A 56,797-nucleotide genomic window follows, 5' to 3' on the forward strand; every position below is an offset into this window, starting at 1 on the left:
GCTGTTGGGCAACGAAGAAAATGAAATCATCTCCCCTGCTATCGAAGAAGCGAGAAAGAATGGAGTTGATGTTCATGGTCCATTTCCTGCGGATACCATTTTCTTGAGACTTGATAAAGAGAAATACAATTGCCTTTTGGCTATGTATCATGACCAAGCGCAAATCGGAATGAAGACAATGGGCTTCAATAAAGGTGTCACAATCAGTGGAGGGCTTCCGATTGTAATAACAACCGCTGCGCATGGTACGGCTTTTGATATAGCCGGAAAAGGAATAGCAGATCCAGGTGCATTCGAACAGGCATTAAAGCTTGGTGTAGAATTGATTAATAATGGATATAACTGATAGATTCGTATAAATGGAGGTTAATTGAAAATGGGAAAGTGTCTATTAAGTCATCATATTGACTATTAGACACTTTTTCTATAGCTGAAGATTGAAAAAAAGCTTAAAGGGATTATCCAAATGCAAATTGACAGAAAATAAATAAAATACTAAAATTATAAATGAAAATAAATAAAAATAAATAAAAGTATATTAAAAATAATGGTTTTTATAGGGGGCTGGAAAGTGAAGAAGATTATAAACAATCCTAGTCACGTTGTTCAAGAAGCGATAGAAGGATTTATGTTCGCCTATAGTGATTCAATGACTAAGGTCGAAAATGTAAACGGAATCATTCGTAAAGATCTTCAAGATAAAGTTGCTGTCATTACAGGCGGAGGCAGTGGACATGAGCCTTTATTCTTGGGTTTTGTAGGAGATGGGCTTGCGGATGGGGCAGCCATTGGAAATGTTTTTGCAGCGCCAACCCCAAATACTGTTCAGGAAGTAGCGAAAGCAGTAGATTGTGGGAAAGGTGTATTGTTCGTGTATGGAAACTATGCAGGAGATGTCCTTAATTTTGATATGGCTGCAGAGTTATTGGAATTTGATGATATTCAGACTAAGACGGTTTTGGTGGCAGATGATGTGGCTTCAGCACCTGCAGATCGCAAAGGCGACCGCAGGGGGATTGCAGGAGATGTGTTTGTTTTAAAAATTGCTGGCGCGGCTTCCGGTAAAGGGTTGTCACTGGATGAAGTGGCTCGTGTAACCCAAAAAGCGGCCGATCAAACATTTTCCATAGGGGTTGCTACTTCACCAGGTACAATCCCTGGGGAAACAGAACCTCCATTTGTCCTTGGAGATGATGAAATCGAACTTGGGATGGGGATCCATGGAGAACCAGGATTAAAACGTACAAAATTGATGAAGGCTGATGAACTGACAGATGAACTGGTTGATAAATTGTTGGAAGAAAGCAATATACAGGCTAGTGACGAAGCGGCTGTGTATGTAAACGGATTAGGGTCCACCACTTTGTTGGAGTTGCTTATTGTGAACCGCAGAGTGGCTCAATTATTAAAGAAAAAAGGAATCCAAATTTATGATATGGATGTAAACAGCTACTGTACAACTCAAGAAATGGGGGGCTTCTCCATTTCATTATTGAAATTGGATGATGAGTTAAAAGAATTATACGATGCTCCAGCGAGCTCACCATATTATAACAAAGCACAGAAGAGTAGAGAGGGTGTTAAGTAATGTCGGTTGAAACTGTAAAGTGTATGACCCCTAGTCAAGTTAAAGATATGTTTTTATATGTGGGTGATAAGGTGATGGAAAGTAAACCCCTCCTGACAAGAATTGATAGTGCTATTGGTGATGGAGATCATGGTATTGGAATGTCTGTCGGATTTACGAAGGCCGAAGAGAATTTGAGAGCAAATGAATTTACAACGGTAAATGATGTTTTTAAAACCGTGGGTATGTCAATGATTTCATCAATGGGTGGAGCTTCAGGAATAATATTTGGAACAATGTTTGTTGGAGGAATAAAGGGATTGGAGCCAAAAGACTCGTTGGATCTGCCATTATTGGCCGGAATTTTTGAAAAGGCTTTAGAGGCGATAAAGCTTCGGGGAAAAGCAGATTTGGGAGATAAAACAATGATCGACGCATTTCAGCCTGCAGTCGAAGCATTGAAGGAAAGTGCCGCAGAAAGGAAAAGTCTTGTGGAAGGGATTAGAAATGCTGAAAGTGCAGCACTCCAAGGTGTTGAAAGCTCAAAAGATTATATTGCGAAATTTGGACGAGCAAAATCTTTGGGAGAAAGAGCGATTGGCCATCAGGATGCTGGTGCAACAACAGTTTCAATAATTTTTAGGGCTATGAAGGAATCGTTGGAAAGGCCTGGAAATGAATAAAATTTATGTAGGAACCAACTGGAAGATGACAAAAACAATCACAGAAGGAATAACTTATACAAAAGAACTCAAAAAAGTGGCAGAAGAGTTAACCTCAAATATTGAATTGTTTATTATTCCTTCCTATACTGCTCTGGTTGATATCAAGAAAGAAATTGCCGATTCAGGGATAAAACTTGGTGCGCAAAATATGCACTGGGAAGAAAAAGGTGCGTATACAGGTGAAATTTCACCAAGAATGCTTCAAGAGATAGGAATAGATCTTGTTGAATTGGGTCACTCTGAGCGGAGACAATATTACAATGAAAAAGATACCGATATCAACAAGAAGGTAATTTCTGCATTGAGATTTGGGATGAAACCGCTTGTTTGTATTGGCGAAGACAATGAACAAAAAAACAATGGGAATTCTGTTGAGGTACTGGTGGCTCAATTAAAGGTATGTCTTAGAGGTGTGCCAGAGGAGGATATCAAAAAGGTTCTCGTAGCTTATGAGCCTGTATGGGCTATTGGCGAAAAAGGGATACCTGCTGAAGCTGAATATGTTGGTGAGATTCATACGATTTTGAGAAATACGCTTGTGGAGATGTTTCCCGGGAGTGGACATGAAATTCCATTGTTATACGGTGGAAGTGTCAATTTGAATAATTTCCAGAAGTATATGAATCAAAGGGATGTAAACGGTCTGTTTGTTGGTAGGACCGCATGGGATATGAAGACTTTTGAAGTGCTGTTGCATGAACTTGATAAGTGTCTTTATAATTGATAAACATGGAAAAAGGATATTCATAAGGAATATCCTTTTTTCTATATTGGGAATTTATAAGTACTTAATATACTTTTATATCATGTCTAGATACTTCTTTAAGAAGAGCATCATCAAATGATTTGTCGGTAATGATTGTGTCAATTTGCTCGCATGTAGCAAAAGTAGCTATTGAGCTTGTTCCAATCTTTGAATAATCCAACATTCCGATAACCTTATTAGCCTTTTCAACCATTATCTTTTTTAATTCTACCTCATAGACATTGAAATCTGTCAGTCCCTCTTCGATGGAAAAGCCACTTGCTGAGGTGAACATCGTATCGATATTGATTTTACTTAAAATGTTTGTTCCCAGCGATCCTTCAAGTGCCATAGAACCCATTCTTGCCATCCCCCCTATCAGGATAACATTTATTCCCGGGTTTTCTTTCAACTCAATAGCAGTAGAAATACCATTTGTAACAACAGTAATATGCAAACTGGATTCTCTCAATAATTTTGCCAATTCGAGGGCTGTTGTACTTGCATCAAGCAAAATACAATCTTTTCGTTTAATAAGCTCAATCGCTTTTTGAGCAATTATTATTTTTGAGTCACGATTTTTCTTCTCCCGTTCAGAAAAGCTCTTCTTGGATGAAGAAAAATCTTCATTTAATACTGCTCCTCCATGTGTACGGGTTAACAATCCTTCTTCCTCTAAAACATTTAAGTCCGTTCTTAGTGTAGCTTCGGAAACGTTTACATCTTTTGCTAAATCTTTAACGGTAACCCGCTTTTTTTCTTCTAGTATATTTAAAATTAATTGTCTTCTCTCGTTGGCAAATAACTTATCCATCGTAACACCTCTTTTAAATTTCAGTAATTATTCAGCAAATTGAATTGAAATAAAAACAAAAAAAAACAAAAGTAACTAATAAAATATATCGTAATTGGGATTATAATTCAAGTTTAATTAATAATCTTTGAGATGGCAAGGAGATTTAACTATAGTTTTTGTGGTGATTATCATTGTTTGTTTAATAAACAAAAATAAACGAAAATAAATGTTGAAAAAGAAAAATAAATATAATAGAATGATAGTATGCTTAAATGTAATATAACTAATTTTAAAAGTAAACGAAAGGGGAATGGGAATGAGAATAGGAATTGGGTGCGATCACAACGCTTTTGATTTGAAAGAAAAAGTAAAAAAATTTATAGAAGATTCAGGTCACGAAGTAGAGGACTATGGATGCTATGTAAAAGATGCAGTCGATTATCCGGATGTAGCATTGAAAGTGGCTGAAGGTGTAAGTAATAAAATAGTAGAAAGAGGGATTTTACTGTGCGGTACCGGAATTGGAATGAGTATAGCTGCCAATAAGTACCCGGGTATAAGAGCAGCTCAAACTCACGATGTTTATTCAGCCGAACGAGCACAATTAAGTAATGATGCGCAAATTATTACGATAGGATCGCAAGTTGTGGGGGAAGAGCTTGCAAAGAAGGTCGTGTCAGCATATTTGAATTCCGAGTGGGTGGGTGGCTCCCAACGCAAAGTAGATAAAATTGTTGAAATAGAAAAAGAATTCTTCACAGAACTTGGAAAAGGTGTTTCCTCTAAAACGTGCGGCTGATTCCTTTATATAATTAATACTTCCATATTAAGCAAACTTAAAGGGAGGGTGCTCTGATGAAACAATTAATAGAGGCTCCAATGAGTCAATTAATATATGATTTTTTGCATGTTACAGAATCAGCAGCTCTTGCATCATTACCATGGGTTGGAACCGGAAATAAATTTGAAGCTGATAAAGCTGCTACAGGCTCTATGAGAAATCTGTTAAATAAGATCCAAATGGAAGGTGTCGTCGTAATTGGTGAAGGTGAAATTGATGAGGCGCCTATGCTTTATATCGGGGAAAGAGTTGGAACAGGGGCAGGGGTGAAAGTTGATTTAGCAGTTGATCCTATTGACGGTACTTCTTCCACATCGAAAGGGCAAAATGATGCTATTACCGTAATAGCTGCTGCTCCTGAAGGAACATTGCTTCATGCACCGGATATGTATATGGAAAAGATAGCAACCGGACCTCAGGCTGCAGGAAAAATAGATATCGATTCATCCATTGAAGAGAATTTGTATGCGGTTGCAAAAGCAAAAGGGAAACAACTGAATGAGTTGACAGTCATCGTTCAGGATAGAGAAAGGCATTACAAATGGATAGAAATCATACGCAGCATTGGAGCGAAGACATTCTTGTTTGAGGATGGAGATGTAATTCCTGCAATCTCTACATGTATTGATTCGTTAAATATTGACCTCTTTGTTGGAATCGGTGGTGCTCCTGAAGGTGTCCTTGCGGCAGTAGGAGTCAAAAGCTTGGGAGGGGATATGCAAGCAAGGCTTTTACCGGATGGAGAAGCGGAGTATGAGAGATGTGTAAATATGGGAATTAAGGATCCTAATAAGCCCTTAAGACACGATGAATTGATAGCTACAGATAACTGTGTGTTTGTTGCAACAGGGATTACAAGTAATATTTTGCTACAAGGGATCAAGTTTGATCATAAAAAATACATCACTCATTCCATGGTGATAAGTGGAAGAGATAAGAATTTGCGGTGTACAGAAACGGTGCATGTTATTTAATAGTTAAAAACAATTTTAAAAAGAATGCAAGTGATTTATTGTCATGCATAAGCAGTCTACCAAAATATTATTTTCGGAGGAATGAATGTGATCACAGAAAAAGTGAGTATGGATCAGCTATCTATTCACACGATAAGAACACTTTCCATTGATGCAATAGAACACGTTGGATCAGGGCACCCTGGTATGCCGATGGGTGCAGCGCCAATGGCTTACACGCTCTGGACAAAGTTTATGAACTATAATCCCAGTAATCCGAATTGGTTTAACCGGGACAGGTTTGTTTTATCGGCAGGTCACGGCTCGATGTTGTTGTATAGCTTGCTTCATTTAACCGGGTTTGACATTTCAATAGATGATTTGAAGAACTTCCGGCAATGGGGATCTAAAACTCCAGGACATCCAGAATATGGTCATACTCCAGGGGTGGATGCAACAACAGGTCCATTAGGGCAAGGGGTTGCAATGGCAGTAGGTATGGCGATGGCTGAGAGACATTTGTCTTCAACCTATAACCGCGAAAACTTTCATTTAATTGATCACTTTACCTACAGTATTTGTGGAGACGGAGATTTAATGGAAGGTGTGTCAGCAGAAGCAGCTTCATTGGCAGGTCATTTGAAACTTGGAAAATTAATTGTATTGTATGACTCAAATGATATTTCTCTTGATGGTGATCTTGATAAATCATTCAGTGAAAATGTTGAAAATCGCTTTAAGGCCTATGATTGGCAAGTGATTCGTGTGGAAGATGGAAATGATTTAGAGGAAATTGCTAAAGCAATAACAAAGGCAAAGGAAAACACAAATCAACCTACTTTAATTGAAGTGAAAACAGTGATTGGCTACGGCTCTCCTAATAAAGGAGGGAAATCCGCTTCACACGGTGCACCTCTTGGAACTGACGAAATCAAATTAGTAAAAGAACATTACGGGTGGAACTACAGTGAAGACTTTCATGTACCGGAAGAAGTGAAAACAGCTTTTGCAGAACTGAAGAAATCCTCGGAATTAAAAGAGAAGTTTTGGAATGAACTTTTTTCAGAATATGAAAAGGCCTACCCAAGTCTTTCTGAAAAGCTACAATCAGCCATTAACGGAGAGCTTCCTAAAGGTTGGGATACTGGTATTCCATCCTATAAAGTTGGTGAAGACAAACTCGCTACCCGTGCTTCTGGTGGAGAAGTATTGAATGCACTTGCGGAAAATATATCTCAACTGTTTGGTGGATCAGCAGATTTAGCATCATCCAATAAAACCCTCTTAAAAGGAGAAGGTGACTTTAGTAGTGCTGATTATAGTGGTCGTAATATATGGTTTGGAGTCCGTGAATTTGGTATGGGAGCAGCTATAAATGGAATGGCTCTACATGGAGGTTTGAAAATCTTTGGTGCTACATTCTTTGTGTTCTCAGACTACTTACGTCCTGCTATCCGTTTATCAGCATTAATGAAGCTGCCTGTTACATATGTGTTTACACATGATAGTATTGCTGTCGGAGAGGACGGCCCGACACATGAACCAGTGGAACAATTGGCATCATTACGTTCCATGCCAGGTTTATCGACCATTAGACCAGCAGATGGAAATGAGACAGTAGCTGCTTGGAAGTTAGCGGTATCGAGTATAAGCGAGCCAACAGCCCTAATATTGACGAGACAGGATCTACCAACCCTTGCTGATTCTGAAAAAGCATATGAAGGGGTAAAAAGAGGTGCATATGTAATTTCTCCTGCAAAAGGTGAGATCAAGGGCCTTCTATTAGCTTCAGGTTCGGAAGTGTCATTGGCAGTTGAGGTACAGAAGAAACTGGAGAAAGAGGGCATTGATGTGTCAGTGATAAGTATGCCTAGCTGGGATCGGTTTGAAAAACAACCGAAATCCTATCAAGACAACGTGATTCCTAAACATATAAAGGCCCGTTTGGGTATTGAAATGGGTGCATCCTTCGGTTGGAGTAAATATGTCGGTGACTATGGAACTGTGGTAACCATAGATCAATTTGGAGCATCCGCACCGGGTGGGAAGTTGATGGAAGAATACGGATTTACCGTTGAGAATGTTATTACTCGATTTAAGAAGCTCCTATAATCAAAACAAATCATTGGATAATAAGAATAAAAGATCAGCAAAGTAGCCTTTCAATAATGTGGATTATTAATATTGGAGGAGAATATGGATGAAATTTTTTATTGATACAGCAAATCTTGAGGATATTCAAAAAGCTTACAAAATCGGTGTTTTGTCAGGTGTCACTACAAATCCATCATTAGTGGCTAAAGAGAACATCAAGTTTGAAGACCGTATTGCTGAGATTTGTCGAGAGGTGCCAGATGTTGAATCGGTTTCTGCAGAAGTTACACCCAATGCTATAACCGCGGAGGAAATGATTACCGAAGCGGAAGAATTAATTAATATTAATGAGGGTGATGATAAAATAACGATAAAACTCCCGATGAACTTAGAAGGTTTAGAAGCTTGTCGATATCTTTCAGGAAAGGGTGTTAAAACAAACGTAACCCTTATCTTTACGGTAAATCAGGCTCTTTTAGCTGCAAGAGCAGGGGCAACCTATGTTTCTCCATTTCTAGGAAGGTTAGATGACATTTCGGAAGATGGCGTTCTATTAGTTTCTAAAATTGCAGAGCTATTCCGTTTGCAGAAACTCGATTCTCAAATCATCGCGGCTTCCGTTCGTCATCCTGACCATGTAACCCGTGTAGCACTAGCCGGTGCAGACATTGCAACTATACCATTCCAGGTTATTGAACAAATATCTAAACACCCATTAACAGATCAAGGTATCGCAAAATTTGCAGCAGATTGGAAGTAGAGGGAGGGGCTTTGCTTCTTAGATTATTCCGAAAGAGATAGAATCGGTGCTTTTTTTTACTAAATTGCGAAGTATCTTGAAGTGCTACTGGGTAGACGGACCTCTCCCTACAACACGACGCCAGTGTGTCGCCGTGCCTGTCCCCTCAGTTCCTCCTTGGATGATTATTGTCGTTTTGACAGCGTTTCTATATCGACTTTTCCCGTTTAAGTTTATATAGTGGTATGATAGATCATCCTCAGGGGAACTTGGGGTGATGACGGGGTCAATTTTCACCTTTGTAATATTTGTGTGAATATAGACGTCTTCAGGTACATACATAATACGTTTTCGTAACGGCTTACGAACGTAAACAAAAAACGATTATCTTGTATGTTGACTCCTATAGTCTCACCAATGCTAACCGCTTATACCAACAAGTAGGAATGGATATTCAATCGCAAACGGCTCTATATATGAAGGAAATATAATAGGGGACGGTTTTTCTGCTTCTTAACGAAAATGGAAGCAAGAAAACCGTCCCTTCTTTTACGACACCTTAAATGCATCAAAGTTTGAGCTGAATCCGAAGTTTGGTATTTCGATGTCTGGTTCGATGTCACCGTCGACGGTGCTTTGGCCGAAGATTTCGACTAGGTCTCCAGCTTGCAGTTGGAGGACAGCGGAAACATTAACGACGTTGAGGTTTGAGGGTTGATTCCAGTAATCATTGTCGACTTGGACAGTGATGCCGTTAACAACAATGTCTGCTCTTGTTCGATATGGCACGTTTTGGCTTGGTGCAAAGGTGAAGCTTGCTGCTACATAATAGACTCCACTTTCACGAGGTACAAACGTAGAGTTAGTAGAGTTGTAGATATTACCGATATCAAACTGTTCTTCTTCAAACGTAATCTTGCTTGATTGACCTGCTGTCAAAGGTTGAGTGTCTGCTTTTAGTGCGCGGAATGCTGGTGTCATGCGCTCTCGACCACCGTCGCCGCATTTAACATTAATGGTGATGTCCTTGGAGTCTTTTTTATGATGGTGGAAAGAAGCAGTAGAAGGCGTTTCATCACTCTTGTAATGATAGTATTTCAATTTTCTCACCTCCTTATCGTTTCTATTAATATATGCACGCGGTGATAGATTTGATTGGGTTGAGGGGACAGGCACGCTGGCCCATTTTGAATGGTAGGAAAGTGGGTCATGGTGCCTGTCCCGACGACGTCGGTATAATTTCTCTTATCTTTTTCATACTAAGATTGAAAACGGAAAAAGGAGGGATACATACCATGGCAAAAAGAAGCGGAAAAACAGATGCGGAACAAAAGAATAAAAAAGGCTTTGATGCTAGCCAAACAGACGCTGAATTTTCTAAGGAATTAGGTAGTGCGGCAGCTAACCAAGCCCATAAAGACAAAGCGAAAAAAGAAAAGTCTTCAAAGAATCAAGGGGAATGGAACGGCATGAATTAATGGTAGAGGGGACAGGCACGGCGACCCAAGTGGGTCGCCGTGCCTGTTCCTAAAGCTCTTAATTAGCGTTCTTGTAATAAACTAAATGGTCGGTCCACTCGTCATTCTCGTATATGAAGCCTTTCCGAACACATTCAAATTCCATGCCAACACTTTCCGCTAATTTTACAGAAGGAGTATTATCCAGGTTAATGTGAGCCTCAATTCGGTGGAAGTTCAACTGTTGAAAAGCGATGTCAAGTGCTGCATTTACCGATTCTCTGCCGTAACCTACTCTCCAAAATTGATTATGAATGATATATCCAATTCTCCCCCAATGGAAATCATCTCTTGCAAGTGTGGAAAAATCAATCATACCGATGTGTGTGCCATCATTTTTTCTAAATACACCAAATATATGAGCTTTATCAGTTACTGCCAACTCTTGATGTTTATCTACGAGATTGTGAAACCATTCTAATGTACAAATGCTCATATCCAATTTTCCTTCATCATGACGATGTTGGGAAGGTAGCCGGTTTTCATATTCATTTAACCAGTTTTGATAGTCGTTTTTGTTTAACGGTCTTATTAATAATCTATCAGTCTCTGAAAAACACTCGAATTTTTCCTCTTTTGTGGTCAATGTAACATCTCCTCAGGGTGCTTTATTTATTTTATAGTCCAAGTTTTTGATTTATAAGCCACTTTTTCATTATATAGTCCATTTGAGGCCAGATAAATGCCATTCGATATAATATGATTGAAAATTTAGAGTTTCAGCTTTTCATAAATTGGGAATGTGAAAAAAAGGAAGTATACTAGAGCGAATGTTGTGTGACAACATGGAATTCCGTGTATCGAGATGGGAGAAAAGTTACAGGTTTTGGAGTAGGAGCTTGCTATCTAGGTAAAACATAAACCATAACACCTATTCTAAACAAGTTGGCAAATTGGTAAAATTAAACTAACTGTTTATAAATGAACGTGGGTGGTGATTGCGAAATGAAAATTTTAGAAGTAGAATCGCTTCATATGGACCTTCAATCCATGCTTGAAAAATTGGAGTTGCAGAAGGAAGCAGTGGAAAAAATACATAATGATGTCATGGAGATCGTTGGCCTGGAAGATTCCTTGAAAGGACAAGGTGGACAGGCAATTCGTGCGTTCTATCAGGACTGCCATGTTCCTTTTTTGACCTATTATCAATCCATGCTTGATGACTTCAAGAACACATTAAACGGGATGAAAAGTGCCCTCCAGTCGGTTGAACCATCAAGTTCAGGCTATATTAATGAGAGCTTTTTGCAGAACGATTTGCCGCGGGCACTGGATAATGCAAGGCGAATGACAACAGATTTAGCAAATGAAACAAATCAGGTCCTCTATTCTGTAAGCGACATAGTTTCCTTGCCTAATATTAGAGAAGATGGATTTGTCGATCAGGTCCGGATGGCCGAGAAGGATATTGACCAAACGCTTGAGAAACTGCATGTATTTGATCAGGAACAAACCAGGAAATTAGATGCTGTTTCAGAGAGTAGCCAGGTTGCATCCGGATATATTGAACAGATTAATTCCATGTTCACTGCGAAAAAAATCAGCATCAGTGGGTATGAATCGGGTTCGCTGCTTGAAAAGTTGGCGGATGAAGCGATTATGTCAGGGATTGACGGGTCCGGTGGTTCTTCGGGGACGGCGTTCAACAGGAATTCCATTAGTGAACGTGCACTGAATTTGTTGTTATCGCATGAAAGTAATATGGATTCTGATGGACCGGACTCAGGAGGACAGGACGAGTCGAAGAGTATTTTTCATGCCATTAAGGACGGCGCCTTTGATTCTTTCGCGCCTCTTGCGGTGTTGGTGGCAGCGCATAAGTCTAATCTTCTTCGTATTGAATACACGAAGAAGAAGAATCATTATACGTTTAAGTATAATAGGAAGGTTTTGCACTTTTTAAAAGGGAAAATTGGCCCTGAGTGGACGAGGAAGCTCATTCAAAAGTTTAATAGAACATCAAAAAGTTATAGAAATATAGAGAAAACATTAAAAGCTCAAAAGGCGAGTTTCCTAAAGGGCAAGGAATTCAAGGATCCTAGAACTGCGAGTCAGAAAGTAAAGGGAGGGGTCTGGAAGCTAGCAACGAAAAACCGACCTCTACATGAAAATGTTAAAAATAAGATAGTTAAACATTCTACTCGCGAAATGGTCATTCCAAAGGAAGCCTTTAAGAAAGTGGCGGCAAAAGCTTCAGGTGTCGGAGCCGCTATAGTTGGCACCTACTCCGCTGTAACTAGTATTGGCGACAGGTGGAGCGAAGGAGACGGTTTGCAAGGTAAGGAAAAATATAATGTACGCGGACGAGTGGTAGCAGAAGAGGTTAACAAAGTAGCAGGAAATGTAACTGGGGCAGCTGTCGGGGCTTACGCTGGGGCAGCAATTGGAGGCTTACTCTCTGGTCCATTCGCACCGTTTGGGGCTGCAGCCGGAGCCGTAATCGGTAGTGCTATAGGGGCCACAGTCGGTGAATGGGCGTCAAAGTACACTAATAAATGGGCAAGTGACGCTGGAGCTGCCGTTGGTGAGAAAATCCATGATGTGAAGGAAAAAGCCAAAGATGCATTAGATGGAGCTAAAGATGCACTAAGCGATGCCAAGGACTCATTATTCGGTTGGATGGGCTAATATAATTCAAAAAATAAATAAAGGTAGTGTTAAGGGATGCTAGATACGTAATGGGAGTTATTGCAACTATTTTTGGGATACTAGGAACATTTTTATTATTTAATTTTCTATTTGCCCTCTTATATACAATGAGCAAAACAGCAGGAAACGGTTTTTATCGATGGATCACTCATGACCTTGAATTCCTGATGATCTTGTCTGCTCCACTATTTGGGTTGACTCAGTTAGTGGCAAGCAGCACGTATGAGCGATTTAATTGGTTTATAGCGAGAGTGCTGATATTCTTATATGCCATTTTGGTTTTTGTTTTAGCGATTGTTTGCTTTATAGCATTTGGTCATTTTGCGGATATGCAGTGATTGAGTATGGAAGTAATGTAATTGGAGATGAGACAAAGGTAGTGTTTTAGGATGTTAGAAAGCTAATGGGATTTATTGAAACTATATACTTTGCGATTGGAGCAATTTTATTTACTAATTTCTTCTACGCCCTTTTATATTTACTTAGTAGAACAACTGGTGACTGGTTATCTGATGGGGTTAGTAAGTATGCAGATTGTCTGGGAGTTTTGTTGTTTTTCCCGTTTTTGGGATTGACGAATTTTTTAGCAATGCTTACTTATGATCGATTCAATTGGTTTGTAGCGCGGTTGGTGATACTTTTGTATGCCATTTTATTATTAGTTCTTTTTTTCGTTTTGATAATTCTAGTATCATGAAAAGAGAATATGAACGAGCCTGAAAAAGAAAGGAGTTACTCATATGATGTATACTCTTACTGCGGAAGAATACATACTATCGCTTTTATTGCTAGATGGGGCGGAAGTGGCCGCTTCGATAAAGGACGAAGTGTTCGGAGATATTTCGGATCAGCAATTGGAGTGTCGGCTGGATAGTGCGACAAGCGGCCTGATTTCTAAAGGGTTATTGTCGGTGGACCGTAATCAGGAAAAGGTGGATGAGCAGTTCCAGAAATTTTTGATGGGGCTGACCAAAGTTAAACGTATTATTCGTGGTCAAATAGCTACGGACGAAGGTGCCAGTACGGTGTCATTATTCTGCGGTGATAATATTACCGTTCAACAATCTTTGTATGATAATCGTGTTTTCAAGTTGTTTGGCGAGTCGGATGAGCAGAAGCTGAGCCAGTTGATGGACCTAAGTTTTAATAGAGTGGAAGGTCAGGCATTTTCTGTGAAAGAGCCTCAATTTGAAAAGGTTGTAGACAAATTGTTGGCTGGTAGGGAGATTACAGAGGAAGAATCCAGTTTGTTTGATCCTCAGTTTTTAGACGTGCTTGTGGCAAAGAAAGGAAAGTTGAATTCGTTGTATGATTATCGTCTTGGTGAGCAGGTAGCCATTGGTGCCCTATTGTATATTAGTAATGGTGGGCAGACATGGTTTATCGAAAACAATGAGGATAATTTGATTATTGCGCCGTATTCATTTGGGGATTTATTTGAATAATGGTTTTAAGGACAGGCACGTCGACCCGGTTGGAAGCAGGTGTGCCGGTTTCTATTATTAAAGTGGCGACTTCGCAGGTTTTGGGCGGGGTCGTTTTTTGTTGGGTTTTGTCGCTTCGCTTGTATTTGGGGGAGTTTGGACAGTAAAGTGGGTGCGACGGACAGTATTTGTGTTTTTTTCGACAGTATTTGGGTCACTTCCGACAGTAAATGGGTGTGTTTGGACAGTAAGTGGGATTTGTAGAGAAAAACTTTGGTGAACATTTGAAGGAATGTACCCCCTACATCTAAAGTCGTACCTATCCCATCAAAAAGCAGTACTCAAACTTCCTTCCTTAGCTGAATGTTGCCAAATTCTTCTTCATTTATGATGAAAGTATCAAAAGTGAAGAGGGAGAACGACTATGAACAGTTTATATAAGGACAGCAGGTTTCGGTATATTATTTTGGCAAATTTGGCTTCATCCATTGGGAGCGGGATCACGATGATTGCCATTCCGTGGCTGTTGGTGACGAGCGATAATGGCAATGAAGTGTTTGGTTATGTGGCAATTTGTATGACAATCATCAACTTTATACTTACACCGTATTTGGGGTATTTGATTGATAAAATTTCTAGGAAGAGAATGATTGTAAGCAGTAAGGTGGTCAGCCTCATCGCTCTGGCTTTATTTTCGGGAGTCGGTTTTGTCGGACTGGATTACGAGCTTTGGCATTACATTGTCATCTACATGATTGGCAGCTTGTACTACACGATTTTCTATCCGACGATGTTTGCTTTAAATCAGGAGTTGTTTCGTAAAGATCAGTTTAAGGTATTGAATGGCACGATGGAGGTGCAGGGACAGCTGTCGTACATGGTGGCTGGAGCAATAGCAAGTGTGCTTCTATTGAAATGGGACCTTCATTATATTTTGCTTCTCGATGTATTTACGTACGCGCTTGCAATCTACTTTTTTGTGAAGATACCTTATCGGAGGAAGCTTCCAGGGGTAGCAGTTTCCAAGGGTTCCAAGGTGAGCGCATCTGCGGCTATTGGTTTTATGAAAAGGGAGCCAGCCATGTTTCTGTTTTTGCTGGCCTCGTCCTTGCCGTTCATTGGGGTGATGCTCACAAACTATCTGTTTCCTGTTTACTTAGCAGATGTGTTAAAAGTGGAGGGGAATATTTATGGAATCCAGGGGATGGTGTATGGGCTGGGGGCCGTACTAGCTGGGATTTTTATTCCAATTGCGGCGCGGAAATTTGAGGATTCGAAGCTAGTGGCAGGGACGATGATTCTTTTTACGATGGCGATTTCAATTATGGTGTACTTACCTGTTGGAGGCTATCTATTCATGATGCTGTTGATCGCCCTTGGTAACAGCGGTGCAAGAGTGGCACGGAATGCGTTCATGATGGAGCGGATTCCAAATGAGATTATCGGCAGGGTCGATGGTTTGTTGAGAACAGTGGGGCTGTTGTTGCGGATTGTGTTGTTAGGCATGTTCACTGGACTTGTTTCCATGGGGCAAATTATGATGTGTTTTACGATTTTGGCAGGGATTTTGCTGGTTGCTTCAAGTTATGTGGTCGTGTTTTCGCGGAAAAGTGTTGGAGTTGCTGGTCAGGAGATCGTAAAAGTGTAAAAGGAGCCGAGATTCGTGGCTCCTTTTGGTTTTGATGGGGGTGGCGTGGTGATTTATCCGCGACTTTTTGAATTTATCCACGACTTTAGCCCATATAAACGCCATTCGACAAATACCGACACGTGCACCCCCATTAATTTTGAATAAATTCCCTCAAACTGGGTCGGCGTGCCTGTCCCCTCAGCCCACCACCGTCAACACCACCGCCAACCCGTTAAACACCGCATGAATAATCATCCCCGGAACAATCGAACCCGACTTTTCATAAGTCCAGGCAAAAATCACCCCTGAAAGAAAGTTGACCGGCAGCGTGTTGTAGGTCGGGATGTGCACGATGGTGAAAATGAGCGAGCTGACGATAAGACCTGCCCCCACGCCCCATTTCCCACGAATCCACTTATATAAGAATCCGCGGTAAAATATCTCCTCGTAGATAGGGGAGATCACGGCGGCTGAAAGAAAGGCGATGGTGAACGTGAACCAGGTGACTTGCAATTTCAGGGATTCTGTCTTGCTGTTATCGACTCCGATACCCAAAATATCCATAGCAACAACCAATAGAATACTAGAAACAATTAATACGACCGACCACACCGGAATCCATTTCCAGTAGCTTTTAGGAAACGATCGGAGGCCGACTTCCTCCCATCTCAATCCATGTGGCTTAAGTGCAACCAAGTACACACTTAGTGTAAAAATGATGGACATGATGAGACCTGTCATGGTGCCTGCGTAGAGTGTGTTCTCGAATGCTTGCAATAAAAACCGGTGCATCCAAAACTCAATAAAAATCGGCACGAAAACGAGTGCCATTAATAGTAGTGGGATCATTTCTTTTACATTCCATTTTGTGTTCATTTTCAATGTGATTTCCTCCAGATATTTTGTATGATAGATGTAGGATAAATGGTGACGTTACGTAACCTGCAAGTAGTTTAGGAGGGAATGTATGAATTATTTTTCATCGGGAGAGGTTGCAAAGAAATTGGGGGTATCTTTGCGTACAGTACGCTATTATGACGACATTGGGTTGGTAGAACCGACAAGCAAGGATGACAGTGGAAGGCGGCTTTATTCGGCAGACGATATCCTCCAGCTTCAAAAAGTAATCCTATTGAAGGAAACTGCCATGCCTTTGAAGGATATTCAAAAAGTCTTGAATCAGATTACGATGGAGCGGATCCTTCTTTTACATAAGGAAAAGTTAGTGGGAGATCTTGAACGGTTAAGTCTGTCGCTCGATCACACGCATTCTCTGTTAAATATGCTGAAGCTTGAAAAGGACATTCAATGGGAACACCTTATTCCTTTGCTGGGAGAGGACTTGGAAGGGAAGCGTCAGCAGCGTGTGGAAGCGATGGAAGGGATGTTCAGCGAGGAGGAGCAAGCAGTATTGCAACGAAACTTGCCGAAGTTAGAGGACAATCCGGTGGAGGTAACAAAGTGGATCAACATCATTAAGCGGATTGAGCTTTGTCTTGCAGATGGGAAAAAGCCAGATTCAGTTGAAGGACAGCTGATTGCGGAGGATGTGATGATTTTGTCTGAGGAGACCTTTAAGGGTAATGCAGAACTGGCGGAGAAATTCTGGGATGCGAGAAAATCGGAAGAGGCTTCTAATGAGTTGGGGTTCTATCCAGTGAGGCAGGAAGTGTTGGAGTTTTTGGAAGCTGCCATGAAGGAGATTTCCCTATCTTCATAACTAGTTATTGAACCCTTGTCCATGAATGATTTAAGATAGAGAAGTAATGAAAGCGGTTTATCCGATAGGAGGGGTACGATGGGGAGATTAGTTCATTTTGAAATTCATGTGGATGACATGGAGCGTGCAAAGAGGTTTTATGGAGAGGTGTTCGGTTGGTCGTTTCAAGATTGGAGCGAATACGCCGGGACACCGTATTTTGGAGCTGTGACTGGGGACGAAGGGGAGCCTGGTATTAACGGTGCGTTGATGCAACGTAAAGGTGTTGCGCCTGAGGCCAATCAACCTCTAAATGGGTTTTCCTGCACAATGGGAGTGGAAGAGTATGATGCCACGGAAAAGTTGATTCTTGAGCATGGCGGAAAAGTGGCAGTGCCAAAGTATGCGTTGCCTGGAATGGCGTGGCAGGGGTACTATGTGGACACCGAAGGCAATGTGTTTGGTATCCACCAGCCAGATCAGAACGCGAAATAGAGAGAGTCGAAGAAGACAAGACCGCATGTGTAGGTCTTGTCTTCTTCGTGTGTCGGCGTGCCTGTCCCCTCAGCCCACCTGTCCTCTCAATCCACGGTTCAAAAACTCATTCAATAACCCCGCCATATCCTTAGGCGTCTTATTCATCCCACTCTCCAACCAGTTCTTTATCATATAAATACTTCCACTCACAAAGAATATACTTAAGTATTCGAAGGTTTCTACATCGATTTGTTTACTAGGAATAAAATTCTTCAGTATGTATTCCTTCGCAATCATCATGCCTTTTTTCTGGAATTGCACTTCGGTGTTTTCGCTCAGCAATATCTTGCAGATATCACTCTTAGATGCGATGTATTCAAAGATTTTCTCGGTCATTTGGTATGCCTCGTCTTCTTTTGAGAAATTATATTGGTTAAGCGTTTTGACCATGTCTACGGTGAACTCATCGTCGATGGCATCCAGCAGGTCGTATTGACTGGAATAGTGGGCATAAAAGGTGGAGCGATTTATATCGGCTTTTGTACATATTTCTTTTATTGTAATGCTTGCAATGGATTTTTCCTTCAGCAAGTCCAGTAAACTTTCCTTTAGCACTATACGTGTGTACTGCTTTCTTCTATCCATTTTTTCGCTCATCTTCCTCACTGCCTTTCATAAAAAACAACACAATAGAATGATTTGTTGTCTATCTAACATCCGGAACACAACTGTTTGTTGTATACCCAACACGGTGTCTAATATAATAATAAGATGAAAAGGGGTACGACACAAGAGAGGATGAACAACGATAAATATTGCATCACGTATTATAAAACATAAAAAGGCTGTTTTGATTGTGTTTGCGTTGGTGACCATCATCTCGACCGTGGCGCAGTTTTTTGTCTCGGTCAATTATAATATGGTAGATTATCTGCCAGATGATGCCCAGTCAACAAAGGCAATGGAGATCATGGAAAAAGAATTTACGGGCTCTGTACCGGATACGCGGGTCATGATATCCGATGTGACGATACAGGAAGCCGTTACGTATAAAGAAAAATTAGAAGCCATTGATGGAGTGGCAGAGGTAATCTGGCTCGATGATGTAGTCGACTTGAAAACCCCGCTCGAAATAGCGGATCAAGAGATGGTCGAAAGCTACTATAAGGATAGAAATGCCTTGTTTTCCATCAGTGTCCGAAGTGGGGATGAGGTAGCCATTACGGATGCTGTTTATGAATTGATTGGCGAAAAAGGTGCCATTGCTGGGGAAGCGATCAATACGGCGACCTCACAGAAAATGGCGGGGAACGAATCGATGTATGCGGCCATGCTGCTTGTGCCAATCATTATTTTCATTCTAATCATTTCCACAACATCTTGGGTGGAACCGGTATTCTTCCTGACGGCGATTGGCGTGTCCGTCTTAATCAACTTAGGAACAAACATCTTTATCGGTGAGGTTTCCTTTGTGACGCAGTCAGTGGCGCCGATCTTGCAGCTCGCCGTATCGCTTGATTATGCGGTGTTCTTGTTGCACAGTTTCAGTGATTATCGTAAAAAAACAAACAATCCTGAAGAGGCCATGGAGCTAGCGATGAAGAAGTCGTTCCCTGCCATTACAGCAAGTGCGGCGACAACATTTTTCGGATTTATTGCGCTTACGTTTATGGAATTCGAGATTGGATCTGACCTTGGGTTGAACCTGGTAAAGGGAATCGTGCTGAGTTTTATCAGTGTAATGGTATTTCTCCCAGCATTGACGCTTTTCTTTTATAAATGGATGGATAAGACGCAGCATAAGAGCTTTATTCCAAGCTTTGAGGGAATCGGGAACTTCGTGGTGAAATTAAGGTTTCCAAGTTTACTTATCGTACTCGCATTATTGGTCCCTGCGTTCCTCGCGCAGACGAACACCTCTTTTACATATGGATTTGGTGAACTTCCAGACCATACGAGAGCAGGTGCGGATTATAACAAAATCAACGAATCCTTTGGGGAAATCACACCGATTGTGCTATTGGTGCCGAAAGGTGAGGTGGCAAAAGAGGAGGAGCTTGTGGCAGAGCTTGAGTCCATGGATTATGTCACAAGTGTCGTGTCTTACGTGAACATGGTGGACCCGGTGATTCCGCCAGAGTACTTGGATGAAGAAGTACGAAATGAATTTTATTCGGAAAATTATAGCCGGATCGTTATCAACACCAACCAGGCGACAGAAGGGGACATTCCTTTTGCGATTGTGGAAAATGTGGATAGAGCCGCAACCGAGTATTACGGTGATTCCGCGCTCAGCCTTGGGGAGAGCGTGACGTTGTATGATATTAAAAACACAGTGACAAAGGATAATATCTTGGTCAATGTATTGACTGTCGTGACGATTGCCATTGTGTTATTGATTGGTTTCCGGTCGATTTCGATACCGGTTGTCTTGTTATTGGCAATTCAGTCGTCTGTGTGGATTAACTTGTCGATTCCGTATTTCTCGGAAACCTCGTTGGTCTTTGTTGGCTACTTAATCATCAGTACGGTGCAGTTAGCGGCAACGGTGGATTATGGAATCTTGTTTACAGAGGCTTACACGCACCATCGAAAGGAAATGTCTGCGAGGAAGGCAATTATTAAAACGTTGGATGAGAAGACCTTCTCGATTTCTATTTCGGCAGCCATCCTTTCAAGTGTCGGTTTTATTTTATGGATTACGTCTTCTAACCCGATTGTCGGTTCAATCGGTCTGTTGCTTGGAAGAGGGGCGTTGCTGGCGTTTATCATGGTGCTGTTCTTCCTGCCGGCGATGTTGCTTGTGTGTGATAAATTCATCAAGAAAACGACCTATAAGTCCAATTTTAAAGAGGAGAAGTGATGATGAGAAAGAAAAAACTACTTTATGTTACACTTGCCGGCATGATTTTCTTGCCTTCATTTCTTGGCAATGTGAGTGGCGTTTACGCTGAGGACCAACGGAATGTCCGGACTAAGGAAGAGGTGGTCTATGCCACGCTGAAAGCAAACGGAGATCTTGGCCCAATCTATGTCGTGAATACGCTTGATGTTGCGAAAGCGGGGGAGATCCTCGATTTCGGTGATTATAAAACGGTGAAAAACTTGACGGACATGACCGAGCTTGAGCAAGAAGGCGAGCGTGTGGTGGCCGATGTGGAACAGGAAGGAAAGTTCTACTACCAAGGGGACTTGGAGGAAGGAACAGAACTTCCATGGGATGTGACGGTTACTTATTTTTTGGATGGTCGTGAAGTGAATCCTGCAGAGCTTGCCGGGGAAAGCGGTCATGTGGAAATACAGGTGGAGACGGCGGCAAACAACAACGTTGCACCTGTCTTTTATGAAAATTACTTGCTTCAGGTTTCCTTAACTATGCCGAATACGTATCAGAATATCGACGCATCCTCTGGTGGCATGCAGGCGAATGTCGGGAAAAATAAACAAATCACATTTACTGTGATGCCTGGAAAAGAAGAGCAGCTTCGTGTGGAGGCTGATGTGGAAAACTTTGAATTCAATGGTGTCGAGATAGCTGCAGTCCCATCCAGCCTTCCGATTGATACAACCGGAACGGAAGGGATGACCGATGATATGGCAGAGCTGTCTGATGCCATCGGGCAATTGAATGATGGTGTTGGCCAGCTGCAGGACGGGGTTTCTGAGTTGAATGGTGGTGCCGCGAAACTTCGTGATGGTTCTGCACAATATAAAAGTGGAATCAATCAGCTGAATGGTTCCTCATCTGAGTTGATTGGGGCTTCGAGCTCGATAAAAGAAGCGTTAGGAACGATTAACCGGGAACTATCCGCTGGTGCGGCTGACGTTGATTTAAGCAGTTTGACTGAGTTACCTGCAGGTTTGCGTGAGCTTGCGAAAGGTTTGAATGATACGGCAGACGGACTCGGAAAATTACAAGAGAACTACGCTACGGCGTATGTTGCACTAGACGGTGCGATTACGGAAATACCTGCTGGCGACCTATCCGAGGAAGAGATTGCCGCTTTGTATGAGAGCGGAGCAGACCCTGCAGTTGTGGATAAGTTAGCAGCCAACTATGCAGCTGCGCAAAAAGTGAAAGGAACTTATGCACAGGTGCAAGAAGCATTTGCTGCAATTGAGCCATCACTTACACAGGTTGATGGAGCAGTAAGAGGGATGAGTGGCACGTTGACGACGATTGCTGATGAGCTTTCCGCCTCATTAGAGGAAACTGATTTGAGTGGGTTTGCTGAGCTGACGAAAGGGTTGGAAACATTGGCAGCCAACTATAATCAGTTCCATTCAGGACTTGTGAGTTATACAAATGGTGTTGGCGAGCTGTCCACATCCTATTCACAGCTTCATACAGGCTTGATTGGCTTGACGGATGGTACGAGTGAATTGTCATCTGGAGTGGATGAGTTATCTGAGGGAACGGAGGAATTGTACTCTGAAACCAAAGATCTGCCTGCGAAAATGCAAGCTGAGATTGACAAGATGATTCAGGAATACGATAAATCGGACTTCAAGCCGGTGTCGTTTGTATCTGAAGAGAATGAGAAAGTTACTTCCGTACAGTTTGTCATTAAAACGGAGGCAATCAAGATGGAAGAGAAGAAAACGAAGGAAGCGGAGCCTGAGAAGAAGAAGGGGTTCTGGACTTTGTTGAAAGAGTTGTTTAAGTAATAAAATGAGGGAGGTCTCTACAAGTACACAGTAGAAACCTCCCTTTTATTTCAGAACTAAATTTCACTTGGTTCGACTATATCTTTCCGCCTGTAAACACTTAAGATAATCCCTAAAACGGCAGAGTAAAAAAGTAGTGTGGTCCCACCATAACTGATGAATGGTAATGATACACCTATTATCGGTGCAAAACCTAACCCCATAAGAATGTTCCATATAGCTGGTACCGCGATTAAAGTAGCTCCACCAACTACTAATAACCTCCCATAAGAATCTTTCGTCTTGCTTGCATTTCGCGAAATTTTCCATATGAACAAAATTAATAATATACAGAGAAATATTCCAAATGCCCAGCCGAGTGAGTGAACAAGATAGGGGAAAGCAAAATCTGTATGGGCGTCCGGAAGGGATTGAATGGCACTGTTACCATTTAGACCATTTCCCAACCAGCCTGCGTCAGCAAGGAATTCCTTGATTAAGATGTACATATAACCCGGTCCATTTACATATTCTTCAGGGGAAAGAAAAGAAAATAACTTTTCACTTAAAAGGAAGCCACGAAACTTGATTAAAATCGGCAAAATAAAAAGTAGACATGTGGTCAGTTTTGCTGTGATCATGATGACTTTACTCTTTTTCGATATATGGGAAAAAGTGAGCATCATTAATACACAGAAAAAGTAAAAAATACTGTAAGGAAAGGAAGGAAGAATCATAAAAAGTAGAAATGGTATCCAGAATAGACCAAACATCAAACCTTGTTTCCACCCATGAAACATGTCAGATTTAGTGAAAATACCAGACCACGCTAGGAAAAACAAAAGCATAGATATGGTAGCCGCATCCACCGTAATTCCGCCAAATGAAACCCATCTCTTGACTCCGGCTGCTGAAACGCCGAATACAAGAATGTATAAAAGCAAAAGAACGCCACTACTATAAAAAAATAACCACCAATTTTTCAGTTTCCTATAATCAAAGAATAGAAACGAAATCAGGACGATTGTTCCCAGGCTGAACCAGATTGCCTGCTTTTCCAAAAATATAGAGCCGGGTGCATTCCCGATTAAGGGGAGAAAGCTGATCGCTCCTATAATGGTAAACATAATAATGAGCATCCAGTCCATTCTAGGCTTATGAAGCTTATTTAATCTCTCCCCGATTGAATAAGGATTACCCATTTCTTGAACGGCTTTTTCCTCTGCTTTTTCTCTGGAATCCTCACGATTCTGGAATGACTGGCTTAGTTCTAGGAGGTGATGATGGAGCTCTTTCTCAATCATTTTGTGAGCTTCTTTGGACTTTACTTTAGAAATTACTTTTGCTAAAAATTCATTAAAAATGGGGGAGCTCATAAGGAGACCTCCTTTAGAAGTTCTTTTAATAAATACGGCTGTTTGACATATCCTTTTTTAGATGCCGATGACAAGTACTTCCTACCTTTTGTGGTTAGTGCATAATACTTCTTATCCGCTCTCCACATAGAAACCAAAACTTCTTTATTCTCTAACAAATGTAAAAGTGTATAAAGCTGTCCTTCATTGTGCAAAAAATAATGTTCTTCTATTTGGAAAAGTTGTGTGGAAATCTCAAAGCCGTGTTTGGCCTCCAGTTGTAGAGATTTCAAAATTGCAAGAATGGTATCTTTACTAAATGAGTGAAGCGTAGAGGATGAACGCTTTGCCTGTATCGCTTCGTTCACTCTAACTTTCCTTTCGTCCGTAAAAGAAAAATCCTTGAAAACATTCTTCCTCATAGATTTTTTAAAATTTAGAAATGGATCATTCATTCTTTATACCTCCTCCACCATGTGTTCTTTTAAAATTTCCCTTGCTCGTTTAAGTCTTGTTTTTAATGTATTGACATTTACTGAAGTAATAGCGCTTATTTCTGACAAAGGGAGCTCCTCATAGTAATGAAGGATCACCACTTCACGGTATTGTATAGGTAATTCCATTACTGCATTGGTAAGGCTGGTTTCTTCACTTTTAGCTATTACCTCCACCTCGACATCTTTTGCTTTGGAAGGTATATAGTTCAATATTTTTTCATTGAGTAGTAGCTTTCGATAATGCCAGCTTTTTAGATAATCTTTGCAATGGTTGCTGGCAACGCGGTAGAGCCAAGTTTTTATGGAAGACTGGTGATTGAATTGTTCCAACTTCTCATAGCACTTAATAAAAATCTCTTGCGTTAAATCCTCCGCTATCGTCTGGCTCTTTACATATGAAAAAACAAGATGGAGAACCGAATCCCCGTTCTCATTCATTAGCTCTTGAATAAGTTGTTCCTTATCTATCACATTGTCCTTAGAAACAACTACATGTTCTAGCTCGTTCATGTAGACATCCCTCCTTTCTTCATTTTAGACGATGCATCCACTGTTTGGGTTTGGAAAAAAATAAAAATTTTCATTGGAAATTCTCCAAACAAGTACTTTATCAGGGAAATTACTTTGACACACACAGTAATATGTTGTAAATTATAACCAGGAGGTGATGGAATGTGGAAAACAAAATATCGACTGATTTAATACGGGGTCATACTGATACGATTATTCTGAATGTACTTCGCCAAGGGGACAGTTATGGTTATCAGATTTATAAGACCATTATTGAGCTGAGTAAAAATCAGTATGAGCTGAAAGAGGCAACGCTTTATACTGCTTTTCGGCGCCTGGAGAAGGAAGGGTCTATTGCTTCTTATTGGGGGGATGAAACCCAAGGTGGTCGCCGCAAATACTACCGGATAACAGAAGACGGTTCGGCACGATACGAGCAATACAAGAAAGAATGGAAGTTTGCAAAAGAGATACTTAATTACTTGATAGAGGGAGGAATCGAGAATGATGAGAAATAGTGCGGACAAAAAAGTTCAAGCGTATGTAGATGGGCTTTTCTCCGGTGTTGGGGAAAGTCAGCAATTATTTGATCTTAAAGAAGAGCTAACAACTAACCTGAAAGAAAAAATCGCGGACTACAAGAAGGACGGAATGGATGAGTCGGCGGCATTCAAGGAAGCGGTTAGTTCTATGGGAGACCTTAGCGGACTTGTTGATGATATGCGTGAAGTCGGGCAGAACAAAGCGAAGCAGGCGGTGTATTCTTCCATGACAGCTCGGATTTCAGCTGCAGGATTAATCACTGGAATATTGCTTATTCTATTCGGTGTATTAACATCTGCCATGTTGTATTTTATGGATATGGAATTGGAAGCTGTTACAGGGACTGCGATTTTCGTGGTGTTTGGGATTGCCATCATTACGTATAGTGGGTTAACTAGAGAGACGCGAAAGAAATATGCGATGAATAGGGTTAGGGCCATTTTATATGCAGTGGCGGTTGGTTTGGTCGCATTTAGTTTGTTTGTGGCATTTACAACAGGGTTTGCTACTGGAGAGGTGTATATTGCGATTAGTTCCTTCATGATATTCTTTTTAATAGGGATTGGTTTGTGGTTAGGGCTCCTATTTACAGGGACCGACCGAAGAAAGATGGTGGCGTGATAGTGATATCACAAGGAATTTGGCCAAAAGAAAACCACCTTCTGCTTCGGTAAAAGAAAAAGGTGGCTTTCATACTAAGATTCAATCGTTGAGAGAGGTGTTGGCGCACTTCTCTCTTTTTTTATTATACACCAGAGTATTACGCAGCCACATCCCCTTTTACCTGCAAAAGGTTAGCCTGCTTCAGACGTCTTCTTACTGTAATTCCAATCCAACTTGCCAAGAATGCTTTAATGAGACCTACAACAATGAAAGGGTAAACTCCAAATTTCAACGCATCCGCCCATGTGATATCCATCACAAATTTCAACTGAATGGTTCCCATCACAAGGGTGATAATCATCCCAACGGTGTTGGCTATCATTGCCCATTTTAATGTGAAAGATGTTTTTTCTAAAATGTAACCGGTAAAGAATGCAGCTAGGATGAAGCCGAATATGTATCCGCCTGTTGGACCGACCAATACCCCTGCTCCGCCCTTCATTTCAGCAAACACCGGCAAACCCACAGCTCCTAACAGGACGTAACAGACCATCGACATTGCTCCATATCTGCTACCAAGGATTGTTGCAGCAAGTCCCACTGCAAGTGTTTGCCCGCTGATCGGTACAAGCGGCAATGGGATTTCCATTTGTGCCAGCACTGCTGTGATCGCAGCGAACATAGAACATAATATTAGCCATCTTAATCTTTCGTTTTTTGCAGTCATTTGATGACCCCCCCTTGGTTTGTTAACTTATTAATAATTTTAGTTTACATAAGTTTTTGAATGATGAAAAGACTTTTTGTTCCATTCACTTAAAGGATTTTTATAAAATGTCTAGAAATGGTTACTACATAAACCTTGAAGGAGGAAAAACAATGATTAATAAGCTCGGTCAAGTCATGCTTTACGTTAATAACCAGGATGAAGTGGTAAAGTTTTGGACGGAAAAAGTAGGGTTCCAAATAATTTCGGAAGAAGATAACGGGGAAGGGATGAGATGGATTGAAATAGCGCCATCTAAGGAATCGGAAACAAGCATCATCCTCCACAATAAGGAGTTTGTTGCTAAAATGTCACCGGAGCTTAACTTGGGTACACCTTCTTTGATGTTTTTCACGGAGGATCTGGAAGGGTTATATAGTAAATTGACTGCAGAAAATGTAACAGTTGGCGAGATGGTCCATATGCCTTCTGGTAAAGTGTTTAATTTTGCCGATGGGGAAGAGAATTATTTTGCGGTGATGGAGATGGAAAGATAAAAGTTGATTTGCTTTAAACGGCCCACGATATTAGCTTCTTGTTTTGCCACTACTCCTTCAGGGAACACAAAACGATAACCTATTTTTCAGGAGGAATTCAAATGGCTAAAACAATATTCATTACAGGAGCGGGAACTGGGCTTGGAAGAGGTACTGCGTTAGGTCTTGCCAAGAAGGGGCATAGAGTCATCGCCACAACGGAACTGACATCCCAGAAAACGGATCTATTGCGGGAAGTGGAGAATCAAGGGCTGGATATGGAAGTTTTCAAGCTGGATATTACGAACCCTCTTGATTTGGAGCAGATGGAAAAATACGATTTTGATGTATTTGTGGCAAATGCTGCGATCAATGAGGGGGGGCCGCTTGGGGAAGTGCCGATGGAAAGATTTCGCGCCCTTTTTGAAATCAATGTTTTTGCGACACTTGAAACTGCCCAAATTGCTGCTAGGAAGCTGGTGAAAAGAGGAAGCGGAAAGATAGTCTTCATGAGTTCCATGGCTGGCATCTCCGCGACACCGTATGTGGGCCCTTACACGGCAACCAAGCATGCACTGGAAGGTATCGCACAGACGATGAAATCTGAGCTGGAAGAGTTCGGTGTGAAAGTGGCGACAATCAATCCAGGCCCATACGCAACTGGTTTCAATAAACGAGCCGCTGAGGAAAAGTGGAAGTGGTTTGATGAAGAAAAGCATTTTACTAGAAAAGAAGCCATGATAGAGCAGGAAGAGCAGTTGAAAGAGTTCCATCCTGAAGATATGATCGAAAAAATGGTGGAAATCATTCCAGCTGATGACCATAAGTTCCGTACTGTTTATCCTGAAGAAACGGAGAAGCAGTTGAAGGAGACGGAGCAAGAGCGTTGGGATATGAGGATTTGAATGAGAATATAGAAACCGGTGACCTTTTTTGGGAGGGTCTCCGGTTATTTTTATTGTTAAGAAGCAATATAGGAGCCTTTCTTTCCAAGGTGGGCTTTATTTTTGGGAATGAAGACGTCAGTGCGTTGGAATTGGGAGCGGGGATGTCTTCATTCGGGTTATGAAGACGTCAGTGAGGTGGAATTGGGAGTATGAAGGTCTTCATTCGGGTTATGAAGACGTCAGTGAAGTGGATTTGGGAGTAGGGAGGTCTTCATTTGGCTTATGAAGACGTCAGTGGCCCGGAAATTAAAGTGGGAATGTCTTCATTCGGTTACGAAGAAAAAGCCCTGTATAGATATCCAAAGTTCCAACGTCCATTAAAAGTATATGGTAAAATAAACCTAAAAACTATTAAAAGGAGCAAGCCCTTGACTATATGGAAAGCAACTGAATCTGATGAATATAAGTTAAAACCATTAACTGTATCGGATATCAAAGAGGCAGAGAATAGACTCAAAGTCCGCCTTCCCAAAGCCTACCTTGAATTATTAATGGCGCAAAACGGAGGCCAGATCGTCTATAACGCGCATCCGAGTCCTGTGCCTACTGACTGGGGAGACAGCTATGTCCAGGTGGAGTATATCATGGGGATAGGGAAGGAAAACGGCATTCTAGGAAACTCTTATTTTATTAAAGAATGGGGGTTGCCCGAGGGACTGATATTATTTAACGGGGATGGCCATAGTTGGTTGGCATTTGACTATCGTAAGGTCCAATCAGACCCTGAGATTGTCTATGTGGAAAGTGATAGTGGGAAGCTAGTAAAATTGGCATCGTCTTTCGAAGAGTTTCTTGCTAATTTGTATGTAGAAGAAGAGGAGTTTGTTTTTGATGGCTCCTTTGAATTTAAAGATTATAGTAAAGAAGACTTTGAGAAGTTGAGAGAAAAGAATAATTCTGAGGAATTGGTAATCGCCATAGGCACCTTGTCTCAAGGGGATGTAGATGAGGAGTGGTTAGGGAAACAGCTGGTGTTGTTGAGCAAGCACCTGGATCCATACATTAGGTCGGAGGTTGCAGGCAATGTTTGGAACTACTTAACTTATCGGCTAGATGAGGATACACTGCTTCAGTTAATAGAAACCTTCCGGGCGGACACGGACAGCGACATTCAAATGCTCGGCGAAATGATTGTGGAAAAGCTGAACTATTCCTATGATCAATTAAAGGAAGACATCCAATTAAAAGGAATGGTGAGTTTCAGCTTGAATAGTTCTATTTATCACCTAAATAACCATTCTGGACAATGGCATCTATCGAACTCTGAAAGAGATCTGCAGTCATTTGGGACGGTGGAGGAATTACTTAATCAAGCAGTGATAGAGGGAAAAACGTTGGAACAAATCTGGAATGAAGTGAAGATACTATAAGGATGGTTCTCCTGCTTCTGTGTAAGAGGCAGGAAGCCATTCTTTTATTTTTAAAATTATTTCAAAACTTTTTTGAAGTTCGCCCGTCTATACAGTGTCAAAAAAATGAAGGGGGAAAGCCGGTGTCATTTTATAAAGAAAATGAGATAGAGGAGTGGTATAGCCAGTATCATCAGACTATCTTCAAATATATTATTCTCATGGTCAAGGACAGTCAGCAGGCGGAGGATTTGACGCAAGAGACTTTTTTAAGGGCATATAAGCATCATCATACGTTTAAAAGGGATTCTTCCCCGAAAACATGGCTTTTCAAAATTGCACATAATACTACTGTCGATTACATGCGCAAAATGAAGCCGATTAGGTTATTCCATCAAGTATTTAATAAAGAACTGGCAGCATCTTCAGAGGATATCATCATTCTTAGAGAGAATTCGCGAGAACTTTATGAGGCTTTAAGTAATATGAAAGCGTCATATAAGCAGGTAATCATTCTTAGGAAGATTAAAGGCTTTTCCATATTAGAAACAGCCCATATCTTGGAATGGTCCGAAAGTAAAGTGAAGTCTACTTTGTTTCGGGCGATGCAGACCTTGGAGGAGAAAATGAAGAGGGAGGTTAATAATGATGAGAAGCAAGTTGGAAAGTGACTCCCGTTTGGAGCAATCACTGAAGAGATTGGAGCATGATTTGGAGTGGAATCAGGAGCGTGCAGGATTGGTAAGAGATCAAATTGGATACAGTATCCGAAGCATCAAGAAAAGGCGAGTTGCCTCAAAACTTCTAATAGCCATCGCAACATTATTACTGATGATAAGTATTCCAATTTTCGTAATAGACCAACAGGAAGTGGCTGTGAAAGAGGAAGATCTTTATCAAGCAGCTCCAAATACGGAGAAAAATGCAGATGATAAAAGTATCGAATTTGATTCGGAATATCATGTGTTTCCAATGAATGCAGAAGACTATATTGATGCCATCATTGGAAAGCCATTAATTTCGGAGGAAAGTCTCTATGGTGCATACTCCTACCAGCTTGGAAATCGTTCTCCTGAATTGATTCATATTCATACTCAGGAAAATGAGTATTCTATTGAGCAAATGATGAAAATCCTATTACCACATGAAGAATTTCCGTCAGCATCCTATGAATCCACTGAGATGAAAGTTGGGGATCACGGGGCAGTATTGACTGTCTCAAACCAAGAATATGGGGGAGTGAAACTTGAAGTCGTAACCGAAAAGTATGTTTATCTTTTTTCTACACCCTTTCAATTTAAGGATATGACAGACAAAGAAGCAGAGCAGTTGAAAGAGGATATAGTCGAACTTGCAAAGCTAGTCAAATTTAAATAAAGCTATAAAAGGTTCCATCTACATTCTAGTGTAAACTAGAGTTGCAGATGGAATCTTTTTTTGAAAAAGTGTAACCAAAGAACAATCCTCACGTCCTTAAAGTAAGCAAATTTGCGATAGCTATAGAGAGATAGGTGAAATAAATGGAGGGAGAATGGTCCATTCGAAAGCTGAATGATTGGTATGAGCGTTATAGTGATGAGGTTTTTCGTTATGTTCTGATGATGACCGGTGATCCAGAAATGGCGAGGGACTTGACGCATGATACGTATATCAAGGCTTATCATAGCATGAATCGATTTAAAGGGGAGACAAGTGAAAGGAATTGGCTGTATCGGATTGCCCGGAATGCGACAATTGATGAGTTTCGGAAGAGGAAGCCTTTTCGTTATGTGGCGGATTCTTTTGCAGCTACTGCCATGCTTTCCACAACGGAATATCTACCAGAACAGGTGGCGCAACAAGGGGAATATGAGGCGTATCTGTATCGTGCCCTACAACAATTGAAAAGGTCTTATCGGGAGGTCATTATTTTACGAAAAATAAAGGATTTGACGGTGAGGGAGACAGCAGAAATCTTGGGTTGGAATGAAAGTAAGGTGAAGACGACTTTGCATAGAGCGTTGGAAGCCTTGAAAAAACAATTGCTGAAGGAGGGGTATAACCATGACGCATGAGAAAGATGAGAGTCGCTTGGATCGGACATTGAAAGGGTACCAAGAGATCAGGATGGATGATGAAGGGAAGAGAGAACTCCATGAAAGAGTGATGGGGTCAGTTAGGCAACCGGAGAAAAGACAACAAAGGAGATGGGATATGAGGCCGGTATTTTCGTTTATGTTGGCTGGGTTGTTATTGGTGGTTGGTGGGTACTTTCTTGCTACAGAGTTGATTTTTACAGAAGATACGGAAAAGAGTTTGACGGTGGAGGATGAAAAGGAAACTGGGGTGGAAGCTGGCAATGGAGGGGTGACCCCTTATACCAGTTTAGAAAAAGCGGCATCTGCTAAGCTTGGGACAGATGTTCATATTCCGTTTCATGCAGATGTTCCTTTACGGACTGCTTTTATCATGCATGACGGATACCTTCTTAAAGGTGATGAGGAGTATTTAGGCGATCCGGTTATGGCAGCTTTTGTGTATAGTACTCTAGAAGCGGGTGATGAGGAAGGGGAGTCAGAGGAACTTAGGAAGTTATCGAAATCTACGGATTTGATTTATGGGGAGTTTCTGTTGAATGATAAACACATGGTTGGGCTGAACATTTTAAATGGAGAAACGAGTCATATCGATTTAATTAATAGCAACCTTATTGGTGAAGAGAAAACTATTGCCGGAAAAACTGTCTACTATAGGCATAGAAAAAATTCTTTTTCAGATACGTACAGAATAAGTTTCCGCGTGGATGAGGACGTGTATGCATTTTTCTTTAATGCGGAAAGAGTGTCGGAGAGTTATGCGTATGCTTTTGTGGAGAATTCGTTGAAGCAGATTGAGGAGTGAGATAAAGAAGGGTTCTTTCGCATTTAGCGAGAGAACCCTTCTTTCAATTCTAGATCTATTCTTTACCTCTTAATACTTGCTTCGCCATCTCCATATATTCCTCCAAGCCAGATTTTATCGCAAACTCCGCTATGGCGATCGGGTAGGCTGCAGTCAGTTCCATTACGTGCTGAGCCATTCCTGGCCACACGTAACCGCCGGCTTTTTCATAGTGATGAATTAACTCTTTCAACACATCTTCTCCAAATGTTCGGTAGTGTGCTACAAAGTCGATGGCGATGTCTCCTACGGCTGCCTCGGTCCAGTCGATAAAGCCAGTGACCTTATTCTCTTCATTAATTAAGATGTGACCGGCATGAAGGTCCCCGTGAACAAGGGCGGTTTGTTTTGGCCAAATAGAGTCATTCTCCAACCAGTCCTGCCACCTTTGCCAAAGTCCTGGATCGACATCAAATTTCTCTTTCACTTTTTCCATCCTTTTTGCCATGTTTGCACGGATTTCTTCAGGTGTTTCAACAGGGAGACCGGCATGACGTGCTTCCTCGTGGTCAATCCGGTGTAAAAATACCAAAGCTTCTGCAAGTGTTTCATTAAACACAGTTGGAACGTTCTTTTCGTCGAGTACCCAAATATATGCCTGTGCCTCTGGGTCTACAGTAGCGGCCGGCACTCCACGGAGTTTTTTATAAGCAATCAGTGAATCCGTGTAAATCAACCAGTTTGGTGCTTCTACACTTAGCTTTGCGCTTACTAAATCAAGGGTGCGTTTTTCCTTTTTGGTGGAAGCCATCACATCTTCTCTTCTGGGGAAGCGTAATACCCATTCTGCACCATTAGCATCTTCAGCAAATACCACAAGGAAGTCCAGTCCTGATTCGTTAAAAGTCAGTGAGTCGGCCAGTATATCCAGGCCATTATCTTTCGCAATTTCTATTACTTTTTCTTTTGTTAAAGTCATCATTCATTCTCCTCTTCATTTTTATTTTGGCGTCCTGTGAGAAGAGTTGATGGGTAGGGCAAAATCAGCCCTTAAAGGCTGCACTTAAAAAAGGCATAACAAAAAGAGGGTAGACTGTCCCCTCTTTTTTCTACAATCATATTAGCATCGTAAAATAAAGGTTTCCTAAAAGTAGGCAGACCAATCCCATATACTCTGCACACAGGCAGAGCCTTTGAACGTATTCAATTAACGGTTCAAAGCTGGGAATCGAAGTCGCATACTTGCAGTCATAGGAAAACCCTCCATTTCTTTAAAAGTTACTATCAGTCTAGCATGGATGATGGAGCGGAGGCAAGGGAGGTGGGAATTATTTTGCATCTAGCTTCTAAGGTTTCTGTCTGTGGATTAAAATAGAGAGTACAAAGGGGGATTTATATTGTTGCTTTCACTTTCCATACTCACCATGCTTTTGGGTATTTTTTATCTTTATTCGGCCGAAAAACAACTTGCAAAATGGATGTATCTTTTAAAGCCAGGGACGATGGTGATTATTATCCTTGTAGCTTTGTGGGGGATGGAGGATTTATCTTCTACGTTTAGCTGGTGGATATTGGTTGGGTTACTATTTTCTATAATAGGTGATATATTTTTGATGTTACCCAAGGATCGCTTTGTCTATGGATTGGTATCCTTTTTGGCTGGACATGTATGCTATGTTGTTGCGTTTTTATATGTCCCAGGCGGCGGAGAGGTGAAAATTTGGCTTACTGGGGCGTTACTTTTCACAGCTATTTTTTACCTCGTAAAATTGTCCAAGGGTGTTTTCCATTCAGGGGGCATCGCACTTTTTCTTGCGGTTACGGCATATGTAGTGATCATCACGTCCATGGTATGGGCAGCATTCTATAGTCAACAGCCGCTTATGATAGCAGGTGCGATCTTGTTTTTCTTTTCCGATGCCATTCTTGCCTGGGATAGATTTATCGGAAAGCTAACCTATAGAAACTTTTTGGTGATGATCCCTTATTATTTGGCACAATATCTGTTTGCTGTTTCTTTGTATTGGATGTGATGGGGAGAATCTATTCGTCACATCCTAAAAATCTTAGAAACAATCCTCCCCGTACTGTTACCACTTGGCGACCGCAATTATCAATGGTGATTTGCGGTGCAAATGCAAACGAACCAACTGTATCAAAGCATCGGTCCTGGCAGCTATCTTGTGGGCAGGTATATGAGATGACTTGATTTACAGTCTGCACAACATCCATGGTAAGTTCACAAGGTGGTCCAAAACGGAAGCCTGGCAAGTCTGGAATCAATTCTCCTACATTGATGTGAAACTTTGCATTCCCAATAAGACGTACTGCATCAACCAGCACTGGGCAAGGGATTGTGCGGCCGCTTGCATCCGTACAGGTACCTTCTAATTCTTCCAATTTAAGCACGCAAACAAGGTCGCTTAAGTCAGAACAGGCCTTGAACGAGTCAAAATTCATGAAACGGAATGTATAGCCATCCGGTACGACAGCACTTGCACAGTACTCTAAACGAAGGTTGCAACCGTCTTGCTGAATTTCAGGTTCCTCTACCATTTTCCCCTCTGAGTTATAATAAACAGCTTTCTTATTTTCTATCATTATCTTTCGCTCCTTTTACTATTTTCAAAAACGATTAACAACCATCAAAGCCTAAGAAAATTCCGCCGAAGAATGTTACGATTTCACGACCGCATTCATCTGTAGTCACAGTGGGAAGGCCTGCAAATGCACCTTCATTTCGAAAGCATTTTTCCCGACAAGTATCTCCCTGAGGGAAATAGGTCAATACTTCATTCACAAACACGGTTGTTTCCATACCAAGTCTGCAAGGTCCAGGTCCTAGTGGAGTGCCGGGTGTGTTGGGGATTAAGTTTCCTATGTTCACTTGAAATCTTGCGGTACCGACCAATCTGACTGCATTCACAAAAAGCTGGCAAGTAATCGTGCCGCCACAAGGATTTGCAGCAGTCCCTTGAACTTCTTCAGGTCTTACTACACAAAACAACTCACTCAAATCTGAGCAAATACTTGAATCAAATCCGGAAAAATCAAAAGTGAACCCGTCCGGCACGATGGCACTGGCACAAAACGATATGGAAGTACCAAGTGGCAGGTTTTCTTCCAATGGATCCACGATTTCTCCATCAGCATTAAAATAAATCACATCTTTACCTTCTATCAATTAAATCCGCTCCTTAAGAAAGAATCTAGTACTTCTACTAGCATATGAATTAGTAGTAGATTTGACAGGGACAAGTGCCAAGTTAAAAGGAATAAATCGTAATCCAACAGAAGGGATTTGTAAATAAATGTCGAATCCTATCCTTGTACAAAACTATAATTAGAAGGGATGGATGTAATGAAGAAGTTTGAAATAGCTGATAATGTCGTGGGTTTTGCGCAGTCTGCAACACATTCCGGGGAGTTTAAAAATGACCTGCCAATTTCCGAGGAGTTAAAGGTAGAGTTGCTCACGGAGATCTATAATGATTTTGTAAGAGAGGTAGTTGGCGTTCATTTTAAAGACTTTCAGGAGTTGATGCAGGAGTATTTTGATGAACACGAAATCCCTGAAGAGAAAAGGCACTCTCTCGAACACAATCTCTTTTGGTGGAAGGTCCTATATCAGGCAAGCAATGGAATAGAGATTCAATTTGTGCAAGAATATATTGCTAAAAACTACTCAGTCCTCAAACACAAACCACTTATCATCTCCTAGCTCAAAAAATGGGAGAAGGCCACAACTAAATTCTACTATGTAGGCTACAAGTACAACGACCGCACCTTGGTACTAATTGATATCCTAACCGAAGAGACACTTGATGTTGTCGTGTATGACCGGAACGCGACCCCACCCCAAAAAGGCGAAATAGTAGTGGGAACCTTACTGCCAATCGGAAACGGCCAATATTTCCCTATCCTTGATTTCTACCATACTGACTACGAGGCAAGAGAACACATCGCAACACTCCTACAACCCTATTACCAACGTTACCCAAAAAACTCAACCGAACAAGAAGCTTTCCTCCACGTTTTATCTGCCGTCTTGCAGGTAGAGTGGATGATTCGGGAGGAGGAAGGAGAAGTTATTGATAAATAAAACTAGGATTTTTATTAGTTCTGCATATGAGACTGATTTAAAGGGACCAAGAAAAATTATTAAAGAGTATCTTGAGCAATGTGGACATGAAGTACCTATATTTGAAGATGGTGATTTTGGTACATGGGAAAAGGACACATTAAAACAATGCTTAGAAATAGTAGAGAGTAGTGATGTGGTTATACTATTGATAAATAGGAAGTCGGGAGCAAGATCCCGCTTAATGAATGGAAATGTTACTCCAACCTATTTAGAGTACGTAGCAGCAAGGCAGAAAAATAAGCACATGTTAGTATTCGTTTCTCCAAATGTAAAACAAAAGTTTAATATATTGAAGGCTGAATTTGATAGATTGTACGAGGGTTATGTCGCAGAATTTCATAGAAGTCCTAATTCTCCGTACGACCCATTAATGGAATGGATTGAAGATCAGCTAGAATCAGAAGGAACTTTCAAGCAACTACTTGAGGAAGCAGACCCTTTTGTATGGGCCTTTCTTTTTGAGGTTTTCAGGGATGGAAACTGGATTTATGATTTTGATATATCAAAATCAAGTGAACAAGCGCACAACATATCCGCTACGCTCAGCACCTCATTAAGATCGGTTGTAGGTCTAATTTCAGAAAGAGAGCATATCGATCAATTAAAAAACCAGGCTACTTATTTATATGCTTATGCAGAATACTCTTTACAGCTGTTGAATGAAATGAATTCTATGAAAGATATTGGTAAACATACTTGGTCTAATTTCTTGGATGTTGGTTTAAGTTTTTTAATGCAGCAAATGCATATTTTTCAAACGCCAGATGTAAACCCTAGAATTGTAAACACTGTATCAGGGTGTAACGCAGCTTCACTTTATTCCGTTATGGAAGGGAATATAACTATGCTCACCCTTGTGGGAGCGATTGGAGATATAAACCCTGACGAATTTTATCAGTTGGACGAGGAAAATATTTATGTGGTTGATTCTTATAATCAGCAAGTTAGACTGATAACATTCAATGCTGAAAAGCAAACTATATATGTAACAGAACCTATAGGGAATTCTGTATTATGTATGCACTTTGACTTAACTTTACCTTGGTCAGAGGAACAGGTGAAAGCTTATGAATCAGAAATAAATTATGCTATAATAGAACAACATGAATTTTTCTACGAATTTCTAATTAGGTTACTAGGAGGGAGAACATGAATAAAAAAGAATCTGTAAACTACAATGTTGAAAATACTGTAGTAATTAGTCGTTCCCCTGTGTTTAAAAAATCTACTGTCAGACCACTTAGTAGCGCGGTAATTAGAGCAATTCATCCAGTAAATAGTACACTCAATAAAACATTAAGGAACTCTTTCGTCGAAAACATTGATTCAGTTAACAGGGTTTTAGATGAATCCAATAGGATCTTGCCCTACCGAAAATAACAATTTCAGTAAGTTGGAGTCTACTTCAAACCCCCAAACATATGCAACTTGGGGGTTTTTTAAATGGGTATTAAATTTTTTCTGAATTTGAAGATGCCATTGTGACGACGAGAAGCTTGTAGCAAATGTGGCGGAATAGGAGAGTGCTGAAAGGATAGCACTCTCTTATTTATTTTTCGGGGAGAAATCCGCTTGTCAATTTAGAAGCCAGCGCCTTGCTTTCTGCCCTTCTATTACGTCGAGCTTTTGCCCGTTCCTCACCAGTCTGGTTTAGGTACATCTCTTCTTCCGTTTCTGGTGTGATGGAGGGAACTTGAGCAGGTTTTCCGTTATCATCTAGAGCAACAAAAGTTAGAAAAGCTGTCGCTGCAATGTTTTTGGTGCCTTGTGTTAAATCTTCTGCTGTTACTTTTACGAACACTTCCATCGAAGAGTTTCCGGTCCATGTCACAAATGATTCAAAAATAACGGCATCTGTTGGTCTGATCGGTGAAAGGAAATCGACCGAGTCCATAGAAGCAGTAACACATTCGCAACGGCACATACGGGCAGCGGAAATGGAAGCAAGCATGTCCACATCTGATAACAGTTTTCCACCGAACAGGGTGTTATGGTTGTTAATGTCGTTCGGAAACACTCGGCTGGTTCGGATGACGCGGGTATCTTTGCAGGTTTTGTTCATTGGGATTCTCCTTTGATTTGCTATGTATGAGGATAATTTTAGCATTATTTTCCTTAGTGCGAAAATGTGAACTGTTTTTGGGTGAGCTTCCTTTATTAAAATTGTAGACCTAGAGGGTATAATAGAAGTAACGACATGACAGATGAAAAGAAGGGGATTTGATGACCAGTTCAAAAAACGTAAACGAAATAGGTTGGAATTTCGCTAATAGCTATGAATCTTTGCCTGAATTATTTTTTTCTGAAATAGAGCCAAATCCTGTGGAAGTACCTAAGTTGATTGTTCTTAATGAATCAGTGGCAGAGGAACTTGGGCTCAACGTGGAGGGGTTGAAAGGTTCGGACGGTTTAAACGTTTTTGCAGGTAATACGGTTCCAGAAGGTGGTTCTGGAATTGCCCAAGCATATGCAGGCCATCAGTTTGGCAATTTTACAATGCTTGGGGATGGTCGTGCTTTGTTGGTTGGGGAGCAAATTTCTCCAAACGGTGTCCGTTTTGATATTCAGTTAAAGGGATCTGGGCGTACTCCTTACTCCCGGGGTGGGGATGGCCGTGCGACTTTAGGGCCGATGCTGCGCGAGTACATTATAAGTGAAGCAATGCACGGGCTGGGGATACCAACGACTCGTAGTTTGGCAGTGGTAACAACGGGAGAAGAGGTGTTGCGTGAAGGTCTGCTGCCAGGAGCAGTCATGACACGCGTTGCATCCAGTCACCTCCGCTTTGGAACTTTTCAATTTGCTTCGCAGTGGGGGGATATGGAAAAATTGCATGCCTTGGCTGACTATGCAATGAAACGCCATTACCCTGAGTTGGACGCTGGTGACTATCTTGGATTTTTTAGAAAAGTAATGGAGCGGCAGGCTGAATTGATTGCGAAATGGCAGCTGGTCGGTTTTATTCATGGTGTGATGAACACAGATAACATGACGATCAGTGGGGAAACGATTGACTATGGACCATGTGCGTTCATGGATGTGTATGACCCGGCGACAGTGTTCAGTTCGATTGATGTACAAGGGCGTTATTCTTATGAAAATCAGCCTCGGATTGGTGGCTGGAATTTAGCACGTTTTGCAGAAGCGTTGTTACCGTTGTTTGATGAGGACCAGAAGCGTGCCGTTGAGTTGGCGCAAGAGGAGTTGTATAAGTTTTCGGACTTGTATAAGGGGAATTGGCTGGCAGGTATGCGTGCGAAGCTTGGTTTGTTTGGTGAAGAATCTGGTGATGAAACGTTGGTGCAGGGGCTGCTTGATTTGATGAAGGATCGTAAGGCGGATTTTACGAATACGTTTCGTGAGTTGACGTTGGGTGAGCTAGATTTTGCTGATAGTCCCGCGTTCTCTGAGTGGCATTTGTTATGGCAGGAGCGGTTGGGAAGGCAGTCTGAAAGTGGGGAAGCGGTGCGGGAGTTAATGAAGAAGAGTAATCCTGCTGTTATTGCGCGTAACCACCGGGTAGAAGCAGCATTGGAAGCGGCTGTGGAGCATGGGAATTATGGTGTGATGGAGAATTTGGTGAGGGTATTGCGTAATCCGTATGCGTATTCTGGAGAACAGGAAGATTATTGTGTGGCGCCGGGTGCGAGTGTGACGGCTGGGTATCGAACGTATTGTGGGACGTAGGCGTAGGGTAATTTTCGTTTCGGCATGAACTATGGGCATTTTGGCACGAACTCGTGTAGTTTTGGCATGAACTTGAGTGGTTTCGGCACGAACTCGGTTGATTTCGGCACGAACTCAATCGTATATTAGGTTTATTGTTCTAAAAATTACCATCTCAGTGTCCGAAATGCAATGGGAACAGGAAAAACGGTAGTAGAGAGGGGTTCTCTCCGCTCGAAATGCAATGGGAACAGGAAAAACGGTAGTAGAGAGGGGTTCTCTCCGCTCGAAATGCAATGGGAACAGGAAAAACGGTAGTAGAGAGGGGTTCTCTCCGCCCGAAATGCAATGGGAACAGAGAAAACGGTAGTAGAGAGGCCGTCTCCTCGCAAAAACATATTTTCCAATAACAAAAGGTCAAGGACAACCCATCCTTGACCTTCATTATTTCAAATCTAGGTAAGCTGCTGCTCCGCAAATTCGCGATACAGCTTATGCGACTCCACTAATTCTTGATGAGTTCCCATCCCAGTAATTTCACCTTTTTCAATAAAAATAATCTTATCCGCATTTACGATGGTAGACAGGCGATGGGCAATCACAAAAGTTGTTCTGCCTTCCATCAGTCGGGTCAACGCTTGCTGGACAATTCCTTCTGACTGACTGTCTAGACTCGCCGTTGCTTCATCCATCATCAAGATCTTTGGATCCCGTAAAAAGGCACGAGCAATCGCAATCCGTTGGCGCTGTCCGCCTGATAGCATGACCCCTCGTTCGCCAACCTCTGTATCAAGGCCTTTTGGAAACTCTTGAATGAACTGATCCGCATAAGCCATTTTGGCTACTTCCCATAGGCGGTCATCCGTCAACGAATCCTTATTTTCCAATCCATACGTCAAGTTATCTCGAATGGTTCCAGCCATCATCGGGCTGTCCTGGGAGACATAGCCGATCTGCTGGCGCCAGGCTTTCATGGATAGGGAGCGTATCGGCAATGCACCCACATATATCTCCCCGTCTGTTGGCTCATAAAAACGTTCAAGCAACCCGAAAAGCGTACTTTTCCCTCCGCCGCTCGGTCCTGCAAAAGCCACCATCATGCCGGGCTCTACATCAAATGAAACATTGCGCAGGATAGGCTCGTCCTCGTTATATCCAAAGGACACACCTTTAACGAAAACAGGTTGATTGGTGATATCGGCCGTCAATCCTTTCTGACCGGGCTCATCCTCAATCTCTAGAATATCAATGATTCGTTCCGTCGCACCCTTTGCTTTTTGCAACTGCGTGAAAAACATCGTAAACGAAGTAATCGGAAAAATAATTTGGAACAGGTAAAGCAGGAATGCTACTAGGGCTCCTGTTGTCATGGTTCCTTCTGCTACACGAATTCCGCCATACCCTATTATTACCACGATCACAAGCATGACAACCATATACATAAGCGGTCCGATGATGGCAAAGATGCGCGCTTCTCTGAGACCAAATGTTAGTAGGGTACGAATGCCTGACTGCCCCTTTGCTTCCTCCGCGGTTTCCGCATTGGATGCTTTCATCAACCGAATCTCACTTAAAGTCTGCTGGACACTTCCGGTAAAATTGGCCGTTTCGTCTTGCATGCCACGTGAGATTTTTGCCATTTTCGTACCAAGTGGAATCATGACCAAGGTCGTTACTGGCACAGATATCAGCATAAGCAAGGTCATTTTCCAATCCATGATAAAGAGGATGGTGACAGCTCCGATAATGGTGATGATACCTGTGATGAATTGAGGGAAGTGTTGGGATATTAAATCTTTCACAATCCCGGTGTCATTGACCACACGGCTGACCGATTCTCCGCTTGTTTTCTTATCAAAATAACTGACAGGCAGACGGATCAATTTGAACCACATTCTCTCGCGAAGACCGGCCACGATGCTTTGGCCGACATAGGCAAGGGAGTAGGTTGATAGTCCGTCAATAACGGCTTGAACAATAAAGACAGCCGCAATGGCAACAATCAGTCCGACGCTGAGCGATTCCATCGAAAAGCCGTCGACTAGTTGCTGGGTAAGTAATGGAATGGTTAGCCCGACAAGTGTCGTGATAAGACTGCCGACTAACCCGAGTGTCAGAGCAACTTTAGGGATATTGGTCGACAGGATGAGAGAGGTGAATTTCTTCAAATTTTTATTTTTCGCTGGTTCCATTTATTGTGATCTCCTTTAATAAGGTTTGGTTCATAAATTTGTACGTTTATAAGACAACTAAGTTCCTCTATCATTGTGACAGATTGAGGAACATGTTTCCAATTTTTAAGTTGACAAAAGTATCACCAAAGAATTATATTTTAATTAAACAGTGGTCAATAAAAAGGATGAGTAAGGAAATGTCACCTAGAAAAGCAGTAACAAATGAATTAACACAAAGTATGGTAATGGACGCGGCTCGCGAGTTGTTTCGAAAGAAAGGGTATCAGCAGGTTTCAATGCGACAGATTGCAACAGAGCTGGGTTATAGTCACGGAGCCATATATTATCATTTCAAAAATAAAGCGGAACTTTTTTATGCCATGATTGAAACGGATTTTAAAGAGCTGGATCAATGGCTGGACAATGTGATGATCAAAAAGCTAGATAATAAGGAAAAGTTAAAGCAAGTGCTGCTCGAATTCATACGATTTGGTCTCACACATAAGAGTCAATACGAAATGATGTTTCTGCTGTCAGATGAGGAAGTAAAAAGCTATGTAAATAAAGGTCCGAATGAATCGTATGAAAAGTTTGCAGAGGCACTATTGAAACTGAGCAATCAATCTATCAGCATCCAACAAGCATGGTCCATTTTTCTTTCGTTACACGGTTTCGTTAGTCACTATTGCCGATGTGATGCAGATTATGAAGAAATTAAAGGATTGGCAGAATCACATGTGAATTTTATCCTAACATCTTTAGGGTAAAATTTTTTAGGGATTTATTGACCAGTGGTTAAAAATGGAGGGGGATTATATTATGAAAAAAGCAATGGTGATTGGGGCTTCAGGCGGGATGGGGTGCGCATTGGTAAAGGAACTTGTAAGTCGTGGGATGGAAGTGGTGGCTTTTGCGAGGGGAGAAGAGAGACTCGGGGAGCTTTTTGGCAAAAAAGAAAAAGTGACGATTCTGGCTGGAGATGCAAGTGAAAAGAAACAAGTTTCCTTTGCTGCCGAGGGCGTGGATGTGATTTTTCATGCGATGAACCTTCCGTATGAAGAGTGGACGGGAAAACTTTTGTCCATCACCCAAAACATCATAGAAGCAGCTGAAGAGAACGGTGCAAAGCTTGCGGTGGTGGATAATATCTATGCATATGGAAAAAGTGGTGGGAGTCGGCTGAAAGAGGATATGGAGAAAAAACCACATACCAAAAAAGGGAAGCTTCGAAAGGAAATGGGGGAAATGATTCAGCAGGCAAACATTCCGACTTTGATCTGTCACTTTCCGGACTTCTACGGACCAAATGCTACGAATACCTATATCCACTTTACACTTGAACAACTCCTGAAAAAGAGAAAGGGAGGTTTTGTTGGACCTAGAGATATTGAAAGAGAATTTATTTTTACAAAAGACGGAGCAAGGGTGATGGTAGAATTAGCTTTAAGGGATGAAGCATATGGCCAAAGTTGGAATATCCCTGCAGTGTCGACTATTACCGGGCGTGATTTTGAAGAGGTAATAAGAGAACAACTAGGAAACGATAAGCAACTTTACTACATCAATAAGCCAATGTTTGCGTTATATGCCCTTGTTGCTGGGAAGGGAATGCGTGAGGCAGTCGAAATGCAGTATATCAACGCCGAGCCGACCATTCTATCAGGGGAAAAGCTAACAAGGTTTTTAGGAGAATGGAACAGTACACCATACGAAAAAGGTATAGAAGAAACAATAGGGTATATGAAGAACTGAATATAAGTTAGAAAAGGGGAATCAGTTGTAGTGTCTGATTCCCCTTTCAACGTCAGTGTTCAGCTACGCCCTTCGCAGCTGGTATACCTCATACAGATTCTTCGTCACTACCTTCAACACCGAATACACGGGAACCGCCAACAGGATTCCGATAAATCCGTACAGCTTCCCTGCTGCAAGAAGAAGCAGGATGACTGTCAAAGGGTGAATGGACAGCTTGTTTCCAATAATCTGAGGAGAAACAAGATTTCCTTCAATCTGCTGGACGATTGCTAACAGTATCAAGATTTTCACGACCATAAATGGATCTGTCATCAGTCCGATGATCACTGCGGGCAGTACGCCTAATGCAGGACCGATAATGGGAACAACAGCTGTGATCACGATGAATAGGGCCAACACAAGGGCATAATCCAATCCGATGATGAGATAGCCTATGTACATGAGAAAGCCGTTTACCAATGCCACAATCATTTGTCCGCCAATGTAGGTGGATAAAGTTTTGTCGATATCAGTCAACAATCTTTTCCCTTCGTCATGGTGCTTGTTCGGCAGCATTTTCAATATAAACGGCAAGAGTTTATGGCCATCTTTTAGAAAATAGAACAAGATGAACGGGACGACCACAAGGATGGTCAAAAAGTTAGTAATGGAGGAAATGATGGTCGATACGTTTTCTCCAATGCGCTGGGACTGTTCCTTTAAAAAGGCTAGTCCTCTCTTTTTGGCTTCCTCATAAGAGATGAGACCGAAGTTATTGTCATCCATCAGTTCCTTTGTTTGTTCTTCATTTTTTTCAAGAAAAGCTGGGAAGTCTTCTGCGAACTGGACGACCTGCTCCTCGATTTTTCCTCCAACGGAAAAGCCGCCTAAAACCGCACCTCCAATAATAGCTGAGAATACAAGAATGATAGCCAAAGTCCGTGGTACATATTTTGACTTTGCGAGCAGATTCACGAGGGGCTTTAAGATATAAAATAGAAAGCCCGCAAATAGGATAGGAAAGAAAAGAGTTGTGATGAAGCTGATAATTGGGTTTACTATAAATTGAACTTCACTTAATAGAAAAACGATTAATAATACTAGGATGATACCTGTTGCATATTTAAAGAACGGGTGTCTGATCCACATGCTATCCCTCCAGTTAAAGTAATAGTAGTTTATTCCCTAGAATAGAGGTGGATGAAACGGGGAGTTTGATTCATCTATAAAGGACAGGAGGCATTTTCCTGTCCTTTTTGCTGCTACCTCGCAAGACCTCTTTCAAAAGCAGCCAAGTGATTGATAGAAGCATCTCGCAACCTGGTAAATACGATTCTTACATCATTCGGAATATCTAGAGCAAGGAATTTTTCATACATGCCAATATTCTCGATTTCGCCTTCCACGCCAGCTGCATAGGCATCTTTTATCGTTGGCGGTGTGGTGACGAACTGTGGAGAGATGTCTGGTGGAACAGGGACTTGATATTGTTGGAACAAAGGCAGCAGGGCACTGATGTGGCACAGTTCGGCCTCTTGGATTCTGGCAAAGGTTCGGATATATCCGTAGGTACCGAGGATCCGGTTGTAGCGTGCTTGAGCGAGATATTCGTCTTGTAGCGCATACGTAAGTATGTCAGGAAGAGTTAATGAAGCAGCATTAAGGGCGCCTTTTGCTCCGTAAGTATCAACTGTTTGTCGGTAAAAGTAGGGATAAAACATGGTGTAACCTCCTTGAAGTATTAATTAAATAGTATATGCGCCTAAGAAAAAGTGGTGTAAACGTACATATCTAAAGAATTACTTTACTTACCTCACCTCCATACTGTATGATACATAGTATAAAACATACTGTACGACATATAGTATAAAAAGAGGTGAGTAGATGGGCGATGGATTGCTACAGTCGATGACAACGGAATTGAGAAGGGGGACGTTGACGTTGGCGGTATTAAGTCAGTTGAGAACTCCGCAATATGGATATTCCCTAGTGCAATTGCTTGAGAAAAGTGGGATCACGATTGAACAAAGTACGCTATATCCGTTGCTCAGGCGGTTGGAAAAGCAGGAGCTTGTAACCAGCAGCTGGGACAAAACGGAAAGCAGGCCCCGGAGGTATTATGTTTTAAGTGATTATGGAACTGATATTTTAGAGAAGTTGAAAAAGGAATGGGAGAAAACGTCTCAGGAACTAGCGATTTTACTAAGGGAGGAGAATGAGGAAAATGAAACTGATTGAGTTATATATTCAGGAGGTGACAAGGAGGCTGCCTGAACGCCAGCGGGAGGATATTGGACTTGAATTGCGATCCACCATTGAGGATATGTTGCCGGATGACCCTCAGGAGGAAGAGGTAAAAGCAGTATTGTCCGAGCTTGGGCATCCGGCTAAACTTGCCAGCGGCTTTCTGGATAAGCCAATGCATTTGATAGGGCCTCGATTTTTTGATGTGTATGTAAGTTTATTAAAGTTGATCATTCCAATTGCGATGATTTTTTCCTTTTTAGCAGTGACATTCAGCCATGTTTTTTCCTACAACGGAGAAGGAGAAGTGATTTCGTCCTTATTGAGTATCATAGGAGATGCAACTTGGAACAGTTTAGGGGCAGGAATGCAGACATTTTTCTGGATAACGGTCACATTTGCCATTTTAGAAAGATACGACACCTCCAATAAAACTAATCCCATTACATCCAAATGGAAAGAATGGACACCTGAAGACCTTAAGGATGTCCCATATATTCCTAAGGAAAAAGCTATCACAAAAGTTGAACTGTTCGGCAGTTTAATTTGGACGGCCATTTGGGTAGCAGGGTATTTTAACGCCAATAATCTGCTGGGAATCTATGAAAAAGGGGAAGAAGGTCTGACCCTTGTCACACCACTTTTCAACCAATCACAGTTAATTTCTTTCTGGCCACTGGTTATGTTGGTAATCTTTTTGGAGCTTGGATTGGTGGCGTATAAATGGAAACTTGGTCAGTGGACAACGAAGCTTGCATTGGCAAATGCCGTCGTCCATATGGGATCCCTGGCAGTATTCATCCTTGTGTTCAGCAACACAACTGTATTCAATCCAGCGTTCTTCGACTATTTTCAGGAGAGGTTTGGCTTTACGCACCAGCTGAATTTGGTTTTCTGGTTCGCGGTATTGATATTCCTCGTTTCTTCGGTATCGGATATTTATCAAGGAATTAAAAAAGGAAGACGTTGAAATTTCTTCAACTTGTATATATGATGGGTGCAAGGGAGTTGGCAAAGAAAGCTACACTTCCTTGTTTTTTTGTCGAATGAAAGAGGATTATTTAGCTTTTTATAGAAGTAGGAATTAATAAATATACATAAAGGAGGTTATTTAATGAATGTGAAATTTGTCAGCAACGGAGAGGTTACCAGTTACCTAAAGGATCATAAGGATGAGTTCGAGGCTACTCTGCTGTCAGAGGCTGTAAATGTCGCATCGAAAATCAATGATATTTTGCAAAAGGGAAATATCGATCTTCTTAAAAATGCTCAAACCTTGATTCAACGAGTGGTGGAGCAGAAAGAGACGGAAGTTATTGCTTTTGCTGAACAGGAGGGGGTTGCGTGGGCGAAACACTCCGATTCCCTTACGTTATCGTTTAAGCTTGAGTGGGTTCAAGCAATCAGAAGAACCTTGTGGAAATACTTAAATAAATATATTGAGGAAAGAGGGGAGTTTCTTTCTCAAGATGATTTCTTTGAAATGGAGAAAAAAATTAATAACAATATCGACTTCTTTTTAAATAGCTTTTTCCTTAGTTATTCCCATTATAAGGACGAGTTGATTAGCTCTCAAAGGCAATTGGTGGAGCATTTATCTGTTCCTATTATCCCAGTTAGTTCTACTGTTGCGGTCTTGCCTCTGATTGGACATGTGGATGATTATCGCATTCGCATCATTGAAGAGAAGGCTTTGATGGAGATTTCGAACTTGAAGTTACAGACACTTGTTTTAGACCTCTCTGGTGTGACTACTATGGAGCAGAGCGTTATTTCAAAATTTGAGGATATTCTGACTGGGGTTTCGATGATGGGTTGCAAGGCGGTTCTTACTGGTTTGCGTGCGGAGCTTGTGAGGAAGATGGTCAGCATGGGAGTGACGTTCCATCAGCATGCAGAGACACATGGTACGTTGCAGCAGACGTTGCGGAAGTATCTTGTTGCGCAGGAAGTTTAAAGAATTCAGGAACCTGTAAAGGGTTCCCGGATTCTTTTTTTATATGGCCTGATAAACACGCAGTTGATTTCCGCAAATGGCTTCGCTTTCCGCGGGACGGTGCCTTGAGCCTCCTCACAACGCTTCAGGGGTCTCAACCTACCGTTACTCCCCCGCTGGAGTCTTCGCCTTTTGCTCCAATCAACAGCTGAGAATCTGGAATTCCATTCAATTTCCCCAACTTTTTATTGAGAACTTCCGACTTTTCGCCTATTGATTGGGTTATTTCGACATGGAGTGATAGCGAATGCGGTAGGTTGTCGTCATTTTCAGGACTTATTTCCCGAAAAATAACCCCAAGAGGGATTTGGTCAGTTTTCTTTAATTCTATAAATACAACAATTTTAGCTAATTGCTGCCAAAAGGGGACATGAACATGATAGTGGGGGAAATTATCAGGTTTTATCGAGAACGAGCTGGGCTAACACAATCTCAATTAGGAGAAGGAATTTGTACGACGACGCACGTGAGTAAAATTGAACGGGGAAAAACAGCTTTTTCCGAGGAGATTATTGCTTTATTTTCCGAGAGGTTGAATATTGATATACAGGAAGAGTTGGCCTATCTGCAAAAGGTTAAAAAACTTCTGCGTGATTGGCATAATGCGATAATTTTGCGTAGGGAAAAGGAGATTGAGCAGTTAAAAGAAAGGCTTGAAGAGTCAACCATTGTCCAAGCCTCTAAGTATGCTGCGCGCTATCAACTATTGATTGCAAGGTATCATTTGTTCCGAAATGAATTGGAGTCTGCATTCGAGATTATTAGTAAAGTAGAAAAAGATTACCCCAATATGTTGGCCTTTGATTATAATTTATATCTTCATGTGAAGGGGATTTATTATCTGGCTTCCTTTAATAGCGAAGACCATCAAAAAGCAATCAGTGTGTTAAATCAGATTGATCTGAAGGAGTATGGGAATAAAGAGTATTATTTTCATCTTGGAACTGCCTACTATTTAATTGATTCCAAGGTGATGTCTTTCTTTTATGTAGATAAGGCTTTGCGGCACTTTCAGGAAACGAATAATTATATGCAAGCGAATAGAGCGGAAGCGTTAATGCTGTTACAGTTGAGTGGAGATTTGTATAGTGATTTTCATTATATTGTAGGAAGATATAAGGATTTGATCAGCAATTGTGAACAATACGGGTTGGAGGAAAATAAAGGCCTGTTGATGAATAACCTTGGCTATGAATATTACAGTAGAGGATTTTTTGAAGAGGCCAAGTCTTACTTTGAAGAAGCACTGGCACTTGCGGACGAAAATTCAAACAGTTATTTGGTTAGGCTGTATAACTTCGTAGATAGTTGTATGGAGGGGAAACTTGCTAAAAAGCGTGTTCTTCAGCGACTCATTAAGGAGGGGGCGAACAAAGCAAAAGAAAGAGGGAACACTTTACATATCACCTTGTTTAAGTTATTGAAATTTCGTGTGGAAGAGCCATTGATGAAACGGTATGGAAAGCTATTATTTCTTCACTATGTAGGAAGCAATAAACACGAAAAGGCAACGGAAGTATCCTTGTATATATAGAGACAGGAAAGCCCGCACAGGAGATTGTGCGGGCATTTGATATGTTATTGTTCACTGCCCTCTGTTTGGTGGGCATTAAATTTCCATTCTAGTTCTAGGGAGTCGCCTTGGAATTCATTTTGGTCTTCGCCGTTATCCACAAATTCAAAGTAGGCAATGATCTTGTCTGTTTCTCCTGGTTTCAATCCGTCTGGACGTTGGCCGCCACCGACGAAATTATCGATTGCTGTTAAGTCTGGTGTTTCATTTTGAAGTTCATGAAGAGTCATTTCGGCTACTTGTACGCTTGCATTTGCTTGGTTATAAAGAATGGTTACTTTAATATGATGGCCAAGATCCTCAGTATTAGCCGCCCCATTTAATTGAGCATCATTTACTGTGTAGTTTGTTTCTAATAAAATTTTAGAGATGTCCAAGGTACCATTGTTCGTCACGTCAAACTCACGGATAATTTCATCGCCAGGTTTCAAGTTAGGAACGTTGACAATAGTTTCCGGATTAACAGATAAGTCCAATGTTCCTACTGCAAATGTATTGTTTGTTACTACAGTGTCGCTGAAATACGCATATGTACCCCCGCCAATTAAAGAAAAACCTAATGCTGCCGTTAAAAGTCCTTTGCTTACCGTTTTCGTAAAGCTCATGTCCATTTCCTCCTCTAAACATTTTTCATATATTATTAATCTCTTAACTATCAAGGTGACAACTAAGAGTACTAACCAAATATCAGGCTGTCTTTGCCTTCTCAAATTCTCGCAGTGCACGGACGATAGAAAGTCCAGCAGAGGCTACCAGCAAAATTCCAGGGACGACTAATAGAAAAGCGGAACCTTCTTTCGTACTAGCTAGATTTACTAGGAAACCGATATAAGGAATCGTAAAATCAGCGTACTTTCCTACAATCTGTTCCTGGGTAGCATAGACAGGGTCTGGAGCATTGTTATTATCCCCTTTTGTTTGATAGATCTCTTTGCCATTCACTTCCTTGACATCTATGATTCTGTGGGTGATAAGGATGTCTTCAGAGCGAAACGTGATCACATCATTCTTTTTAAAAGTGGAAGAAGGGGTTGTCTTCTCCATAAGGATGATGGATCCTGTCATAAAGGTCGGTTCCATGGAACCAGATAGCACTACTTTCAGCTGGTGACCTAGAATGGTCGGCTCCCCGCCAGATGCTTTGGCGGAAAGGACAATAAAGAATAGGGTGCAAAATAGTAGTATAGAAACTAGTTTTGACAGCTTCCATAACAGTTGCAGAAGAATCTTCAAATGGACTTCACATCCTTCCTCATCCTTTGTGGTTCGTGTTGCTATGAATCTAGCATAAGTTAATAGTCTGAATATTGTAAATTGGGTTAATTCGAGGGTAGAATTGGGCTTTTTCACATAACTTTTAGCCTGTTAATGCCTTGAAATGTCCCTTTTACAGGCTGAAATTAACCCAATTGACCGTTTTGTGAATTGTCAGAATAATAGAGGGTGTAGCACAAAATTGATAGAAGAGGTGAACCGTTTTGAAGAGAAATCATTTAAAGAAGAAAGTGGTTCCTGCAGTTCTGGCAGCATCCATCGCTTTTGCTGGACTAGCTCTACCGGCAAAGAATGTGTTAGCGAATGAAGAGGTAGTAAGGATTCAACAGCAGCTGATGGAAGCACCGACAGGTCTAAGCAAACAAGAGATCCTGTACTCCTTCTTGGAATCGCAAGTCACTCCTGCGGGGAAAACTAAATCCTCCGGTGTAAATGTGACACAGCAATTCTCTATTATTGAAGAAAAAGCAGACAGTAAAACGAATACGTACCATTTTAAAACACAGGAAATGTATCAAGGGATTCCTGTATATGCTTCCCAACAGACGATCGCCTTGGATAAAGACAACAATGTTATTTCCTTTATCGGAGACGTTAATAAGGATCTGTCCCGTACTAGCATTCCAACAGAGCCGTCGTTAACAACAGAAGAGGCGGAAACGGTGGCAAAAGAGAGCATTGAAGCGCAAATTGGAGAGGTATCTGCCTATGATGGAGTAGAGTCAGAACTGATAATCTACCCGTCAGACGCTGGAAAACGTTTGGCATACTTAGTGAAGGCTTCTACCTCCATTCCGGCACCAGGTTATTTCCATTACTTTGTGGATGCAACAAGTGGAGAGATTCTGCACAACTTTGACGCAGTGGCAGCATTGACTCCTGCTTTAGAGGAAGATGAAAATGCGAAATTCACACCGCTAGCAGATGGGGGAACAGCTCCAGCTCCACGTGCACTGCCAATTGAATACGTGGATGTTACAGCAAAAGGGATGGACATCTTCGGAAAGCTTCATACGTTTAATGCGGTCAAAGAAGCGAGTTCTAACAAACATTTCCTATTCGACGATTCTCGTGGAAATGGTGTTCACACGTTCAAAGCGAATAGAATGCCTGAAACAACCTTTATTCTACTTTCTGCCTTTTTGGGGTTACAAGGATTTGAAGTGGAAAGTACTAGAAACTTCTTCTATGATCCTGCAGCGGTTTCGGCCCATGTTAATGCATCCAAAACATTTGATTATTTTAAAAATGTCCATGGCAGAAACTCTCTTGATAATAAAGGGATGAAACTTGTTTCGACAGTACATATCGGGGACAAGTGGAACAATGCAGCGTGGAATGGCAAACAGATGCTTTACGGAGATGGGGATGGACAACGCATGATTTCCCTATCCGGTGGACTTGATGTTATCGCACATGAAATGACACACGGCGTCATCACAAATACTGCGAACCTTACTTATGAAAATGAATCCGGTGCTATCAACGAGTCCATTGCAGACATCTTCGGTGCTTTTGCGGAAAATAAAACAGGGGAAGGCTTGTGGTTGCTAGGAGAGGATATTTGGACCCCGGGAATTCAAGGGGATGCCCTGCGATCCATGAGTGACCCGGGTTCTGTTTATATTGGTGGTTACACTGAAGACGGGTACTACCCAGATCATTATGATAAGCGTTACTTAGGAGAGCTGGATAGAGGCGGGGTTCATATCAACTCCAGTATCAACAATAAAGCCGCACAACTTATCACAGACGGCGGTACCCATTATGATGTAACGGTAAATGGGATCGGAAAAGCGAAGACAGAAAAGATTTTCTACCGTGCTCTAACACTTTACCTAACACCATCATCTGGCTTTGCGGAAATGCGTCAAGCGGCTATTCAGGCTGCAAGAGATCTTCATCCTGACAGAAACGGTGCACCATCATTAGAAGTTCAAGCGGTTATGGCAGCATATGATGCGGTTGGAGTTCATTAAACCCAACAAACTATAGAAAAAGGACAGTCCCCCTAATTTACGAAACAGCAGGGGGACTTGTCCTTTTATTTGTCTTTTATTACTTTTCCATAGGCGAGTGTCATGAGGGCAAAGAGAATGAAGCTAATCATTAAAATAGTGCCACCCACAATATAAAAGATTAGGGTGAATGTCTCTGGTATTGCACCTGGTTTCAAGAAGTACATCCACATCCCTGCTGTGAGTCCAAAGCTACCGATGATCGCTGACCAAACATGGAAGGTAGCCAGTTTGGAAGTTTTCGGAATGGCAAACAAAGCATAGAAAACGGCGAAAGCAAATAGGGAAAGCCAACCAACCACAAGTATATGAGCATGGATGGCACGGAATGCATAAGAGCCAGCCCCTGCCATGTGACCTCCAATGAATGCGCCGATTACTGCATAAAGCGCGGAAAAACGGATTAATAGTTTTGTTCTGTTCATTTATTCTCTCTCCTTTTGACTTTTTTGTTCTATGATTTTTGAAGGCCACCAGTTCCAATTGTTTACTAGTGTCACGATTGCCGGTACCAGCATGCCACGTATGAGAAAGGCGTCCATTAATATACCTATGCAAACAATAAATCCAAACATAAATAGCTCAAGAATAGGTTGTGTCATCAACACGCCAAATGTTGCGGCAAGAATGACACCTGCAGAAGAAATAACCCCACCTGTCAACGCCACACCGCGTCTTGTCGCTTCTTTGATGGAGAAGTAGCGATTCTCTTCCTTGATTCTTGATATGAGCATAATATTGTAATCGACTCCAAGTGCTACAAGGAAAACAAATGCGTAAAGCGGAATGCGATAACTCATCCCCTCAAAGCCAAAGAATGTGTCAAAAATCCACCAACTTAAGCCAAGTGCAGAAGCATAGGATAGCAATATAGTGACCATCATGTAAACTGGCGCTACCAATGAGCGTGTATGGAAAATCAACATCCCGAATATAACAATGGTTACAGCGACTACTATCATTATTGTATCACGGTCATTAGTGGACCGTATATCAGTAGATGTAGCGGTTTCCCCGGCAAAATAGATGTTATATTCCTCCGTGTCCAACCCGCTATCTCTCAATATATCTTCTTTTGACTCGTTTAATTTATCTAGTTGGTCCATTGCTTCTTCTTCATAAGGATTCATTGTTAAGATGATGTCAAACTTCACTGCTTTGCCATCTTCACTTAGAATGCGACTTCCTTCTCTGCCTCCTGTAGCCACGATTTCTTTTTCGGGAAGCGTGGTACTGGAAACACCATTCGTGCCAATGAACCGTTCGTTCAGTGCTTCTATCGCATCAAGTTCACTGCTAGAAAAAGTGAAACCGGACTCCTTTTCCACCAACACATTTACAGGAGCGAGTTCGCCGGCTGGGAATTTTTCCTCGAGTTGTTCAAAGCCAATCCTGGATTTCATCTCCTCCGGGAAAGACTGGATAATATTATAGGAATAGTTGGCGTTCAACAATTGGGAAGCATTCAAAAGTAAAAAGACTAGTACAAGCCCTCCTGCAAGGACAGGTTTTTTTGTGACAAACCCGCCGACTTTCCCCCAGAAACGGTTCTTCTCTAATGTTTCTTCCCCTACTTTAGGGATGAACGGCCAGAAAGCTCTGCGGCCGAATATAGTGAAAAGTGCGGGAATCAAGGTAAGTCCTGCTACTAATACGATGGCAATGGTAATCGTGAATACAGGTGCAAAGCTATGGTACGGCCCAAAGTCTGCCAATAACAATACAAGCATGGCTGCAAAAACGGTTCCGCCTGAAAAAATAAGAGGCTCTGCAATCCCGCGTACCGCTTTATGCATTGCTTCATGTTTGTCCTCCTGTTTCCTCAACTCTTCACGGAACCTGGAAAAAACGAAAAGACTGTAGTCCACCGTTGCTCCGAATAATAGTATCATCACGATAGAGATGGACTGTGCTTCCACGGTGAACACTTCATTTTTCGCTAAAAGTCCGAGCACGCGATCTACAACCTGGTAGACAAAAGCGACAGCCACTAATGGTATGATCGCAAGCAATGGGGAACGATATATTACAATCAGTAAAATAAGCACTAATGCAATGGTTGAGAATAATAAAACGAGATCGGCATTGGAAAAAATGGCAATGGTATCAGAAGCGATTCCCGCAGGTCCGGTTATCACCATCGTTCCGCTGGTTAATGCGGTCTCGGTAAATGTTTCAATGGATTGAACGGTATCATTGACCTCATCCATTTCCAGATTATCTTTTAAAAATAAAGGGAGAACAAGGGTTGTCCCATCTTCCGATAAGAAATCGCCTTTCACCTGTTCAGGAAATTGATGGAATGGAACGGCAGATTGAATGGTTTCCAGTGTGGAATCTTCCTTAACCCATTTGCTGACTTCATCCACCTCTGTGAAACTTTGCGTATTCCATCCCTCTTCGTTATGAAATACAAGTAATGCGAACAGACCGTTATCATCTGGAAAGTAAGTATCAAATTTTTCACTTGCCACAACGGATTGTGCCTCTTTAGGCAGATCATTCTCTCCCGTGTTGATCTTGTAGTCATTGACAGATGGGGCTGCGCTCAAAGCACCGGTAAGGATGATCCAAGCAAGCAAAATCACCCAGACTCCTTTCCTGTGAGATGCGTATTTTGCTATTCTTTTCATAAGTAACCTCTTTCTCTAATCGTTTTTTAAAAGGCTTAACAGTATAGGAACGATGTAAGAATAGCATTAGAATGTTAATGAAATGTTAACGAAAAATGAGATTTGTTGTGTTAACGCTTTGTTAACATTTTAATGAAATAATGGGGTCAGGAGTATTTTGTGGAAAGGAAACAATCATGAAAATATTAATAGTAGAAGATGATATTAATATAAGGTCCATCATTCAGATGTACATGTCTAAACAGGGGTATGAAACCGTTCTGGCAGTAAATGGCGAAGAAGCATTGGAGTTATATTATGAAAAAAATCCGGATTGTATCATTCTCGATCTTATGTTGCCCGAAATGGACGGTTGGGAAGTATGCAAACTGATTCGTCTAGATGACCCGATTATTCCCATCATCATGTTAACGGGAAAAGGGGAAAGCTACGATATCGTAAAAGGACTGGAGCTTGGGGCAGATGATTACATCGTCAAACCTTTTGATCCCAATGAATTGACGGCAAGAGTAAAAGCGGCATTAAGACGAGTGACACAAGTCCATCAGCAAAGGGAAATCATTCATTTAAAAGATTTCATGCTTAACCTGCATGAATTCAGGTTGCTTATCGGTAATAGGGAAGTAAAACTAGCCCCAAAGGAACTGGAATTGCTCTATTATTTCGCCTATCATCACAATCAAGTCCTATCTAAGCAACAGTTATTGGACAAGATTTGGGGATATGATTTTGATGGAGATCCGCGAACGATTGATGTCCATATTAAGCGGGTCAGGGACAAACTATCTTCTAGTGGTTCTGCCTGGTTCATTACGACTATCCGCGGTGTAGGCTATCGATTTGAGGAGAAGCTTCATGAATAAAATATTTTATAAACTATTCTTTATTTATGCTCTGATCATCTCGAGTTTGTTTATCATCTTTGGGCTTAT

Annotated in this window: 61 protein-coding genes (2 of these 61 cut by a window edge); 41 read left to right on the plus strand and 20 right to left on the minus strand. The window is 41.5% G+C overall.

Going from position 1 to position 56,797, the window contains the following annotated elements; all coding sequences use genetic code 11:
- The 4 genes from K7887_RS03395 to K7887_RS03410 form a co-directional block, all read left to right on the plus strand.
- Nucleotides 1–346: the end of a PdxA family dehydrogenase gene (locus K7887_RS03395; protein ID WP_223492185.1), read on the plus strand. The gene continues 653 nt to the left of window position 1, outside the view; the window shows 346 of its 999 coding nt (coding positions 654–999); its start codon lies beyond the left edge, outside the window; the stop codon is at nt 344–346.
- Between the two features lie 225 nt (nt 347–571).
- The gene (locus tag K7887_RS03400) at nt 572–1,588 is read left to right on the plus strand and encodes a dihydroxyacetone kinase subunit DhaK (RefSeq protein WP_223492186.1); all 1,017 of its coding nucleotides are present in this window, start codon (nt 572–574) and stop codon (nt 1,586–1,588) included.
- The gene (gene dhaL, locus K7887_RS03405; RefSeq protein WP_223492187.1) at nt 1,588–2,250 is read left to right on the plus strand and encodes a dihydroxyacetone kinase subunit DhaL; all 663 of its coding nucleotides are present in this window, start codon (nt 1,588–1,590) and stop codon (nt 2,248–2,250) included. Before K7887_RS03400 ends, dhaL begins: the two co-directional genes overlap by 1 nt.
- Nucleotides 2,243–3,016, plus strand: a complete 774-nt coding sequence (locus K7887_RS03410; protein ID WP_223492188.1) for a triose-phosphate isomerase — start codon at nt 2,243–2,245, stop codon at nt 3,014–3,016. Before dhaL ends, K7887_RS03410 begins: the two co-directional genes overlap by 8 nt.
- Nucleotides 3,017–3,080: 64 nt before the next feature.
- On the opposite strand, the gene K7887_RS03415 is transcribed toward K7887_RS03410, so the two are convergent.
- Nucleotides 3,081–3,851 carry a DeoR/GlpR family DNA-binding transcription regulator gene (locus K7887_RS03415; protein ID WP_223492189.1) on the minus strand — a complete coding sequence of 257 codons (771 nt, stop codon included), beginning with the start codon at nt 3,849–3,851 and terminating at the stop codon, nt 3,081–3,083.
- Nucleotides 3,852–4,149: 298 nt separating this feature from the next.
- Here K7887_RS03415 and rpiB point away from each other — a divergent pair, with 298 nt between their 5' ends.
- The 4 genes from rpiB (at nt 4,150) to fsa (ending at nt 8,481) form a co-directional block, all read left to right on the plus strand.
- Nucleotides 4,150–4,632: a ribose 5-phosphate isomerase B gene (gene rpiB / locus K7887_RS03420; protein ID WP_223492190.1), complete on the plus strand. Its 483-nt coding sequence runs from the start codon at nt 4,150–4,152 to the stop codon at nt 4,630–4,632.
- A gap of 56 nt (nt 4,633–4,688) precedes the next feature.
- Entirely contained in the window at nt 4,689–5,648 is a 960-nt protein-coding gene (glpX, locus tag K7887_RS03425) for a class II fructose-bisphosphatase (RefSeq protein WP_223492191.1), read from the plus strand.
- 108 nt (nt 5,649–5,756) lie between these two features.
- The gene (gene tkt, locus K7887_RS03430) at nt 5,757–7,739 is read left to right on the plus strand and encodes a transketolase (RefSeq protein ID WP_399209659.1); all 1,983 of its coding nucleotides are present in this window, start codon (nt 5,757–5,759) and stop codon (nt 7,737–7,739) included.
- A gap of 88 nt (nt 7,740–7,827) precedes the next feature.
- Entirely contained in the window at nt 7,828–8,481 is a 654-nt protein-coding gene (fsa, locus tag K7887_RS03435; protein WP_223492193.1) for a fructose-6-phosphate aldolase, read from the plus strand.
- A gap of 528 nt (nt 8,482–9,009) precedes the next feature.
- On the opposite strand, the gene K7887_RS03440 is transcribed toward fsa, so the two are convergent.
- Nucleotides 9,010–9,561: a complement C1q domain-containing protein gene (locus K7887_RS03440; RefSeq protein ID WP_223492194.1), complete on the minus strand. Its 552-nt coding sequence runs from the start codon at nt 9,559–9,561 to the stop codon at nt 9,010–9,012.
- A 194-nt stretch (nt 9,562–9,755) separates the two neighbouring features.
- Here K7887_RS03440 and K7887_RS03445 point away from each other — a divergent pair, with 194 nt between their 5' ends.
- Nucleotides 9,756–9,938 carry a hypothetical protein gene (locus tag K7887_RS03445; protein ID WP_223492195.1) on the plus strand — a complete coding sequence of 61 codons (183 nt, stop codon included), beginning with the start codon at nt 9,756–9,758 and terminating at the stop codon, nt 9,936–9,938.
- A gap of 58 nt (nt 9,939–9,996) precedes the next feature.
- Here K7887_RS03445 and K7887_RS03450 read toward each other — a convergent pair whose 3' ends face one another.
- A complete protein-coding gene (locus K7887_RS03450; protein ID WP_223492196.1) occupies nt 9,997–10,563 on the minus strand; it encodes a GNAT family N-acetyltransferase in 567 nt (188 codons plus the stop codon).
- A 359-nt stretch (nt 10,564–10,922) separates the two neighbouring features.
- On the opposite strand from K7887_RS03450, the gene K7887_RS03455 reads away from it, so the two are divergent.
- The 4 genes from K7887_RS03455 to K7887_RS03470 all read left to right on the plus strand — a co-directional run bounded on the left by K7887_RS03455 (nt 10,923) and on the right by K7887_RS03470 (nt 15,698).
- Nucleotides 10,923–12,605, plus strand: coding sequence for a ribonuclease YeeF family protein (locus tag K7887_RS03455; RefSeq protein ID WP_223492197.1), 1,683 nt, complete (start codon nt 10,923–10,925; stop codon nt 12,603–12,605).
- 50 nt (nt 12,606–12,655) lie between these two features.
- On the plus strand, nt 12,656–12,964 hold the full coding sequence (locus tag K7887_RS03460; protein WP_223492198.1) for a hypothetical protein: 309 nt from the start codon (nt 12,656–12,658) through the stop codon (nt 12,962–12,964).
- Between the two features lie 402 nt (nt 12,965–13,366).
- Nucleotides 13,367–14,071, plus strand: a complete 705-nt coding sequence (locus tag K7887_RS03465; protein WP_223492199.1) for a hypothetical protein — start codon at nt 13,367–13,369, stop codon at nt 14,069–14,071.
- A 403-nt stretch (nt 14,072–14,474) separates the two neighbouring features.
- The gene (locus K7887_RS03470) at nt 14,475–15,698 is read left to right on the plus strand and encodes an MFS transporter (protein ID WP_223492200.1); all 1,224 of its coding nucleotides are present in this window, start codon (nt 14,475–14,477) and stop codon (nt 15,696–15,698) included.
- A 180-nt stretch (nt 15,699–15,878) separates the two neighbouring features.
- Here K7887_RS03470 and K7887_RS03475 read toward each other — a convergent pair whose 3' ends face one another.
- Nucleotides 15,879–16,556: a CPBP family intramembrane glutamic endopeptidase gene (locus K7887_RS03475; RefSeq protein ID WP_223493571.1), complete on the minus strand. Its 678-nt coding sequence runs from the start codon at nt 16,554–16,556 to the stop codon at nt 15,879–15,881.
- Nucleotides 16,557–16,647: 91 nt separating this feature from the next.
- Here K7887_RS03475 and K7887_RS03480 point away from each other — a divergent pair, with 91 nt between their 5' ends.
- Nucleotides 16,648–17,400, plus strand: coding sequence for a MerR family transcriptional regulator (locus tag K7887_RS03480; protein ID WP_223492201.1), 753 nt, complete (start codon nt 16,648–16,650; stop codon nt 17,398–17,400).
- A 78-nt stretch (nt 17,401–17,478) separates the two neighbouring features.
- On the plus strand, nt 17,479–17,874 hold the full coding sequence (locus K7887_RS03485; protein ID WP_223492202.1) for a VOC family protein: 396 nt from the start codon (nt 17,479–17,481) through the stop codon (nt 17,872–17,874).
- A 69-nt stretch (nt 17,875–17,943) separates the two neighbouring features.
- Here K7887_RS03485 and K7887_RS03490 read toward each other — a convergent pair whose 3' ends face one another.
- The gene (locus K7887_RS03490; protein WP_223492203.1) at nt 17,944–18,513 is read right to left on the minus strand and encodes a TetR/AcrR family transcriptional regulator; all 570 of its coding nucleotides are present in this window, start codon (nt 18,511–18,513) and stop codon (nt 17,944–17,946) included.
- 262 nt (nt 18,514–18,775) lie between these two features.
- Here K7887_RS03490 and K7887_RS03495 point away from each other — a divergent pair, with 262 nt between their 5' ends.
- Complete coding sequence (locus K7887_RS03495) at nt 18,776–20,719, plus strand: efflux RND transporter permease subunit (protein WP_223493572.1); 1,944 nt, start codon at nt 18,776–18,778, stop codon at nt 20,717–20,719.
- The gene (locus K7887_RS03500; protein WP_223492204.1) at nt 20,719–22,524 is read left to right on the plus strand and encodes a YhgE/Pip domain-containing protein; all 1,806 of its coding nucleotides are present in this window, start codon (nt 20,719–20,721) and stop codon (nt 22,522–22,524) included. Before K7887_RS03495 ends, K7887_RS03500 begins: the two co-directional genes overlap by 1 nt.
- A gap of 56 nt (nt 22,525–22,580) precedes the next feature.
- Here the strand turns inward: K7887_RS03500 and K7887_RS03505 are convergent, their stop codons facing one another.
- From K7887_RS03505 to K7887_RS03515, 3 genes are read right to left on the minus strand one after another with little or no spacing between them, the layout of a single operon-like run.
- Nucleotides 22,581–23,879, minus strand: a complete 1,299-nt coding sequence (locus K7887_RS03505; RefSeq protein WP_223492205.1) for an FtsW/RodA/SpoVE family cell cycle protein — start codon at nt 23,877–23,879, stop codon at nt 22,581–22,583.
- Nucleotides 23,876–24,313: a PadR family transcriptional regulator gene (locus K7887_RS03510; RefSeq protein ID WP_223492206.1), complete on the minus strand. Its 438-nt coding sequence runs from the start codon at nt 24,311–24,313 to the stop codon at nt 23,876–23,878. Before K7887_RS03510 ends, K7887_RS03505 begins: the two co-directional genes overlap by 4 nt.
- Nucleotides 24,314–24,316: 3 nt before the next feature.
- Nucleotides 24,317–24,865, minus strand: coding sequence for a sigma-70 family RNA polymerase sigma factor (locus K7887_RS03515; RefSeq protein ID WP_223492207.1), 549 nt, complete (start codon nt 24,863–24,865; stop codon nt 24,317–24,319).
- A gap of 164 nt (nt 24,866–25,029) precedes the next feature.
- On the opposite strand from K7887_RS03515, the gene K7887_RS03520 reads away from it, so the two are divergent.
- Together K7887_RS03520 and K7887_RS03525 are read left to right on the plus strand one after the other, a co-directional pair.
- Nucleotides 25,030–25,383, plus strand: a complete 354-nt coding sequence (locus tag K7887_RS03520) for a PadR family transcriptional regulator (RefSeq protein WP_223492208.1) — start codon at nt 25,030–25,032, stop codon at nt 25,381–25,383.
- A complete protein-coding gene (locus K7887_RS03525; protein ID WP_223492209.1) occupies nt 25,370–26,029 on the plus strand; it encodes a permease prefix domain 1-containing protein in 660 nt (219 codons plus the stop codon). Before K7887_RS03520 ends, K7887_RS03525 begins: the two co-directional genes overlap by 14 nt.
- A gap of 139 nt (nt 26,030–26,168) precedes the next feature.
- On the opposite strand, the gene K7887_RS03530 is transcribed toward K7887_RS03525, so the two are convergent.
- Nucleotides 26,169–26,738, minus strand: coding sequence for a biotin transporter BioY (locus K7887_RS03530; protein WP_223492210.1), 570 nt, complete (start codon nt 26,736–26,738; stop codon nt 26,169–26,171).
- Nucleotides 26,739–26,890: 152 nt separating this feature from the next.
- Here K7887_RS03530 and K7887_RS03535 point away from each other — a divergent pair, with 152 nt between their 5' ends.
- The 7 genes from K7887_RS03535 to K7887_RS03565 all read left to right on the plus strand — a co-directional run bounded on the left by K7887_RS03535 (nt 26,891) and on the right by K7887_RS03565 (nt 32,429).
- A complete protein-coding gene (locus tag K7887_RS03535) occupies nt 26,891–27,274 on the plus strand; it encodes a VOC family protein (RefSeq protein WP_223492211.1) in 384 nt (127 codons plus the stop codon).
- A 101-nt stretch (nt 27,275–27,375) separates the two neighbouring features.
- Complete coding sequence (locus K7887_RS03540) at nt 27,376–28,158, plus strand: SDR family oxidoreductase (RefSeq protein ID WP_223492212.1); 783 nt, start codon at nt 27,376–27,378, stop codon at nt 28,156–28,158.
- Nucleotides 28,159–28,415: 257 nt separating this feature from the next.
- Nucleotides 28,416–29,570, plus strand: coding sequence for an SMI1/KNR4 family protein (locus K7887_RS03545; protein WP_223492213.1), 1,155 nt, complete (start codon nt 28,416–28,418; stop codon nt 29,568–29,570).
- A gap of 122 nt (nt 29,571–29,692) precedes the next feature.
- Entirely contained in the window at nt 29,693–30,220 is a 528-nt protein-coding gene (locus K7887_RS03550) for an RNA polymerase sigma factor (protein WP_223492214.1), read from the plus strand.
- A complete protein-coding gene (locus K7887_RS03555; RefSeq protein WP_223492215.1) occupies nt 30,195–30,926 on the plus strand; it encodes a hypothetical protein in 732 nt (243 codons plus the stop codon). The genes K7887_RS03550 and K7887_RS03555 overlap by 26 nt, the downstream gene beginning before the upstream one ends.
- 143 nt (nt 30,927–31,069) lie before the next feature.
- Nucleotides 31,070–31,603, plus strand: a complete 534-nt coding sequence (locus tag K7887_RS03560; RefSeq protein ID WP_223492216.1) for an RNA polymerase sigma factor — start codon at nt 31,070–31,072, stop codon at nt 31,601–31,603.
- Nucleotides 31,593–32,429, plus strand: coding sequence for a hypothetical protein (locus K7887_RS03565; RefSeq protein ID WP_223492217.1), 837 nt, complete (start codon nt 31,593–31,595; stop codon nt 32,427–32,429). Before K7887_RS03560 ends, K7887_RS03565 begins: the two co-directional genes overlap by 11 nt.
- 55 nt (nt 32,430–32,484) lie before the next feature.
- Here the strand turns inward: K7887_RS03565 and K7887_RS03570 are convergent, their stop codons facing one another.
- Entirely contained in the window at nt 32,485–33,387 is a 903-nt protein-coding gene (locus K7887_RS03570) for a macrolide 2'-phosphotransferase (RefSeq protein WP_223493573.1), read from the minus strand.
- A gap of 418 nt (nt 33,388–33,805) precedes the next feature.
- Here K7887_RS03570 and K7887_RS03575 point away from each other — a divergent pair, with 418 nt between their 5' ends.
- Nucleotides 33,806–34,441: a lysoplasmalogenase gene (locus tag K7887_RS03575; protein WP_223492218.1), complete on the plus strand. Its 636-nt coding sequence runs from the start codon at nt 33,806–33,808 to the stop codon at nt 34,439–34,441.
- Nucleotides 34,442–34,451: 10 nt separating this feature from the next.
- Here the strand turns inward: K7887_RS03575 and K7887_RS03580 are convergent, their stop codons facing one another.
- Together K7887_RS03580 and K7887_RS03585 are read right to left on the minus strand one after the other, a co-directional pair.
- Nucleotides 34,452–35,009 (minus strand): hypothetical protein, encoded by a 558-nt coding sequence (locus tag K7887_RS03580; RefSeq protein ID WP_223492219.1) that lies wholly within the window; start codon nt 35,007–35,009, stop codon nt 34,452–34,454.
- A 34-nt stretch (nt 35,010–35,043) separates the two neighbouring features.
- Complete coding sequence (locus K7887_RS03585) at nt 35,044–35,592, minus strand: hypothetical protein (RefSeq protein ID WP_223492220.1); 549 nt, start codon at nt 35,590–35,592, stop codon at nt 35,044–35,046.
- 177 nt (nt 35,593–35,769) lie between these two features.
- On the opposite strand from K7887_RS03585, the gene K7887_RS03590 reads away from it, so the two are divergent.
- The 4 genes from K7887_RS03590 (at nt 35,770) to K7887_RS03605 (ending at nt 37,932) form a co-directional block, all read left to right on the plus strand.
- On the plus strand, nt 35,770–36,129 hold the full coding sequence (locus K7887_RS03590; RefSeq protein WP_223492221.1) for a hypothetical protein: 360 nt from the start codon (nt 35,770–35,772) through the stop codon (nt 36,127–36,129).
- A gap of 66 nt (nt 36,130–36,195) precedes the next feature.
- Complete coding sequence (locus K7887_RS03595; protein WP_223492222.1) at nt 36,196–36,510, plus strand: hypothetical protein; 315 nt, start codon at nt 36,196–36,198, stop codon at nt 36,508–36,510.
- Entirely contained in the window at nt 36,500–37,705 is a 1,206-nt protein-coding gene (locus tag K7887_RS03600; RefSeq protein WP_223492223.1) for a DUF4062 domain-containing protein, read from the plus strand. Before K7887_RS03595 ends, K7887_RS03600 begins: the two co-directional genes overlap by 11 nt.
- Nucleotides 37,702–37,932, plus strand: coding sequence for a hypothetical protein (locus K7887_RS03605; protein WP_223492224.1), 231 nt, complete (start codon nt 37,702–37,704; stop codon nt 37,930–37,932). Before K7887_RS03600 ends, K7887_RS03605 begins: the two co-directional genes overlap by 4 nt.
- Nucleotides 37,933–38,101: 169 nt before the next feature.
- Here the strand turns inward: K7887_RS03605 and K7887_RS03610 are convergent, their stop codons facing one another.
- A complete protein-coding gene (locus K7887_RS03610) occupies nt 38,102–38,614 on the minus strand; it encodes an acyl-CoA thioesterase (RefSeq protein WP_223492225.1) in 513 nt (170 codons plus the stop codon).
- A gap of 161 nt (nt 38,615–38,775) precedes the next feature.
- Here K7887_RS03610 and K7887_RS03615 point away from each other — a divergent pair, with 161 nt between their 5' ends.
- On the plus strand, nt 38,776–40,239 hold the full coding sequence (locus K7887_RS03615; protein WP_223492226.1) for a protein adenylyltransferase SelO: 1,464 nt from the start codon (nt 38,776–38,778) through the stop codon (nt 40,237–40,239).
- A gap of 434 nt (nt 40,240–40,673) precedes the next feature.
- On the opposite strand, the gene K7887_RS03620 is transcribed toward K7887_RS03615, so the two are convergent.
- Nucleotides 40,674–42,410 (minus strand): ABC transporter ATP-binding protein, encoded by a 1,737-nt coding sequence (locus K7887_RS03620; RefSeq protein ID WP_223492227.1) that lies wholly within the window; start codon nt 42,408–42,410, stop codon nt 40,674–40,676.
- Nucleotides 42,411–42,589: 179 nt separating this feature from the next.
- On the opposite strand from K7887_RS03620, the gene K7887_RS03625 reads away from it, so the two are divergent.
- The gene (locus K7887_RS03625; RefSeq protein WP_223492228.1) at nt 42,590–43,159 is read left to right on the plus strand and encodes a TetR/AcrR family transcriptional regulator; all 570 of its coding nucleotides are present in this window, start codon (nt 42,590–42,592) and stop codon (nt 43,157–43,159) included.
- A 52-nt stretch (nt 43,160–43,211) separates the two neighbouring features.
- The gene (locus tag K7887_RS03630; RefSeq protein ID WP_223492229.1) at nt 43,212–44,144 is read left to right on the plus strand and encodes an SDR family NAD(P)-dependent oxidoreductase; all 933 of its coding nucleotides are present in this window, start codon (nt 43,212–43,214) and stop codon (nt 44,142–44,144) included.
- A gap of 63 nt (nt 44,145–44,207) precedes the next feature.
- Here the strand turns inward: K7887_RS03630 and K7887_RS03635 are convergent, their stop codons facing one another.
- Both K7887_RS03635 and K7887_RS03640 read right to left on the minus strand, forming a co-directional pair.
- Nucleotides 44,208–45,275 (minus strand): AI-2E family transporter, encoded by a 1,068-nt coding sequence (locus tag K7887_RS03635; RefSeq protein WP_223492230.1) that lies wholly within the window; start codon nt 45,273–45,275, stop codon nt 44,208–44,210.
- 113 nt (nt 45,276–45,388) lie between these two features.
- On the minus strand, nt 45,389–45,847 hold the full coding sequence (locus K7887_RS03640; RefSeq protein ID WP_317849234.1) for a ferritin-like domain-containing protein: 459 nt from the start codon (nt 45,845–45,847) through the stop codon (nt 45,389–45,391).
- A 163-nt stretch (nt 45,848–46,010) separates the two neighbouring features.
- Between K7887_RS03640 and K7887_RS03645 the strand changes: the two genes are divergently transcribed.
- The 4 genes from K7887_RS03645 to K7887_RS03660 all read left to right on the plus strand — a co-directional run bounded on the left by K7887_RS03645 (nt 46,011) and on the right by K7887_RS03660 (nt 49,900).
- Nucleotides 46,011–46,364, plus strand: a complete 354-nt coding sequence (locus K7887_RS03645; RefSeq protein ID WP_223492231.1) for a PadR family transcriptional regulator — start codon at nt 46,011–46,013, stop codon at nt 46,362–46,364.
- On the plus strand, nt 46,351–47,340 hold the full coding sequence (locus tag K7887_RS03650; RefSeq protein ID WP_223492232.1) for an HAAS signaling domain-containing protein: 990 nt from the start codon (nt 46,351–46,353) through the stop codon (nt 47,338–47,340). The genes K7887_RS03645 and K7887_RS03650 overlap by 14 nt, the downstream gene beginning before the upstream one ends.
- 144 nt (nt 47,341–47,484) lie before the next feature.
- Entirely contained in the window at nt 47,485–48,327 is an 843-nt protein-coding gene (locus K7887_RS03655; protein WP_223492233.1) for an STAS domain-containing protein, read from the plus strand.
- 415 nt (nt 48,328–48,742) lie between these two features.
- Nucleotides 48,743–49,900, plus strand: a complete 1,158-nt coding sequence (locus tag K7887_RS03660) for a helix-turn-helix domain-containing protein (protein WP_223492234.1) — start codon at nt 48,743–48,745, stop codon at nt 49,898–49,900.
- A 44-nt stretch (nt 49,901–49,944) separates the two neighbouring features.
- Here K7887_RS03660 and K7887_RS03665 read toward each other — a convergent pair whose 3' ends face one another.
- Nucleotides 49,945–50,544, minus strand: a complete 600-nt coding sequence (locus K7887_RS03665; protein WP_223492235.1) for a TasA family protein — start codon at nt 50,542–50,544, stop codon at nt 49,945–49,947.
- Between the two features lie 82 nt (nt 50,545–50,626).
- Complete coding sequence (sipW, locus tag K7887_RS03670) at nt 50,627–51,160, minus strand: signal peptidase I SipW (protein ID WP_223493574.1); 534 nt, start codon at nt 51,158–51,160, stop codon at nt 50,627–50,629.
- A 257-nt stretch (nt 51,161–51,417) separates the two neighbouring features.
- Between sipW and K7887_RS03675 the strand changes: the two genes are divergently transcribed.
- On the plus strand, nt 51,418–53,193 hold the full coding sequence (locus K7887_RS03675) for a M4 family metallopeptidase (RefSeq protein ID WP_223492236.1): 1,776 nt from the start codon (nt 51,418–51,420) through the stop codon (nt 53,191–53,193).
- Between the two features lie 65 nt (nt 53,194–53,258).
- On the opposite strand, the gene K7887_RS03680 is transcribed toward K7887_RS03675, so the two are convergent.
- Nucleotides 53,259–53,657, minus strand: a complete 399-nt coding sequence (locus K7887_RS03680) for a hypothetical protein (protein ID WP_223492237.1) — start codon at nt 53,655–53,657, stop codon at nt 53,259–53,261.
- Entirely contained in the window at nt 53,658–55,865 is a 2,208-nt protein-coding gene (locus tag K7887_RS03685) for an MMPL family transporter (protein ID WP_223492238.1), read from the minus strand. It lies immediately after the preceding gene.
- A gap of 176 nt (nt 55,866–56,041) precedes the next feature.
- Here K7887_RS03685 and K7887_RS03690 point away from each other — a divergent pair, with 176 nt between their 5' ends.
- Together K7887_RS03690 and K7887_RS03695 are read left to right on the plus strand one after the other, a co-directional pair.
- Complete coding sequence (locus K7887_RS03690; RefSeq protein WP_223492239.1) at nt 56,042–56,728, plus strand: response regulator transcription factor; 687 nt, start codon at nt 56,042–56,044, stop codon at nt 56,726–56,728.
- Nucleotides 56,721–56,797, plus strand: the start of a protein-coding gene (locus K7887_RS03695) for a sensor histidine kinase (RefSeq protein WP_223492240.1). Its footprint extends 1,318 nt past the window's final position; only the first 77 of its 1,395 coding nucleotides appear in the window; its start codon is at nt 56,721–56,723; its stop codon lies beyond the right edge, outside the window. Before K7887_RS03690 ends, K7887_RS03695 begins: the two co-directional genes overlap by 8 nt.

It is taken from the genome of Sutcliffiella horikoshii (genome assembly GCF_019931755.1).
Lineage (GTDB): Bacteria > Bacillota > Bacilli > Bacillales > Bacillaceae_I > Sutcliffiella_A > Sutcliffiella_A horikoshii_E.

Excerpts from the sequence above, each read along its gene's own strand:
- K7887_RS03655 (WP_223492233.1), top strand. The coding sequence starts at position 47,485 with ATGAATGTGAAATTTGTCAGCAACGGAGAGGTTACCAGTTACCTAAAG.
- K7887_RS03635 (WP_223492230.1), bottom strand. The coding sequence starts at position 45,275 with ATGTGGATCAGACACCCGTTCTTTAAATATGCAACAGGTATCATCCTA.
- K7887_RS03515 (WP_223492207.1), bottom strand. The coding sequence starts at position 24,865 with ATGAACGAGCTAGAACATGTAGTTGTTTCTAAGGACAATGTGATAGAT.
- K7887_RS03465 (WP_223492199.1), top strand. The coding sequence starts at position 13,367 with ATGATGTATACTCTTACTGCGGAAGAATACATACTATCGCTTTTATTG.
- K7887_RS03445 (WP_223492195.1), top strand. The coding sequence starts at position 9,756 with ATGGCAAAAAGAAGCGGAAAAACAGATGCGGAACAAAAGAATAAAAAA.
- K7887_RS03680 (WP_223492237.1), bottom strand. The coding sequence starts at position 53,657 with ATGAACAGAACAAAACTATTAATCCGTTTTTCCGCGCTTTATGCAGTA.
- K7887_RS03615 (WP_223492226.1), top strand. The coding sequence starts at position 38,776 with ATGACCAGTTCAAAAAACGTAAACGAAATAGGTTGGAATTTCGCTAAT.
- K7887_RS03665 (WP_223492235.1), bottom strand. The coding sequence starts at position 50,544 with ATGAGCTTTACGAAAACGGTAAGCAAAGGACTTTTAACGGCAGCATTA.
- K7887_RS03650 (WP_223492232.1), top strand. The coding sequence starts at position 46,351 with ATGAAACTGATTGAGTTATATATTCAGGAGGTGACAAGGAGGCTGCCT.
- rpiB (WP_223492190.1), top strand. The coding sequence starts at position 4,150 with ATGAGAATAGGAATTGGGTGCGATCACAACGCTTTTGATTTGAAAGAA.
- K7887_RS03570 (WP_223493573.1), bottom strand. The coding sequence starts at position 33,387 with ATGACTTTAACAAAAGAAAAAGTAATAGAAATTGCGAAAGATAATGGC.
- K7887_RS03510 (WP_223492206.1), bottom strand. The coding sequence starts at position 24,313 with ATGAATGATCCATTTCTAAATTTTAAAAAATCTATGAGGAAGAATGTT.
- K7887_RS03610 (WP_223492225.1), bottom strand. The coding sequence starts at position 38,614 with ATGAACAAAACCTGCAAAGATACCCGCGTCATCCGAACCAGCCGAGTG.
- K7887_RS03685 (WP_223492238.1), bottom strand. The coding sequence starts at position 55,865 with ATGAAAAGAATAGCAAAATACGCATCTCACAGGAAAGGAGTCTGGGTG.
- K7887_RS03580 (WP_223492219.1), bottom strand. The coding sequence starts at position 35,009 with ATGATAGAAAATAAGAAAGCTGTTTATTATAACTCAGAGGGGAAAATG.
- K7887_RS03475 (WP_223493571.1), bottom strand. The coding sequence starts at position 16,556 with ATGAACACAAAATGGAATGTAAAAGAAATGATCCCACTACTATTAATG.
- K7887_RS03490 (WP_223492203.1), bottom strand. The coding sequence starts at position 18,513 with ATGAGCGAAAAAATGGATAGAAGAAAGCAGTACACACGTATAGTGCTA.
- K7887_RS03505 (WP_223492205.1), bottom strand. The coding sequence starts at position 23,879 with ATGAGCTCCCCCATTTTTAATGAATTTTTAGCAAAAGTAATTTCTAAA.
- K7887_RS03500 (WP_223492204.1), top strand. The coding sequence starts at position 20,719 with ATGATGAGAAAGAAAAAACTACTTTATGTTACACTTGCCGGCATGATT.
- K7887_RS03410 (WP_223492188.1), top strand. The coding sequence starts at position 2,243 with ATGAATAAAATTTATGTAGGAACCAACTGGAAGATGACAAAAACAATC.
- fsa (WP_223492193.1), top strand. The coding sequence starts at position 7,828 with ATGAAATTTTTTATTGATACAGCAAATCTTGAGGATATTCAAAAAGCT.
- K7887_RS03460 (WP_223492198.1), top strand. The coding sequence starts at position 12,656 with ATGGGAGTTATTGCAACTATTTTTGGGATACTAGGAACATTTTTATTA.
- K7887_RS03630 (WP_223492229.1), top strand. The coding sequence starts at position 43,212 with ATGAAAAAAGCAATGGTGATTGGGGCTTCAGGCGGGATGGGGTGCGCA.
- K7887_RS03525 (WP_223492209.1), top strand. The coding sequence starts at position 25,370 with ATGATGAGAAATAGTGCGGACAAAAAAGTTCAAGCGTATGTAGATGGG.
- K7887_RS03495 (WP_223493572.1), top strand. The coding sequence starts at position 18,776 with ATGGTAGATTATCTGCCAGATGATGCCCAGTCAACAAAGGCAATGGAG.
- K7887_RS03540 (WP_223492212.1), top strand. The coding sequence starts at position 27,376 with ATGGCTAAAACAATATTCATTACAGGAGCGGGAACTGGGCTTGGAAGA.
- K7887_RS03530 (WP_223492210.1), bottom strand. The coding sequence starts at position 26,738 with ATGACTGCAAAAAACGAAAGATTAAGATGGCTAATATTATGTTCTATG.
- K7887_RS03645 (WP_223492231.1), top strand. The coding sequence starts at position 46,011 with ATGGGCGATGGATTGCTACAGTCGATGACAACGGAATTGAGAAGGGGG.
- K7887_RS03560 (WP_223492216.1), top strand. The coding sequence starts at position 31,070 with ATGGAGGGAGAATGGTCCATTCGAAAGCTGAATGATTGGTATGAGCGT.
- K7887_RS03620 (WP_223492227.1), bottom strand. The coding sequence starts at position 42,410 with ATGGAACCAGCGAAAAATAAAAATTTGAAGAAATTCACCTCTCTCATC.
- K7887_RS03565 (WP_223492217.1), top strand. The coding sequence starts at position 31,593 with ATGACGCATGAGAAAGATGAGAGTCGCTTGGATCGGACATTGAAAGGG.
- K7887_RS03535 (WP_223492211.1), top strand. The coding sequence starts at position 26,891 with ATGATTAATAAGCTCGGTCAAGTCATGCTTTACGTTAATAACCAGGAT.
- K7887_RS03455 (WP_223492197.1), top strand. The coding sequence starts at position 10,923 with ATGAAAATTTTAGAAGTAGAATCGCTTCATATGGACCTTCAATCCATG.
- K7887_RS03625 (WP_223492228.1), top strand. The coding sequence starts at position 42,590 with ATGTCACCTAGAAAAGCAGTAACAAATGAATTAACACAAAGTATGGTA.
- K7887_RS03605 (WP_223492224.1), top strand. The coding sequence starts at position 37,702 with ATGAATAAAAAAGAATCTGTAAACTACAATGTTGAAAATACTGTAGTA.
- tkt (WP_399209659.1), top strand. The coding sequence starts at position 5,757 with ATGGATCAGCTATCTATTCACACGATAAGAACACTTTCCATTGATGCA.
- K7887_RS03485 (WP_223492202.1), top strand. The coding sequence starts at position 17,479 with ATGGGGAGATTAGTTCATTTTGAAATTCATGTGGATGACATGGAGCGT.
- glpX (WP_223492191.1), top strand. The coding sequence starts at position 4,689 with ATGAAACAATTAATAGAGGCTCCAATGAGTCAATTAATATATGATTTT.
- K7887_RS03555 (WP_223492215.1), top strand. The coding sequence starts at position 30,195 with ATGATGAGAAGCAAGTTGGAAAGTGACTCCCGTTTGGAGCAATCACTG.
- dhaL (WP_223492187.1), top strand. The coding sequence starts at position 1,588 with ATGTCGGTTGAAACTGTAAAGTGTATGACCCCTAGTCAAGTTAAAGAT.
- K7887_RS03470 (WP_223492200.1), top strand. The coding sequence starts at position 14,475 with ATGAACAGTTTATATAAGGACAGCAGGTTTCGGTATATTATTTTGGCA.
- K7887_RS03640 (WP_317849234.1), bottom strand. The coding sequence starts at position 45,847 with ATGTTTTATCCCTACTTTTACCGACAAACAGTTGATACTTACGGAGCA.
- K7887_RS03590 (WP_223492221.1), top strand. The coding sequence starts at position 35,770 with ATGAAGAAGTTTGAAATAGCTGATAATGTCGTGGGTTTTGCGCAGTCT.
- K7887_RS03415 (WP_223492189.1), bottom strand. The coding sequence starts at position 3,851 with ATGGATAAGTTATTTGCCAACGAGAGAAGACAATTAATTTTAAATATA.
- K7887_RS03690 (WP_223492239.1), top strand. The coding sequence starts at position 56,042 with ATGAAAATATTAATAGTAGAAGATGATATTAATATAAGGTCCATCATT.
- K7887_RS03480 (WP_223492201.1), top strand. The coding sequence starts at position 16,648 with ATGAATTATTTTTCATCGGGAGAGGTTGCAAAGAAATTGGGGGTATCT.
- K7887_RS03660 (WP_223492234.1), top strand. The coding sequence starts at position 48,743 with ATGATAGTGGGGGAAATTATCAGGTTTTATCGAGAACGAGCTGGGCTA.